At 73.0% G+C, this 54,711-nt stretch carries 53 protein-coding genes and 3 pseudogenes (1 of these 56 only partly in view); 30 read left to right on the top strand and 26 right to left on the bottom strand.

All coding sequences use genetic code 11. From position 1 onward, the window contains the following. On the bottom strand, window positions 1-346 hold the 5' portion of the coding sequence (locus ABZ948_RS13495) for an SRPBCC family protein (protein WP_359759056.1). It extends 140 nt beyond the left edge of the window; the window shows 346 of its 486 coding nt (coding positions 1-346); its start codon is at window positions 344-346; its stop codon lies off the left edge, out of view. Between the two features lie 386 nt (window positions 347-732). Then, window positions 733-1,362, bottom strand: coding sequence for a flavin reductase family protein (locus ABZ948_RS13490; protein ID WP_359759055.1), 630 nt, complete (start codon window positions 1,360-1,362; stop codon window positions 733-735). Window positions 1,363-1,427: 65 nt separating this feature from the next. Here ABZ948_RS13490 and ABZ948_RS13485 point away from each other — a divergent pair, with 65 nt between their 5' ends. After that, entirely contained in the window at window positions 1,428-2,153 is a 726-nt protein-coding gene (locus tag ABZ948_RS13485) for an ArsR/SmtB family transcription factor (protein ID WP_359759054.1), read from the top strand. Between the two features lie 34 nt (window positions 2,154-2,187). On the opposite strand, the gene ABZ948_RS13480 is transcribed toward ABZ948_RS13485, so the two are convergent. Further along, complete coding sequence (locus tag ABZ948_RS13480) at window positions 2,188-2,478, bottom strand: zinc ribbon domain-containing protein (RefSeq protein ID WP_031116247.1); 291 nt, start codon at window positions 2,476-2,478, stop codon at window positions 2,188-2,190. Between the two features lie 206 nt (window positions 2,479-2,684). On the opposite strand from ABZ948_RS13480, the gene ABZ948_RS13475 reads away from it, so the two are divergent. Beyond that, complete coding sequence (locus ABZ948_RS13475) at window positions 2,685-3,176, top strand: DUF5949 family protein (protein ID WP_359759053.1); 492 nt, start codon at window positions 2,685-2,687, stop codon at window positions 3,174-3,176. Between the two features lie 54 nt (window positions 3,177-3,230). Here ABZ948_RS13475 and pgm read toward each other — a convergent pair whose 3' ends face one another. Next, window positions 3,231-4,871 (bottom strand): phosphoglucomutase (alpha-D-glucose-1,6-bisphosphate-dependent), encoded by a 1,641-nt coding sequence (gene pgm / locus ABZ948_RS13470; protein ID WP_359759052.1) that lies wholly within the window; start codon window positions 4,869-4,871, stop codon window positions 3,231-3,233. A 229-nt stretch (window positions 4,872-5,100) separates the two neighbouring features. Beyond that, window positions 5,101-5,529: a hypothetical protein gene (locus ABZ948_RS13465; RefSeq protein WP_359759051.1), complete on the bottom strand. Its 429-nt coding sequence runs from the start codon at window positions 5,527-5,529 to the stop codon at window positions 5,101-5,103. 139 nt (window positions 5,530-5,668) lie between these two features. Between ABZ948_RS13465 and ABZ948_RS13460 the strand changes: the two genes are divergently transcribed. Together ABZ948_RS13460 and ABZ948_RS13455 are read left to right on the top strand one after the other, a co-directional pair. Next, window positions 5,669-5,815 (top strand): hypothetical protein, encoded by a 147-nt coding sequence (locus tag ABZ948_RS13460; protein WP_198678043.1) that lies wholly within the window; start codon window positions 5,669-5,671, stop codon window positions 5,813-5,815. Window positions 5,816-5,935: 120 nt separating this feature from the next. Next, window positions 5,936-6,826, top strand: a complete 891-nt coding sequence (locus ABZ948_RS13455; protein ID WP_359759050.1) for an SCO4651 family lipoprotein — start codon at window positions 5,936-5,938, stop codon at window positions 6,824-6,826. Between the two features lie 133 nt (window positions 6,827-6,959). Here ABZ948_RS13455 and ABZ948_RS13450 read toward each other — a convergent pair whose 3' ends face one another. Further along, window positions 6,960-7,907, bottom strand: a complete 948-nt coding sequence (locus ABZ948_RS13450) for a TIGR01777 family oxidoreductase (RefSeq protein ID WP_359759049.1) — start codon at window positions 7,905-7,907, stop codon at window positions 6,960-6,962. Window positions 7,908-8,025: 118 nt separating this feature from the next. Here ABZ948_RS13450 and ABZ948_RS13445 point away from each other — a divergent pair, with 118 nt between their 5' ends. Next, window positions 8,026-8,352, top strand: a complete 327-nt coding sequence (locus ABZ948_RS13445; RefSeq protein ID WP_351345786.1) for an antibiotic biosynthesis monooxygenase family protein — start codon at window positions 8,026-8,028, stop codon at window positions 8,350-8,352. Between the two features lie 93 nt (window positions 8,353-8,445). On the opposite strand, the gene ABZ948_RS13440 is transcribed toward ABZ948_RS13445, so the two are convergent. Beyond that, complete coding sequence (locus tag ABZ948_RS13440) at window positions 8,446-9,798, bottom strand: diacylglycerol/lipid kinase family protein (RefSeq protein ID WP_359759048.1); 1,353 nt, start codon at window positions 9,796-9,798, stop codon at window positions 8,446-8,448. Between the two features lie 313 nt (window positions 9,799-10,111). On the opposite strand from ABZ948_RS13440, the gene ABZ948_RS13435 reads away from it, so the two are divergent. From ABZ948_RS13435 to ABZ948_RS13425, 3 genes are all read left to right on the top strand, one after another. Further along, entirely contained in the window at window positions 10,112-10,786 is a 675-nt protein-coding gene (locus ABZ948_RS13435; protein ID WP_359759047.1) for a hypothetical protein, read from the top strand. A 235-nt stretch (window positions 10,787-11,021) separates the two neighbouring features. Next, window positions 11,022-11,471, top strand: coding sequence for a hypothetical protein (locus tag ABZ948_RS13430; RefSeq protein ID WP_359759191.1), 450 nt, complete (start codon window positions 11,022-11,024; stop codon window positions 11,469-11,471). 97 nt (window positions 11,472-11,568) lie between these two features. After that, a complete protein-coding gene (locus ABZ948_RS13425; RefSeq protein WP_359759189.1) occupies window positions 11,569-12,669 on the top strand; it encodes a GNAT family N-acetyltransferase in 1,101 nt (366 codons plus the stop codon). A 29-nt stretch (window positions 12,670-12,698) separates the two neighbouring features. Here ABZ948_RS13425 and ABZ948_RS13420 read toward each other — a convergent pair whose 3' ends face one another. Both ABZ948_RS13420 and ABZ948_RS13415 read right to left on the bottom strand, forming a co-directional pair. Continuing rightward, window positions 12,699-12,938, bottom strand: coding sequence for a hypothetical protein (locus ABZ948_RS13420; RefSeq protein WP_359759046.1), 240 nt, complete (start codon window positions 12,936-12,938; stop codon window positions 12,699-12,701). 180 nt (window positions 12,939-13,118) lie between these two features. After that, a complete protein-coding gene (locus ABZ948_RS13415) occupies window positions 13,119-13,553 on the bottom strand; it encodes a hypothetical protein (protein ID WP_359759045.1) in 435 nt (144 codons plus the stop codon). Window positions 13,554-13,760: 207 nt separating this feature from the next. On the opposite strand from ABZ948_RS13415, the gene ABZ948_RS13410 reads away from it, so the two are divergent. From ABZ948_RS13410 to ABZ948_RS13400, 3 genes are read left to right on the top strand one after another with little or no spacing between them, the layout of a single operon-like run. Beyond that, entirely contained in the window at window positions 13,761-14,783 is a 1,023-nt protein-coding gene (locus ABZ948_RS13410) for an alcohol dehydrogenase catalytic domain-containing protein (RefSeq protein WP_435857485.1), read from the top strand. Between the two features lie 32 nt (window positions 14,784-14,815). Beyond that, window positions 14,816-15,247 (top strand): YybH family protein, encoded by a 432-nt coding sequence (locus ABZ948_RS13405; protein ID WP_359759044.1) that lies wholly within the window; start codon window positions 14,816-14,818, stop codon window positions 15,245-15,247. A 47-nt stretch (window positions 15,248-15,294) separates the two neighbouring features. Beyond that, entirely contained in the window at window positions 15,295-17,859 is a 2,565-nt protein-coding gene (locus ABZ948_RS13400; protein WP_359759043.1) for an excinuclease ABC subunit UvrA, read from the top strand. On the opposite strand, the gene ABZ948_RS13395 is transcribed toward ABZ948_RS13400, so the two are convergent. Beyond that, window positions 17,814-18,683 (bottom strand): helix-turn-helix domain-containing protein, encoded by an 870-nt coding sequence (locus tag ABZ948_RS13395; protein ID WP_359759042.1) that lies wholly within the window; start codon window positions 18,681-18,683, stop codon window positions 17,814-17,816. The two genes, ABZ948_RS13400 and ABZ948_RS13395, sit on opposite strands and share 46 nt — an antisense overlap. 264 nt (window positions 18,684-18,947) lie before the next feature. Further along, a complete protein-coding gene (locus tag ABZ948_RS13390) occupies window positions 18,948-19,538 on the bottom strand; it encodes an AMIN-like domain-containing (lipo)protein (protein WP_359759041.1) in 591 nt (196 codons plus the stop codon). A 171-nt stretch (window positions 19,539-19,709) separates the two neighbouring features. Here ABZ948_RS13390 and ABZ948_RS13385 point away from each other — a divergent pair, with 171 nt between their 5' ends. The 3 genes from ABZ948_RS13385 to ABZ948_RS13375 all read left to right on the top strand — a co-directional run bounded on the left by ABZ948_RS13385 (window position 19,710) and on the right by ABZ948_RS13375 (window position 24,254). Then, window positions 19,710-22,268, top strand: a complete 2,559-nt coding sequence (locus tag ABZ948_RS13385; protein WP_359759040.1) for a SpoIIE family protein phosphatase — start codon at window positions 19,710-19,712, stop codon at window positions 22,266-22,268. A 107-nt stretch (window positions 22,269-22,375) separates the two neighbouring features. Next, window positions 22,376-23,068, top strand: a complete 693-nt coding sequence (locus ABZ948_RS13380) for an ANTAR domain-containing protein (protein WP_359759039.1) — start codon at window positions 22,376-22,378, stop codon at window positions 23,066-23,068. 457 nt (window positions 23,069-23,525) lie between these two features. Next, the gene (locus ABZ948_RS13375) at window positions 23,526-24,254 is read left to right on the top strand and encodes an ankyrin repeat domain-containing protein (protein ID WP_359759038.1); all 729 of its coding nucleotides are present in this window, start codon (window positions 23,526-23,528) and stop codon (window positions 24,252-24,254) included. 12 nt (window positions 24,255-24,266) lie between these two features. Here the strand turns inward: ABZ948_RS13375 and ABZ948_RS13370 are convergent, their stop codons facing one another. Then, complete coding sequence (locus ABZ948_RS13370; RefSeq protein ID WP_359759037.1) at window positions 24,267-24,449, bottom strand: hypothetical protein; 183 nt, start codon at window positions 24,447-24,449, stop codon at window positions 24,267-24,269. Window positions 24,450-24,666: 217 nt separating this feature from the next. On the opposite strand from ABZ948_RS13370, the gene ABZ948_RS13365 reads away from it, so the two are divergent. The 3 genes from ABZ948_RS13365 to ABZ948_RS13355 all read left to right on the top strand — a co-directional run bounded on the left by ABZ948_RS13365 (window position 24,667) and on the right by ABZ948_RS13355 (window position 28,856). After that, window positions 24,667-25,485, top strand: a complete 819-nt coding sequence (locus ABZ948_RS13365) for a chitosanase (protein ID WP_359759036.1) — start codon at window positions 24,667-24,669, stop codon at window positions 25,483-25,485. An 87-nt stretch (window positions 25,486-25,572) separates the two neighbouring features. Beyond that, window positions 25,573-26,535, top strand: a complete 963-nt coding sequence (locus ABZ948_RS13360) for a DMT family transporter (protein ID WP_359759035.1) — start codon at window positions 25,573-25,575, stop codon at window positions 26,533-26,535. A gap of 59 nt (window positions 26,536-26,594) precedes the next feature. Next, window positions 26,595-28,856, top strand: coding sequence for an MMPL family transporter (locus ABZ948_RS13355; RefSeq protein ID WP_359759034.1), 2,262 nt, complete (start codon window positions 26,595-26,597; stop codon window positions 28,854-28,856). 7 nt (window positions 28,857-28,863) lie between these two features. Here the strand turns inward: ABZ948_RS13355 and ABZ948_RS13350 are convergent, their stop codons facing one another. Together ABZ948_RS13350 and ABZ948_RS13345 are read right to left on the bottom strand one after the other, a co-directional pair. Further along, on the bottom strand, window positions 28,864-29,613 hold the full coding sequence (locus ABZ948_RS13350; RefSeq protein WP_435857489.1) for a sulfite exporter TauE/SafE family protein: 750 nt from the start codon (window positions 29,611-29,613) through the stop codon (window positions 28,864-28,866). 179 nt (window positions 29,614-29,792) lie between these two features. Next, a complete protein-coding gene (locus tag ABZ948_RS13345; protein WP_359759186.1) occupies window positions 29,793-31,799 on the bottom strand; it encodes a DUF1996 domain-containing protein in 2,007 nt (668 codons plus the stop codon). Window positions 31,800-32,060: 261 nt separating this feature from the next. On the opposite strand from ABZ948_RS13345, the gene ABZ948_RS13340 reads away from it, so the two are divergent. Continuing rightward, on the top strand, window positions 32,061-32,429 hold the full coding sequence (locus ABZ948_RS13340) for a hypothetical protein (RefSeq protein WP_359759032.1): 369 nt from the start codon (window positions 32,061-32,063) through the stop codon (window positions 32,427-32,429). A gap of 6 nt (window positions 32,430-32,435) precedes the next feature. Here the strand turns inward: ABZ948_RS13340 and ABZ948_RS13335 are convergent, their stop codons facing one another. From ABZ948_RS13335 to ABZ948_RS13320, 4 genes and pseudogenes are all read right to left on the bottom strand, one after another. Then, on the bottom strand, window positions 32,436-33,677 hold the full coding sequence (locus ABZ948_RS13335; RefSeq protein ID WP_359759031.1) for an MFS transporter: 1,242 nt from the start codon (window positions 33,675-33,677) through the stop codon (window positions 32,436-32,438). Between the two features lie 55 nt (window positions 33,678-33,732). Beyond that, the gene (locus ABZ948_RS13330) at window positions 33,733-34,845 is read right to left on the bottom strand and encodes an ArsR/SmtB family transcription factor (RefSeq protein ID WP_359759030.1); all 1,113 of its coding nucleotides are present in this window, start codon (window positions 34,843-34,845) and stop codon (window positions 33,733-33,735) included. 379 nt (window positions 34,846-35,224) lie between these two features. Beyond that, window positions 35,225-35,347, bottom strand: a pseudogene (locus ABZ948_RS13325) (mycothiol conjugate amidase Mca); the annotation flags it as partial. 65 nt (window positions 35,348-35,412) lie between these two features. Beyond that, window positions 35,413-35,943, bottom strand: a complete 531-nt coding sequence (locus ABZ948_RS13320) for a PadR family transcriptional regulator (protein WP_359759029.1) — start codon at window positions 35,941-35,943, stop codon at window positions 35,413-35,415. A gap of 101 nt (window positions 35,944-36,044) precedes the next feature. Here ABZ948_RS13320 and ABZ948_RS13315 point away from each other — a divergent pair, with 101 nt between their 5' ends. The 5 genes and pseudogenes from ABZ948_RS13315 (at window position 36,045) to ABZ948_RS13295 (ending at window position 40,316) form a co-directional block, all read left to right on the top strand. Beyond that, entirely contained in the window at window positions 36,045-36,869 is an 825-nt protein-coding gene (locus ABZ948_RS13315; protein ID WP_359759028.1) for an alpha/beta fold hydrolase, read from the top strand. Between the two features lie 148 nt (window positions 36,870-37,017). After that, window positions 37,018-38,349, top strand: coding sequence for an MFS transporter (locus tag ABZ948_RS13310; RefSeq protein WP_359759027.1), 1,332 nt, complete (start codon window positions 37,018-37,020; stop codon window positions 38,347-38,349). Between the two features lie 148 nt (window positions 38,350-38,497). Beyond that, entirely contained in the window at window positions 38,498-38,923 is a 426-nt protein-coding gene (locus ABZ948_RS13305) for a PPOX class F420-dependent oxidoreductase (protein ID WP_359759026.1), read from the top strand. A 255-nt stretch (window positions 38,924-39,178) separates the two neighbouring features. Continuing rightward, window positions 39,179-40,045, top strand: a pseudogene (locus tag ABZ948_RS13300) (arylamine N-acetyltransferase family protein). A 64-nt stretch (window positions 40,046-40,109) separates the two neighbouring features. After that, window positions 40,110-40,316, top strand: a complete 207-nt coding sequence (locus tag ABZ948_RS13295; RefSeq protein WP_435857488.1) for an nSTAND1 domain-containing NTPase — start codon at window positions 40,110-40,112, stop codon at window positions 40,314-40,316. Here the strand turns inward: ABZ948_RS13295 and ABZ948_RS13290 are convergent. Next, window positions 40,295-40,746: pseudogene (locus ABZ948_RS13290) on the bottom strand (lytic polysaccharide monooxygenase); the annotation flags it as partial. The gene ABZ948_RS13295 and the pseudogene ABZ948_RS13290 sit on opposite strands and share 22 nt — an antisense overlap. Window positions 40,747-40,798: 52 nt before the next feature. Beyond that, a complete protein-coding gene (locus ABZ948_RS13285; protein ID WP_359759025.1) occupies window positions 40,799-41,431 on the bottom strand; it encodes a GNAT family N-acetyltransferase in 633 nt (210 codons plus the stop codon). A 75-nt stretch (window positions 41,432-41,506) separates the two neighbouring features. On the opposite strand from ABZ948_RS13285, the gene ABZ948_RS13280 reads away from it, so the two are divergent. Next, on the top strand, window positions 41,507-42,046 hold the full coding sequence (locus ABZ948_RS13280; RefSeq protein ID WP_359759024.1) for an MmcQ/YjbR family DNA-binding protein: 540 nt from the start codon (window positions 41,507-41,509) through the stop codon (window positions 42,044-42,046). Window positions 42,047-42,107: 61 nt separating this feature from the next. After that, entirely contained in the window at window positions 42,108-43,208 is a 1,101-nt protein-coding gene (locus ABZ948_RS13275; RefSeq protein ID WP_359759023.1) for a YihY/virulence factor BrkB family protein, read from the top strand. A gap of 3 nt (window positions 43,209-43,211) precedes the next feature. Here ABZ948_RS13275 and ABZ948_RS13270 read toward each other — a convergent pair whose 3' ends face one another. The 3 genes from ABZ948_RS13270 to ABZ948_RS13260 all read right to left on the bottom strand — a co-directional run bounded on the left by ABZ948_RS13270 (window position 43,212) and on the right by ABZ948_RS13260 (window position 44,671). Further along, window positions 43,212-43,664: a flavodoxin family protein gene (locus tag ABZ948_RS13270; protein WP_359759022.1), complete on the bottom strand. Its 453-nt coding sequence runs from the start codon at window positions 43,662-43,664 to the stop codon at window positions 43,212-43,214. Between the two features lie 84 nt (window positions 43,665-43,748). Beyond that, window positions 43,749-44,234 carry a DUF3618 domain-containing protein gene (locus ABZ948_RS13265; protein ID WP_359759021.1) on the bottom strand — a complete coding sequence of 162 codons (486 nt, stop codon included), beginning with the start codon at window positions 44,232-44,234 and terminating at the stop codon, window positions 43,749-43,751. Further along, window positions 44,231-44,671, bottom strand: coding sequence for a phage holin family protein (locus ABZ948_RS13260; RefSeq protein WP_359759020.1), 441 nt, complete (start codon window positions 44,669-44,671; stop codon window positions 44,231-44,233). The genes ABZ948_RS13265 and ABZ948_RS13260 overlap by 4 nt, the downstream gene beginning before the upstream one ends. A gap of 150 nt (window positions 44,672-44,821) precedes the next feature. On the opposite strand from ABZ948_RS13260, the gene ABZ948_RS13255 reads away from it, so the two are divergent. Then, on the top strand, window positions 44,822-45,271 hold the full coding sequence (locus ABZ948_RS13255) for an SRPBCC family protein (protein ID WP_359759019.1): 450 nt from the start codon (window positions 44,822-44,824) through the stop codon (window positions 45,269-45,271). A 105-nt stretch (window positions 45,272-45,376) separates the two neighbouring features. Here ABZ948_RS13255 and ABZ948_RS13250 read toward each other — a convergent pair whose 3' ends face one another. The 3 genes from ABZ948_RS13250 to ABZ948_RS13240 form a co-directional block, all read right to left on the bottom strand. Further along, the gene (locus ABZ948_RS13250) at window positions 45,377-49,708 is read right to left on the bottom strand and encodes a cation-translocating P-type ATPase (RefSeq protein WP_359759018.1); all 4,332 of its coding nucleotides are present in this window, start codon (window positions 49,706-49,708) and stop codon (window positions 45,377-45,379) included. Window positions 49,709-49,725: 17 nt separating this feature from the next. After that, window positions 49,726-50,298: a hypothetical protein gene (locus tag ABZ948_RS13245; RefSeq protein ID WP_359759185.1), complete on the bottom strand. Its 573-nt coding sequence runs from the start codon at window positions 50,296-50,298 to the stop codon at window positions 49,726-49,728. Between the two features lie 120 nt (window positions 50,299-50,418). Beyond that, window positions 50,419-50,628 (bottom strand): hypothetical protein, encoded by a 210-nt coding sequence (locus ABZ948_RS13240; protein WP_359759017.1) that lies wholly within the window; start codon window positions 50,626-50,628, stop codon window positions 50,419-50,421. A 221-nt stretch (window positions 50,629-50,849) separates the two neighbouring features. Between ABZ948_RS13240 and ABZ948_RS13235 the strand changes: the two genes are divergently transcribed. The 4 genes from ABZ948_RS13235 (at window position 50,850) to ABZ948_RS13220 (ending at window position 54,610) form a co-directional block, all read left to right on the top strand. After that, on the top strand, window positions 50,850-52,736 hold the full coding sequence (locus tag ABZ948_RS13235; RefSeq protein WP_359759016.1) for a protein-arginine deiminase family protein: 1,887 nt from the start codon (window positions 50,850-50,852) through the stop codon (window positions 52,734-52,736). A gap of 134 nt (window positions 52,737-52,870) precedes the next feature. Beyond that, window positions 52,871-53,551, top strand: coding sequence for a nucleotidyltransferase family protein (locus ABZ948_RS13230; RefSeq protein WP_359759015.1), 681 nt, complete (start codon window positions 52,871-52,873; stop codon window positions 53,549-53,551). A gap of 10 nt (window positions 53,552-53,561) precedes the next feature. Next, window positions 53,562-53,849 (top strand): BON domain-containing protein, encoded by a 288-nt coding sequence (locus tag ABZ948_RS13225; protein ID WP_359759014.1) that lies wholly within the window; start codon window positions 53,562-53,564, stop codon window positions 53,847-53,849. Beyond that, the gene (locus ABZ948_RS13220) at window positions 53,846-54,610 is read left to right on the top strand and encodes a metallophosphoesterase family protein (protein ID WP_359759013.1); all 765 of its coding nucleotides are present in this window, start codon (window positions 53,846-53,848) and stop codon (window positions 54,608-54,610) included. Before ABZ948_RS13225 ends, ABZ948_RS13220 begins: the two co-directional genes overlap by 4 nt. Window positions 54,611-54,711 lie beyond the last annotated feature (101 nt).

The raw sequence follows: 54,711 nt of genomic DNA, 5'->3' as shown, positions 1-54,711 counted from the left end.
TGTCCGCGGCCTTCTCCGCCGCTCCGCTGGGCTCGACGTCCATCACGAGCTCCACCCTGGTGTGGGTGTCATCCACGCGCTCGAAGCGGACGGAGCCCCTCTGGTTGGTGTCTCCGCTGGTCGTGCGCCACGTGACCCGCTCGTCGGGGAGCTGGTCGACGATCTCCGTGTCGAATTCGCGCCGTACTCCGCCGATCTTGGTGGTCCAGTGGTTGTGGCGGTCGTCGAGCTGCCTGACCTCCTCGACGCCTTCCATGAAGTTCGGGAAATCCTCGAACTGCGTCCACTGGTTGTAGGCGGTGTGCAGCGGGACCTCTACTTCCACGGTTTCCTTGACGGTGCTCATCTGAATGCCTCCGTTTTCCCTGATCGACTGCAGGAGGCCCATCGGCCCACACACAGGTCCGGGCCCGATGCGACGAGTACCCGGCATGCCGCGGTTGCCACATGCGATCCGATCAGTGCCTCGCCGGGCACGGGCTTCGGCGTGCGTGCCGGCGGCGCCGGCCGACTGGCGGGCCTTCTTCCGCTGGACCGTGCCCTTCCGGCTGCTCACGTGCGCGGTCTTCGTCGCCGCCGCGGCCGGGGGGAGGGCGCCGGGCGTCTTCGTCGGGGTCGTGGTTGGGAGGCCGACGGTCCGGAGGCCGGGCAGCGACCGGTGAGCCGACGGCCGCAGCGGCTGGGATGACCGCCCTGGGCGGTACGGGGCGAGCCCACCGCCCCCGGCACCGGTCAGGCGGCCGAGGCCGGGGTCCTCGCCGTCTCCGAGCGGAACCCGTGGCCGAGTTCGGGAGCCAGGCCGTGATAATGCCGGAAGTTGTAGATGAGGGGACTCCACAAGGCCGGGTCGATGTGGTGCGTGCCGGGTACGACGACGCGTTCGGCGGCGTGGACGCGCAGAACCTCGCACTCGACGCTGAAGAAGAGGCCGGCGCCGCCCGGCGTCAGCTCGCGGGCCCTGGCCTCCAACTGCAGGGCGCACTCGGCGACGCGCGGCGGCCGCACGAGGTCGGACGCGGCCGGGGTGAGCCCGGCCGCGCCGAACTTGTCCCGCTCGTGGCGGTACACCGCCCGCTTGGCCTCCGGCACCGGACTCGCGCCGGTGAGCGGCGCCAGGCGTTCCACGTGCTCCCACAGCTCCGGCGAGGCGACGTTGACCACGAGTTCCGGGCGCTCGGCGAGGTTGCGCACGGTCTGGCTCTCGCTGCCGAGCCCCAGGACGATGTGCTGCCCCAGGGCCCAGGCGGAGGAGATCGGGGCGAGATTGCAGCTGCCGTCGGCGTTCTCGGTGGCCAGCAGGACCACGGGGGTTCCGAAGTAGAGGATGCTCGGCTCAATCACCAGGTGGGTGTCGTTCGTCATGCCCAGGACGCTACGGGCGGGACGTTTCGCCCGCCGTCGAAGTGTCGCCCGGCGACAATGGGGCGGTGACCAGCCCTGACGTCCACGCCGAAGAACCGGATATCGCCGCCCTGGGCGCGCTGCTGGCCGACCGTACGCGCGCCGGGATCTGTCTCGCCCTGCTCGACGGCCGTGCCTGGACGGCGTCGGAGGTGGCCGCCCTCGCCGGCGTCGCCCCGTCCACGGCCACGAGCCACCTCAACCGGCTGGTGGACGGCGGACTGCTGACACAGGAGCGCAAGGGGCGGCACCGCTATGTGCGCCTGGCGGACCCCGGCGTCGCGGAGATGATCGAGGCACTGGCGGCCCGGGCGCCGCGCCGGCTCGTCCCGGTCCGTTCGCTCACGGCCGCCCGCCGCCACCGGGCCGTGGGCTTCGCCCGCGTCTGCTACGACCACCTCGGCGGCTCCCTGGCCGTGGCGATCACCGACGGCATGACCGCGCGCGGGCTGTTGTCCTGGGAGTCCGGCCCGGCGCTCACCGCGTCCGGCGGTGCCTGGCTGACGGACCTCGGCGTCGCGGGCGAGGGGGTCGCGGCAGCGGGCCGGCCGCATGTGCGGACCTGCATGGACTGGACGGAGGGGCGCCCGCACCTGGCGGGGGCGGTGGCCGCCGCCGTGTTCCACCGCGCGCTGGATGCGTCCTGGCTGGTGCACGGCGATGGTTCACGCGTCGTCCGGTTGACGGACCGGGGGCGGGACGCCTTCCGGCATCACCTGGGTCTGGCGGACGAGGTGCTCACGGCCGGCTGAGCACCTCCTCGGCCCCGAGGTGTCTCCGCCCGGCTCAGAACCGGTGCTGCTGCTGCGGCTGCCCGTACGCCTGGCCGCCGCCCTGGGCGCCCGCGTCCTGTGCCTGGAGCTGCTCGGCCTGCTCCTTGGTCACCTTCTGTTCCGCGCCGCAGAAGGTGCACTGGGTGCGGTACGACGTGGAGACCGGGAACAGCGGCACGAAGAACAGCGTGAACTTCGTGACGCGCTTCCTCAGGGTGTGCGCGGCGGGGTTGCCGCACTGGCCGCACACCAGCGTCAGTATCGCCAGTTGGTACAGGTAGCCCTTGGTGCCAAAGATGATCACGTGATCGGTCCTTCCCCGGGTCGGACCCCGACGACACACCGCCGGCGGGTTCCGAGCTGTTGTCGCCACTACCAGTGTCCTGTATCCCGATCCGCCGGTGCGAGCCGGTACCCGCGCCCCTCGTTCGTGTGGAGCGCCCGGCGGAGCGTGGTCCACTCGGGTGACAGCGGGCCGGCCGCGTTCCGGCGCGCCGGTACGGTGCCGCGGTGACCTCGATCTCACCCGAAACGCAGTCCGTGCACACCGACGACCTGGGCTCCCTGGTCGTCCTGTCCTGGCGGGGCACGACCCCCGACGGGGACGTTCCCTACCTTCTGGCCTGCTCACTCGGAGACGGCGCGAACGGCCGGGAGGCGACGTCGGCGGCCATCGAGCGGTTGCTGCGCGGCGCCGGGCTCCCCCCGGGCGAGGGCCTCGTCCACGCGGTCCAGCGGCCGAGCCTGCCGATCGGCCTGCTCGTCGTGCCCGGGTCGGCCGTCCTCACCGTGCGGCACCTCACGTCCCAGTTCGTCCCGCCGGAGACCTGGCTGAAGGCCGTGGGCGAACTCGGGTACGCCTACCTCATCTTCGCCACCCGCCCGTGGCCGGAGGGTGCCGAACCCGACGACGTCGAGACGCTGGCCGCCTTCACCTCCGACGAGGACGTGCTCACGTCGGCGGCCCATGTCGTCCTGCCCGCCCGCAGCCTGCGCGGCTGAACTCCGCACGGCCCGGGCCGCGATGGCGTGGCCCGGGCCGTGCCGTGCCGGTGCTCAGCCGGACAGTGCCGCCAGCACCACGGACTTGGCCTCCTCCTGCACCCGGCGCAGGTGGTCGGGGCCGCGGAACGACTCGGCGTAGATCTTGTAGACGTCCTCGGTGCCCGAGGGGCGGGCCGCGAACCAGGCGCTGTCGGTGGTCACCTTGATGCCGCCGATGGCCGCGCCGTTTCCGGGTGCCTCGGTGAGCACCGCGGTGACCGCGTCGCCGGCCAGCGTGTCCGCGCTGACCTGTGCCGGGGAGAGCCTGCCGAGCAGGGCCTTCTCCTCGCGGGTCGCCGGGGCGTCGATCCGGGCGTAGGCCGGCTCGCCGAAGCGGGCGGTCAGCGTGGCGTAGTGCTCCGAGGGGGTCTTGCCGGTGACCGCCGTGATCTCGGAGGCGAGCAGCGCCAGGATGATGCCGTCCTTGTCGGTGGTCCACACGGAGCCGTCCCGGCGCAGGAAGGACGCCCCGGCCGACTCCTCGCCGCCGAAGCCGATGGTGCCGCCGACGAGCCCGTCGACGAACCACTTGAACCCGACGGGCACCTCCACCAGCTCGCGGCCCAGGTCGGCGGCGACCCGGTCGATCATGGCGGAGGAGACCAGGGTCTTGCCGACGCCGGTGCCGGCCGGCCAGCTGTCGCGGTGGGCGTACAGGTAGGAGATGGCGACGGCGAGGTAGTGGTTGGGGTTCATCAGCCCGGCGTCCGGGGTGACGATGCCGTGCCGGTCGGCGTCGGCGTCGTTGCCGGTGGCGATGCGGAAGCGGTCGCGCTGCTCGATGAGCGAGGCCATCGCGTACGGCGACGAGCAGTCCATGCGGATCTTGCCGTCCCAGTCCAGCGTCATGAACCGCCAGGTGGGGTCGGTGTGCGGGTTGACCACGGTGAGGTCGATGCCGTGCTGCTCGGCGATACGGCCCCAGTAGGCGACGGACGCGCCGCCCAGCGGATCGGCCCCGATGCGCACCCCGGCCTCGCGGATGGCGTCCAGGTCGAGCACGGCGGGCAGGTCGGCGACGTAGGTGCCCAGGAAGTCGTAGCGGCTCGTGGTGGCGGCGGCCAGGGCCCGGGCGTACGGGACGCGGCGGACGTCCTTCAGGCCGCCCCGGATGATCTCGTTGGCCCGGTCCTGGATCCAGGACGTCGCGTCGGATGCGGCGGGGCCGCCGCTGGGCGGGTTGTACTTGAACCCGCCGTCGGCGGGCGGGTTGTGGGAGGGCGTGACCACGACGCCGTCCGCGAGGCCGGTGGTGCGGCCGCGGTTGTGGGCGAGGATGGCGTGCGAGACGGCCGGGGTCGGCGTGTAGCCGTCCGCCTGGTCGATCAGCACCGTCACGTCGTTGGCGGCGAACACCTCCAGGGCGGTGACCCGCGCGGGCTCCGACAGGGCGTGCGTGTCGGCGCCCAGGAAGAGGGGGCCGTCGGTGCCCTGGTCGGCTCGGTACTCGCAGATGGCCTGGCTGGTCGCGGCGATGTGGTCGTCGTTGAACGCGCTCGCCAGCGACGATCCGCGGTGTCCGGAGGTCCCGAACGCCACGCGCTGCCCCGGGTCGTCCGGGTCGGGGTGGAGCGCGTAGTACGCGGTGACCAGCCGGGCGACGTCGACGAGATCTCCGGGACCGGCCGGACTGCCCGCTCGCTCGTGCTGCATGGGCCCGCTCCTCCGCATGGGTTGATCCTTCGTGTGCGGTCTCATCCTTCCTCGTCACAGCCGTGACGCGCGAGGGGGGCGCCCCGGGGGCGGCCGGATGTGTGCGCCGGGCCCCGGACGCGGCGGCGGTGAGACGCGAGAGGGCGGCGCTACGGACCACCGTGGATGCGGTGATGCGCCGCGCCGCCTGCTCCCCTCGTGGCCGGCACGCCGGGCGTGCCGGCCGTGGTCAGATCCGCCCGCCGGTGATCCGGGTGAGCGGGCCGTGCGTGCCGCGTTCCGCGCGGCGGCCCACGGCGTACGAGGCGGCGCTCAGGGCCGTGAGGCCGGCTCCGACGCCCGCGGCGACGAGCTTGCGCTGGGCGATGACCGTCCAGGCCGTCCTGGCCGTGGACGCAACCTGGCCCGACGCGGCGACGACCGCCTGGCGGCCGGCCTCGACACCGCGGGCCGCGGTCTGCGCGGCAGCCTTCGCCGTCTCGGCCGAGCGTTCGGCGCCGGACGTGGCCGCTGACGCCGCCTCACCGGCCTTGCCCGCCGCCTGCTTGGCGGCGCGGGACGCCGGCGCGGTCGCCTTGTCCGCCGTACGGCGGGCCTTGGACTCCGTCGCCCGTATGGTGGTCGGCTTCTGATTCGCGCGCTTGTTCTCTTCAGTCATGGAACACCGACTTGCCCCTGACTTCGGCGGCAAACACGTTCGGTCGCGCGCCGACCGGGCGGGCGGGTGCCTGAGCAGGTCGTCGCGGGGGTAGGCGAGCTACAGCAAGGCGACGTCAGAACGCGAAGGAAGGTATGTGATGGCCGGAATGCTGGATCGCATCAAGCAGTTCGCACGGAGTCCGCAGGGGCGGCGTGCGGTGGAGCAGGCACGGCGGGCGGCGGCCGACCCCCGCAAGCGGGCCCAGGCCCAGCGTCTGCTCGGCAAGCTCCGCGGCCGCCGCTGACGGGACCGCACCACCCGCCCCAGGGCGGGCCCGGCCCCCAACTCCTCGATCCGGTGCGTGTGTTCATGACCGGTATGGGCACTTGGGTCGCATCACACACACCTGAGAGGAGCTGGTTCGATGGGCAGGGCAGGCAACGGCAGGAAGGTCTGTGCCTTAGGTGTCGCCGGTGTCCTGGCGGGAACGGTGCTGGTCGGCTGCGGCGACGAGGACGGCACGGGTGACGCCGCGCCGGGTTCCTCGGCGCGGGGCGACACTCAGGAGCAGGGCACGCGAGCGGTGCGCTCGGCCTACGACAGGACGGCCGAGGAGGACACCGCCCGGGTGAAGCTGCGGGTGCAGACCTCGGCACAGGGCGCGTCGATGACCGCGAACGGGCAGGGCGCCGTGGACCTGGACGACGGCGACAGCGTCATGACGGTCACGGCACGCGGGCAGCGGATCGAACAGCGTGTGGTCGACCAGGTCCTGTACCAGAAGATGCCGAAGGGGCAGGCGCCGGGCGGCAAGCCGTGGATCAAGATCGACCTGGGGAAGGTCGCCGCACAGCAGGGCTCCGGCGACCAGCCCGTGAACGACCCCGCCCGCTCCGCGAAGTTGGCCAGGGCGATCACCGACAAGGACGTGACCCAGAAGGGCACGGAGACGATCGACGGGGTCGAGACCACGCACTACCGCGTCTCGGTCGACGTCGCCGACCTTCCCGACGGCGACGCCCTGCGCCGCCAGGTCGGCCCGACGCTGCCGATGGACGTGTGGCTCGACGAGCAGGGCCGGATGCGCCGGCAGCAGTTCGACATGACCCTCAGCGCGCCGGCCGCGGCGACGCAGCGGTCCTCCGCCGACGCCTCGTCCTCGCCGCAGAAGGTCACGGTGCGCACGCTCATGGAGTTCACCGACTTCGGCACCGAGGTGGAGGCGGACGCGCCGCCGGCCGGGCAGGTCACCGACATGACCGGCAAGGCCGTGGAGCAGGGCAAGCAGGGTAAGCGGGGCGAGGGACAGAGCTGACGCGGGCCCACCCCGCAGCTCTGCCGTGAGCCCGTCCCGCACACCTGACGCGGGCCCATCCCACGCACCTGACGCGGGCCCATGGCGCACCCTTGAGGCGGGCCCGTCCCGCACCTGACGCGCCGCGCCTCAGCTACACGCGCCCGCCGCGCAGCCGCCGCACGAGGTCGTCCGCGGCCTCCGGCCAGGCGGGACGGTCGAAGGTGAAGCCCGCTTCGAGGAGGCGGCCGGGGACGACACGGCGGCTCTTGAGCAGCAGTTCGGTGTCCGAGCGCAGGACGAAGGCACCCAGCTCGGCCATCCATCGCGTGGCGGGAAGCCCCACCGGGACACCCCACGCGGCGCGCAGGGTGCGCATGAAGGCGCGCTGCGGGAGGGGCCCGGGAGCGGCGAGGTTGACCGGGCCGTCGATGTCGTCCCGGGCGACGAGGAACTCGATCGCCCGGACGAAGTCCTGGTCGTGGATCCAGGAGACGTACTGGGCGCCTCCCGCGACCGGGCCGCCGAGGCCGAGCCGGGCCAGCCGCAGCAGGACGTCGAAGACGCCGCCCCGGTCCGGGCTCATCACCATGGCGGCGCGCAGCGCCACCTTCCGGGTGTGCGGGGTGTCGGCCACCTCCTGCGCGCGCTCCCAGGCCTTGGCGATCTCGACGCTGTAGGCCCAGTAGCCGGGGGCGCCCGGCTCGGTCCCGCCGATCACTCCGGTGGCCTCGTCGTGGGGCGCGTCGAAGCGGTGGGCGTAGACGGTCGCGGTGCTCATCTGCAGCCAGACGCGGGGCGGCCGGGCGGCTGCGGCGATCGCCTCGCCCACGGCCCGGGCGGAGTGGACCCGCGAGTCCATCATCTCCCGCAGGTTGTCGGGGGTGTAACGGCAGTTCACGCTGCGGCCCGCCAGGTTGACGACGACGTCGCTGCCGTCGACCTCCTTCGTCCACGGGCCCGGCGTCGCACCGTCCCAGTGCACCTCGCCCGGGCCCGCCGGGTGCCGGCTGAGCACCACGACGTCATGCCCCGCCGCACTCAGCGCGCGCTTCAGCACGGTGCCGACCTGCCCGGTCCCGCCGGGAATCACGATCTTCATGAAGGTCTCCCCCTCGACGTGTGGGAGCGACCATAGCCCATATTTGAACGTGTTCAAAACCTATGCGGGACGCGGGGCCCTTAGCCGGTGCAGACGTGCCGTCGGGCAAGATGGGGCCATGAGCGTAGTCAAGATCAATGTGCTGACCGTGCCCGCCGAGCAGCGCGAGACGCTGGAGAAGCGCTTCGCCTCCCGCGCGCACACCGTCGAGAGCTCCGACGGGTTCGAGTGGTTCGAGCTCCTCCGCCCGGTGGAGGGCACCGACACGTACCTCGTCTACACCCGGTGGCGGGACGAGGAATCGTTCCAGGCGTGGATGGAAGGACCGATGAAGGCCGCGCACCAGGGCGGCGGCGAGGGCGGCGAGCGGCCCAGGCCCGCGGCGAGCGACTCGACCCTGTGGTCCTTCGAGGTGGTGCAGCAGGCGGGGCCGAAGGGCGCGTAGCCCACGGCCGGACGGAGTCGGCTGGGGGCCCAGGCCTCAAAAGGCGAGCCTAGGCCCCCTGGCCGGAACGGCAGGGGGCCTCGTGCCCGGTGCTCAGGTACGCCAGGAGCGCGAGGGCGCGGCGGTCCGGCTCACAGCGGCCGCCAGTTTCCGCAGCCGGCGCCAGTCCAGGCGCGGTGGCGCCTCGGGGACCCCGGGCCGGTCGCGAGGCACCCGGACGCGCAGGGCCCGGCGCGCGATACGGCAGTGGACGGGAGCGGGCAGGGTGAGAGCCTCGCCGTCGAGGCCCACCTCCAGGTGCGGTGCGTCGGCCTGCACGACGACGTGCTGCGCGGTCAGTACGGTGAGCCCTTCCGGGCGCGGGGACAGCAGGAGTTCGGCCGCTTCGACGGCGCTGTCCACGCGGACGGCGAGCACGCCGAGCCTGCCGGAGTTGAGCCGCTCGCGCCGGCCGAAGCCGAACGGATCGTCCATGCGGTAGGGGTTGTTGCTCACCAGGACGGCCTGCGGGTCGGCGATGGTCGTGCCGTCGGCGCTCGCGGTCAGCCGCGGGCCGCTCTGCCGGGTGAGCAGCTCGGGCAGCCGCTCCAGCGCCGCGCCCACCTTGTCCTCGCGGTAGCCGGGGCTCTGGACGACGGCCCCGTAGACGCCGAACGAGGCGTTGTTCACGAACGGACGGTCGTCGGCGAAGCCGAGGTCGACGCGGAGCTCGACGCCGTCGGTGAGGGCGTCGAGGCACCGGGACGGGTCGTCCCGGTCCAGCCCCAGGTCCATGGCGAAGTGGTTGCGCGTGCCGGCCGCGATGACGAGGAACGGCAGCCCGTGTTCCGCCGCGACGGCGGCGACCAGGGCCTGGGTGCCGTCGCCGCCCGCGACGCCCAGGAGATCGGCTCCGTCGGCCACCGCGGTCCTGGCGAGGGCGGTGACGTCCTGGTGCTGCTCCGGGTCGAGCAGGACGACCCGGGCACCCAGCGCCTCGGCCTTCTCCCGCAGGGCGAACTTCCCGACCTTGCCGCCGCCGGAGCGCGGGTTGAGCAGGAGGAAGGGGCGCTGCGGCGGTGGCGTGCGGTACTCCTTCACCCGGACCGGACGCAGACCGGTGCTGCGCAGGGCGTAGCGGCCGCTCCAGACCGCCGCGCACCACAGCAGCAGCGACACGAAGACCACCCAGAGCAGGTTCGCGGTCGCGAAGAGGGTGATGAGGCCGACGGGCGCGGCGACGGCCAGCGCGGCCGCCGCCAGGCGGGCCGGTCCGCGCCGGGACAGCACCCACCAGAGCGCGGCCGCCGTCAGGGCCAGCCCCGCCAGGGCGGCCACGAGCAGCAGCAGCCCTGTCAGACCGCCGGCGACGAGAGGCAGCAACGCGGCCGAAGCCGCTGCGGCCAGGGCTCCCCTGGCCGCCCATCTCTGCCGGTGGTGGTACCACTCGCTCATCGCCGATCCCATCTCGTCCCTCCGCTCGGGGGCCGGCGCGGGCGGATCCCGGAGACCGCGCCCGGCCGTGCCCATGGTGCCCGCCGACGGACCGGCTCGGCCACCGCCGTTCCAGATGGCTCCCCGGCCGGCGAGCACGTCAGACGTGCGGATCCCCCGGGGCGGAGCCACCGGTAGCGTACGCGGCCCGCGAGCGCGGGTTCCGCGCGCCGGGGCACTCCGGCCACCGCCCGGTCCGCCGGCCCCGGCCGGCCGGGCGGTGGCCGGGTAGGCTCCCTTGCTGATCATCGGCCGACACGAACAACAGGGGGGCTCCGTGCGGGCCATGGCTACCGTGACGACGACCGCGCTGTGCCTGCTGGCGGGCGCTGTCCTGACGGGATGTGGTGCAGGCGGCGGGGAGGACAGATCCGCCGGCGACATCCTCGACGAGGCCAACGCGACGATGCGGAAGCTGGACTCCGTCACCGTCGACATCACCAACCGCACCACGCGCGGAGGTACGGTCACCAGCCACCTCGTCACCGACCTCGACAGCCGGTGCCGGTCCAGGACGACCTGGGCCGGAGGCGGTGCCCTGGAGCAGATCCGGCTGGGCACGACCGACTACGTCCGCCCGAACCGGGCCTACCTCCAGAAGTGGAAGAACAACCCGGGCCTCACCGGCGAGCAGAAGCTGTGGGTGAAGACGCCGGTGGACCCGGCCAGCACCGGTGACGGACTCACCTCCTGCGAGCGGCCGTTCGACTCGTTCGGCACCGCGAGGAAGGGCGGCTCCACCCGCGTCGGGGGCACCGAGGCCGTCGAGCTGATCGTGACCGACAAGGCGGACAAGGAAGGGACGTACACCTTCTACGTCGCCGACGAGGGCAAGCCGTACCTCCTGAAGACGGTCTACAAGAGCGGCGCCCAGCACACGACCACCTCGTTCAGCGGCTTCGACGAGCCCCTCGACATCCGGCCGCCGAAGCCCGACGAGGTGCTGAGCGTGGGCGACTGACGGCCACTGTGCCGACAGTGCTTTCCGACGCCCTTCCGGCGGCAATCGGCCGAGTGGGGCCAATCGCCTCACCAGGGGTTGACGGGGCGGGACGGGCTCGGCCTACTGGAAGACGCGGCCGGCCGTGTCGGGGGGCAGGTCCGGTGCCGGCCCCTGGGGCTCGAAATCCCTTTCGTACTCCCCCGCCGGGACACAGGTCAGGGGTCTGATGGTGCGGCGACGATGGGCAGCGGTGATGGGCTTGGTGGCCTGTCTGCTGGTGCTGCATCTCGAGGCCCCGGCGTTCACGCACAGCGGGCGCGCGACGCAGGGCGCGGTCACGGCCTCGGCCACCGCGACGATCAGGGCCTCGGACGCCGAGCCGGTCATGGCCTGGGGCGCCGAGCCCGTCACAGTCTCGGACGCCGAGCCGGTCACGGCCTGGGGCGCCGAGGCCGAGGCGGCCGGGGAGCCCTGTCCGTGCGAGGAGGAGCCGTCCGCCCGGCGGCCGGTGGCACGGACGCCCCGGACGACCGCCGGAGCGGCCGGGGCGAACTCCGTTACGGCCGGGGCGGGTTCCGTGACGGCCGGGGCGACCGCAGTGGACCGCGGCGGTACGGACCTCCGCGGGGCGGGGGCGGCCAGGCGTCCGGGGGTGGCCGGGGCCGCCCGGAACGCCGTCGAGTTGCAGACGTTCCGCTGCTGAGGAGCGGCAGTACCGATCGGGGCCCGCGCCGTGCGGCCCGAGTACTGCCTGGTGCCGGTACGCGGTGATGTTCGGCCCTTCGTGTGTCCCCATGCCGATGACACAGGAGGCAGACTTGCCTGGAAAGCGCGTTCTCGTTCTGAGGCCGGACGAACTGAGCCCGAACGACCAGAAGATGTGGCGGGAGATACGGACGGAGTCCGGAGCCCCGGCGAACCCCTTTCTCGACCCGGCGTTCACGAGGGCGGTGGCGCGGGTCAGGCCGGGAGCCAGGGTCGCGGTGCTGCAGGACGACGGCTCACCGGTCGGGTTCTTCCCGTACGAGAGAGGGCCCCTGGGGCAGGGCCGGGCCATCGGGCTCGGGGTGTCGGACAGTCAGGGGGCCGTGTTACGCCCCGGGATCCGGCTCGACGCCCGCAGGCTGCTGCGGTCCTGCGCGTTGTCGTCCTGGGAGTTCGACAACCTGGAAGCCGGGCAGGGGCTGTTCGTGCCGCACGCGGCCGAGGAACTCGCCTCACCGGTGGTCGACCTCGCCGAGGGGTTCGAGCGGTACGCGCGGCGGCTGCGGGCGAAGTCGCCGAGCTTCCTCAGACAGACCCTGGCCAAGGAGCGCAGGCTGGCCCGGCAGGTCGGCGAGGTGCGGTTCGTGTACGACGCCGACGACCCCGCCGCCCTGCGGGCGCTGATGGACTGGAAGTCGGCGCAGTACCGGCGGACCGGCCGGCGCGACCGGTTCGCACAGGAGTGGATCACACGGCTGGTGGGCCTGCTCGGGGAGAGCGAGGAGCCCGAGTGCCGCGGGGTGCTGTCCGTGCTGTACGCCGCGGACCGGCCGGTGGCCGCGCACTTCGGACTGCGTTCGCGCACGGTGCTGTCCTGGTGGTTCCCGGCGTACGACCGCGCGTACGGCAAGTACTCCCCCGGTCTCCTGTTGCAGGTGAAAATGCTGGAGGCCGCGGCGGCCCACGGGATCGAGACGGTCGACCTGGGCAGCGGCCCGGCCCGCTACAAGGAGACGCTGAAGACCCGCGATCTACGGGTGTACGAGGGCGCGGTGATACGTCCGGTGCCCGGCGGAACCGCCCACTGGCTCGGCCGGGAACCCGCCCGCGCCGCCCGCCGCTTCGTCCGCAACCGGCCTCGCCTGGCCGGCGCAGCCGCCCGGGCACTGGCGGAGGCGGGGCGGTTACGTCGCTGAACGCGGTGCCCGCCAGAGCGGCTGACGATCTACGGTTGCGGTACTGGCCGATCTTCTTCCAGGGTTTCACCAGGGATCCCCGCTGACTGCTGTGTTTGTGGTCGGTCGGGGGACTTGGTCCCCCCTTTCTCGTTCTGCTCAACCACTGACGGCAGGGCCGTTTCAGTCCGGACGGAATTCGGGCTGTCGTTCTCACGGGCGCCCGAGCCGATGATGCCGATCATCACCCCGATGAACACACCACCAAGCGCCGCGGCGAGGTGGGTCATGACCGCTCTGCGCGACAGCCTCTGAGGTTCAGGTGTCTGGCCCCACTGCAGTCCACGCGGCGGTCCGGAGGGCGGCTTGTTTCCGCTCATGGATTCGGCGTGCGCCCGACTCGCTGAATCCGCACCACCACTCGGCGACCCCTCTGGTCGCCTGTCCGAAGGACGTGGCCAGCGCCTGTTCTAATGCGCGCCGTCGGTGACAACGGACGCGGAGCCGTCGTCGGGGAGGAAGGCGTCGGCGAGACGGACGAGTTCGGCGTCGGTCAGCTGAGGCGGTGTCCAGCCACGGGTCCGTGCATGGTCGACGAATCGGGCGTCCAGGGGAACGTGGTAGCGCTCGACGTAGTGCGCCAGGTCCGAGTACCAGAACCACTCACCGTCGGTGAGGAGATGCAGCCCGCCGATCAGCTCGTTCCCCGGGCTGAGGACGTCGTGGACGCGTGCGGTGGTCGCGGCCGGCACCGAGCCGGCGCGCAGGTAGCGAACGAGGTCCGCCTCATGGGATTCGCCCTCGCTTCGGACGCAGTCCCTCAGTGAGGGGCCGTCGGTGCGGCCGTGCTCGAGTTCCCGGAACTCGCCGAGGAATCGGTCGGCGTACTGGTTCTCGCTGCTCACCGGAGCACCCTATGCCTGCGCACAACGCACGGAGTGCTGGTGTCCGACGGTGACCATCGGCTGTCTGCCCGTGACGGGCCGGCGGGCCGGAAGCGACCTCATCATGGATGGGCAACCGCAGGAAACCAGCAGGTCACGCCGTGCGCCGACGCATGCGCGGGCCGGGCCCTGCGGGCGGCGGCGGGTGGACACGGCGAGGAGTTCAGCATGGATCAGCCAGACAACGCTGCGGGCCTCACGCCCGCCACGATGCGGGCGGTCGTCGTCGCTCGGCCCGGCGGCCTCGACGCCCTGGAGATCAGGGAAGTGCCGGTGCCCGACCCTCAGCCGGGCTGGGTGCGGATCAAGGTCAAGGCGTTCGGCGTCAACGAGTCCGAAGTCACCACGCGCAAGGGCGAGTCGGACCCGGACGTGACCTACCCGCGCATCCCCGGCATCGAGGGCGTCGGTGTCGTCGACCGGGCCGACGAGGCCAGCGGGCTGCGGCCGGGGCAGCAGGTGGCGACCATGATGGGCGGCATGGGCCGGTCCTTCGACGGCTCGTACGCGCAGTACGTGACCGTCCCGGCTCGGCAGGTCATCCCGTTCGAGACCGACCTGCCGTGGGAGGTGGCCGGTGCGCTGCCGGAGATGTTCCAGACCGCGTACGGCTCCCTCACCACCGGCCTCGGCCTCAGGGCGGGACAGACGCTGCTGATCCGCGGCGGCACCTCCACGGTCGGGCTGAGCGCGGCCACGATCGCCAAGGACCTGGGCGCCACGGTGCTGTCCACCACCCGCAGCCCGGGGAGGGCCGCGGAGCTGCGGGCCGTGGGCGTCGACCATCCGCTGGTCGACGACGGCACCGTCGCCGACCAGGTGCGCGAGCTGGTCCCGGACGGCGTCGACGCCGCGCTGGAGCTGGTGGGCTGCTCGGTCCTCCCCGACACCCTCCGCACGGTCCGCCGCCACGGCACCGTCTGCTTCACCGGAGCCCTGGCGGGCCAGTGGACGATCCCCGACTTCACCCCGTTCATGATCCCGGGCGGGGTGCGGCTGACCGCCTACGCGGGCGAGGCCGGCGACCTGCCCGCCGAGGTGTTCCGGCACCAGCTGCGAGCCATCGCCGACGGACGGCTCACAGCCCCGGTCGCGAAGGTCCACCACGGCCTGGAGCAGGTTCGCGCCGCCCAGGCCGACGTCGAGGCCGGCACGACACCGGGCAAGCACGTCGTGCTTCTCGACGACTGAGAAACACTCGTCCTCGCACGAGAGGAGGCGCCATGGGCGTCGACAAGGAAGAAATCAGCAGGACCGTCATCGAACTGGAGAAGTCCTTCAACGAGCGGTGGAGCGCCGGCGACAACACCGGATACCTCGACGCGTTCGCGGACGAGGTCAGCTACTTCGACCCGATCCTCGAGAACATCCTGGTCGGCCGGGACAAGGTCGTCGCATGGATCCACTCCCTCTACTCCGACCCGCACATCGTGCGCAGCGAGTACCTCGACCCGCAGGTTCACGTCAGCGACGAGGGCGACTTGGCGGTCCTGGCGTACAAGCTGCGCACCTACGTCCTCGACGAGAACGGCCAGGAGAAGCAGCTGCGCGCCTGGAACGCCACCCACGGTTACCGCCTCATCGACGGCCGGTGGCGCATCGTGCACTCCAACTGGGCCTTCTCCCAGACCGTGACCGAGAAGATCGCTTCCTGACCGGGGAGCACCCCGGGCACCACCACCCGCAGCGAAAGGACCAGTCAGTGGGCAAACCCGTGAAGGGGACGAAGGGCTCCGTGCCGGCGTCCGCACCGGACGCGATCACCGTGCGCGGGGCGCGCGTGCACAACCTGAAGGACATCGACGTCACGGTGCCGCTCGGCAAGCTCGTCGCGATCGCCGGCGTCTCCGGCTCGGGCAAGTCCTCGCTCGCCCTCGGTGTGCTGTACGCCGAAGGGTCCCGCCGCTACCTGGAAGCGTTGTCCACCTACACCCGGCGCCGCCTCACCCAGGCCGCGCACGCGGCCGTGGACAGCGTCGAGCACGTGCCGGCCGCGCTCGCGCTGCGCCAGCGGCCCGGCGTCCCCGGGGTGCGCAGCACGTTCGGGACCTCCACCGAACTCCTCAACAGCCTGCGCCTGATCTTCTCCCGGCTCGGACACCACCGGTGCCCCCACGGGCACCGCCTGGAACCGACCATGGACGTCGCCCTCGACCTGCCGCTGACCTGCCCCGAGTGCGGGGTGGTGTTCGGGCCGCCGAGCGCCGAGTCGTACGCGTTCAACAGCGACGGCGCCTGCCCCCGCTGTGCGGGCACCGGGACCGTGCGGGAGGTCGACGCGGCCGCCCTCGTCCCCGACCCCTCGCGCACCATCGACGAGGGCGCCGTCCTGCCGTGGCAGATGTTCGGGCTCACGGCCGTGCCGAAGGTGGCCGCCGAACTCGGCGTGCGCACCGACGTGCCGTTCGCGAAGCTGACGAAGAAGGAACGCGCGATCGTCTTCGAGGGGCCGCCGGTCAAGCGCGTCATCCTGTACCCGGCCAAGAACGGCAAGCTCTTCGAGCTGAACGCCGGCTACCGCAACGCCCGCCAGGCGGTCGAGGAGGCGTTGCGGAAGGCCACCACGAAGAAGGGGCTCGACCGCGTCGACCGGTTCCTGTCCGTCCAGACCTGCCCGGACTGCCACGGCACCCGCCTGAACGAGCAGGCCCGCTCCAGCCTCGTCGACGGCACCGACCTCGCCGACGCCACCGCCAAGACACTCGACGACGTCACCGCGTGGGTGCGGACGATCCCCGCCACCGTCCCGAAGGCGATGGCCCCCATGGCCGAGAGCATCGTCTCCCAGATGGTCGCCACCGCCCAGCGGCTCATCGAACTCGGCCTGGGCTACCTCACCCTGGATCGGGCCTCGTCCACGCTGTCCACCGGGGAGCGGCAGCGCGTCGCACTGTCCCGCGCGGTCCGCAACCGCACCACGGGCGTGCTGTACGTCCTGGACGAGCCCTCGATCGGCCTGCACCCCGCCAACGTCGACGGGCTCCTCGGCGTCATCCGCAGCCTGCTCGCGGACGGCAACTCGGTGATCGTCGTCGACCACGACGTCCAGGTCCTGCGCGAGGCCGACCACCTCATCGAGATCGGCCCCGGCTCCGGCGGCGACGGCGGCACCGTCATCGCCGAGGGCACCCTCAAGAACGTGGCACGCGACAAGGCGTCCCTGATCGCCGGATTCCTCACCGGCCGCGAGCAGCTCCTGGTCCGTCCCCGGCCCGACGCGGACGACGTGTTCAAGCTGGGCCGCGTCCGTCTGCGCACCGCGCCGCTGCACACCGTCCACGCCCTCGACCTGACCATTCCGCGCGGCCGTCTCACCGCCGTCACCGGTGCCTCCGGCTCCGGCAAGACCACCCTCGTCCTGGAGAGCCTGGTCCCGGCACTCGAAGCACACGCGGCGGGCCGGCCGCTCCCGGAGCACGTCCGGAAGATCACCCCGGAGGGCATCACCCGCGTCAACGTCGTCGACGCCTCCCCCATCGGGATCAACGTCCGCTCCACCCTGGCCACCTACAGCGGCGTCCTGGACGACCTGCGCCGCGCCTACGCCGTCACCCCCTCGGCGAAGGAACGCGGCCTGAAGGCCGGGGACTTCTCCTACAACACCGGCAGCCTGCGCTGCCCCACCTGCGAAGGCACCGGCCAGATCGAACTCGACGTGCAGTTCCTGCCCGACGTCGACATCCTCTGCCCCGACTGCGAAGGCTCCCGTTACGCCCCCGACGCCGACACCGTCCGCCGCGTGCCGCGCGGCGGCGACGCGGACGACGGGCTCACCCTGCCGCAGCTGCTGGCCCGCACCGTCACGCAGGCCATCGAGCACACCGCCGACCTGGCCAAGGTCCGCTCCCGTCTGCAGACCCTCGTCGACCTGGGCCTGGGCTACCTCACCCTCGGCGAGGCCACCCCCGCCCTGTCCGGGGGCGAGGCGCAGCGGCTCAAGCTCGCCACCGAACTCTACCGCGACCAGCACGACGCCCTGTTCGTCCTGGACGAACCCAGCGTCGGCCTGCACCCGCTCGACGTCCGCGTCCTCCTCGGCGTCCTGCAGCGCCTGGTCGACAACGGGGCCACCGTCGTCTTCATCGAGCACGACCTCGACATGATCGCCAACGCCGACCAGGTGATCGACCTCGGCCCCGGCGGCGGCGTGCACGGCGGACGCGTCACCGCCACCGGCACACCCGAGCAGATCGCCGAGAGCCCGGACAGCGTCACCGGCCGCTACCTGCGCGAGGTGCTCGCACCGCCCGCTCGGCCGGCCGGATGAGGAGCTGGACGGTCCTGGCCCGCCGCGAATGCGGCCGGCGTGAGACCGGTGTGCGCGCGGAAGAAGCGGCCGAAGTTGGCGGGGTCGGTGAAACCGAGGTGGGCGGCCACGGCCCGGGCGTCCCAGCCGGGGCCTGCCAGCAGGCGCCGGGCTTCGAGCAGCCGCCGCTCGTCGATCAGCTCACGCGCCCCCTTGCCGGTGGCGGCCCGGGCGGCGCGGCTGAGGGTGCGGACCGAACAGCCGAGCAGCTCGGCGTAGTCCGCTGCTTGGTGCAGCTCGCGGAAGTGCAGCTCCAGGGCGTCCACGAACCGTGCGTGGGTGTCACCCCGGCCCGCCCCGGCCGTCGTGTCCGCGGGGACGATGTCCGGGGAGTTGGCGAGGCGCAGGAGGAGGGATTCGAGCAGGCTGCGCCGCAGGGCGTGGTGGACGTCGAGCCCGCGGCGCCCCAGCGCGCGGTGTTCGTCCAGGAGCTGAAGGGCCGTCTCCCCCAGCCAGGGGCCGTCTTCGCGGTGCGGCGTCAGCACAGGCGGGGCTTCGTGCGCGAGGAGCGGGGCCAGCAGGCGGGCGGTGTCAGGGGTCAGCACATCCGGCTCGAACAGGATGAACGTGCCACGGGCGTCGCCGGGAGGATGCCAGCACTGCGCGTGTCCGGGCCTCACCCACAGCCACTGGCCGGGCGAGACGGTCCGTGTGACGTGGTCGACGTCGTGCCGCAACTCGCCCTCGGTGACGGCGATGAGGTAGTGGAAGGTGGCACGGCCCGGGCGGGGCGGGTTCCACGGCCAGTCGTCGTGGCAGGCGAAGAAGTCCTCGACGGTGCTCACCTCGAGCCCGTACGGAGTGCCGACCGGGGGCTGGAAGCCGTACAGCGGAATCGCGGCCGGCCCGGACGCTCCGGACGGTCCGCCCTGTCTGCGGTGTCGCCTGTCGGCTATCACGTGTCCGCAGCCTACCGCCCGTCCGTCGGTCCGGTTCCGGGGACAGGACGGGAGGGCAGGACGGGACGTGTCACCGCGCCGTCCGCGTGGAGGGGTGAGCCGGCGACCGGCTGGAGCGGCCGGAGGCTCGCCCCTCCTTCAGCGTGAGGCTCAGCTCGTGGCCGTCCAGCTGTGGGCGACGTCCACGATGACGCGGTCGTCGAGCTGCAGCACCCGGAAGGGCAGCCGGGCGCGGACGCCGAGGCCGATCTGGGTCTCCCCCTCGAAGCTGCCGGCGAAGCGCGTGTCACGGAAGGTGCGGTAGCCCGTGAGGTCCACGCCCGGCAGCGGGAGCGCCACCCGGCCGGGGTAGGTGGGTGCGCCGGTCTCCGGGTCGTAGGCGGGAGCGGTCACCCGCACCTCGAGGACGGCACCGCCGGCCACGGGTATGTAGCGGCCGGAACCGTCCTGGTGGAGCCGGTCGACGTACCGGACGCTGTAGCCGACGCCGCTGCCCGCGCCGGGCACGTCGACGACCATCCGGTCGAAGCAGGCGTGGCGGCCGGTCCGGACGTTCGTCATCGGCGCGACCGTCGCACTGGTGCCGGTCTTGGCGAGGCTTCCCCAGCCGGTCGGGCACGTCGTGGTCTGCGTGGTGGACTGCCGGGCCGCGGCCGGTGCGGCGCCCGCCGGGATCGTCGCCACGGCCACCGTGGCGCCCACGAGCGCGAGAGTCGCGCATGCTGTTCTGATTCGTACCATTGCCGCCCCCGAGGCTTGCGTGGTTGTGATATCGGGTGAGACGGCCGTCTTGACCCAAAGGTTGCACCCGCGTGAACGAAAGATTGCACCCACCGCGCCGGAGCGCCGACCATGGCACATCCTGGTGGGGAGCGATTGGTGTCCGGTGCGTCCGTACCGGGAGGACGCGACATGGATGAGGAAGCCGCCGTGCCGGACGGGCCGCGGTCATCCGGTGGCCGGATCCGGGGCGGGGGTGACGGCCGGGACCGGACCGGGGACACGGGGCGGGTCGAGGACGCCCTGACCGCTCCGCTGGTCCGGGCCATGCGCGACCTCGGGGGCTACGGCGGCCTGGTCTACCTGCGCTCGCGCGACCGGCGCTCACTCGTGCTCGCGATGGTCACCGGCGTGCCCAGGTCGCTGCTCAGGAGCTGGTGGCGGGTGCCGGTGGGCGGCGCCCTGCCCATGGCGGAGGCCTACCGGCGCGACGAGCCCCTGTGGCTGCCGGACGAGCGCGCCACCATGGTGCGCTTCCCGCACTTCACCGCCGGACTGCCGTACTCGTTCGGCTCCGCCCACCGGCCCGTGCGGGCGGGCGGCGAGCCCGTCGGCGTCCTGGTCGTACTGCGCTCGGCCGCCCGGACGCCGCTGGACGCGGAGGCGGTGGCGCTCGCCCTGCGCCCCGCCGGGCGGGACATGGAGGAGCGGCTCGGCCGCCTGGCCGCCGCCCGGTCCGGCACGGCCCCCGCCGGCATCGAGTACGACGACGAACCCGTCGGCGTGCGGCTGCCCACCCCCGCCGTCCACCCGGTCCGGGTGGGGCTCGTCGACTGGGACCTGGAGACGGACCGGTGCACCACCGACGACGAGGCCCTCGCCCTCCTCGGCATCGCACGGGCGGACTTCGGCGGCACCCTGGCGGACCTCGAGGCCCGTGTCAGCCCGGACGACCTGCACGAGCTGCGGGCGAGCCGGCGCGACGCGCTGACCCACGGCCGGGTCAGGTCCCGGCACTTCCGGGTGCGGGACGCGTCCGCGGACAGCGGGGAGTCCGGCTACCGGCCCGTCGAGCTGTGGGGCCATCTCATGGGCGGCGGCACCGGTTCCGCCCGGGTCCTGGTGGCTGCCCTGGTCGACGCGACCGGCGGACTGACCGCGGCCGAAGCCGCCGAGCGGCTGCCCGACGGGATCTTCTCCCTGGACCAGGACGGCCGCCTGACGTACGCCAACCGGCGCTGCGAGGAACTGCTGGGCTCCGGCCGGGAGGAGCTGCTGGGCCGGTATCCGTGGGAGGTGGTCACCTGGCTCCGGGACCCCGCGTACGAGGACCGCTACCGGGCGGCGATGCTGTCGCAGGAGCAGGTGTCCTTCCTCGTGCGGCGTCCGGACGGGAACTGGCTGGGCTTCGTGCTCTACCCGGACGTGCACGGGCTGACCGGGCGGGTCTCCCCGACCGGCCCGCCCACGGGCGGCGACGCCGCGTACGAGGCCGGGTCCGCCGCCGTCGTACCGGGTCCCGGCGCGCCGCCGCCCGGGCCGGTCGCCGCGGCGCGGGCCGGCGCGCTGTACCACGTGGTGCAGATGGCGAGCGTGCTCACCGAGGCGGTCACCGTGCGGGACGTGTGCCGGGCCGTGTCGGAGCAGTTGCTGCCGGCGTTCGGCGCCCGGGAACTCGCCCTGTACACCGTCCGCGAGGGCCGGATGTACCTGCTGTGGGAGTCGGGCTACCCCGAGGGTTTCCTCACCCCGTTCGAAGGGGTCACCCTCGACACGCAGCTGCCCGGCGTACACGCCCTGACCACGCGGCTGCCGCTGTTCTTCGAGTCGCCGGAGGACCTCTCCGTCGCGTACCCGGGCATCACCCTGGACCGCATGAGCGCCTGGTCGTTCCTGCCGCTGATCGCCTCCGGTCACCCCGTCGGCTCCTGCATCCTCGGGTGGGACGCCCCGCGCCGGTTCACCGCCGACGAACGCTCCGCCCTCACCGCGCTGAGCGGTCTCGCCGCCCAGGCCCTGGAGCGGGCGCGGCTCTACGACGCGGAGTCCGCCGTCGCCCGGGGCCTGCAGGAGGGGCTGCTGCCGCACCGGCTGCCCGCCGTGGAGGGGCTGCGCACGACCGGCCGCTATCTGCCCGGCACGCAGGGCATGGCCATCGGCGGCGACTGGTACGACGTGATCACCACGGGGCGTGGGGTGGCGCTGGTCATCGGGGACGTCGAGGGCCACAGTGTCGGCGCCGCCGCGGTGATGGGGCAGCTGCGCAGTGCCGTGCACGCGTTCGCCGCGAGCGAGCGCCCGCCGCAGGAGGTCATCACCCACACCAACCGGCTGCTGGCCGAGCTGGAGTCCGATGCCTTCGCCACCTGCTGCTACATCGAACTGAACCCGCGCAGCGGCCGCGCCCTCGCCGTGCGGGCCGGGCATCCCCCGCCGCTGCTGCGCCGTCCCGACGGGCACGCCGAGCGGCTCGACCTGGCCGGCGGGGTCATGCTGGGCGTGCAGCCCGACGCGTTCTACCCGGTCACCCCCATCGAGCTGGCCCCCGGCAGCGTCCTCGCCCTGTACACCGACGGGCTCGTAGAACGGCCCGGCAGCGACATCGACCGGGGCATCGAGCGGGTCCGCCGCTGCCTGGCCGACACACCGGCGGACTCGGTGGAACACCTCGCCGACCGGCTGGTGGGCACGGCCCGGCGGGCCACGGAGCGGCCGGACGACGTGGCGCTGCTGCTGACGGCGTACCGCTGAGCCAGGCGCGGGTTCCCGGCCGCGGCCCCCGCGTCACGACGGCGGTCGGCGTCGCGGACGCGGCGCGAGTACCGTGGTCGGAACCGGCGAGCGAGGCGGTGGTGGCGGTGGAGTGGCAGCGGTACGCCGAGCAGATGGCGTTGCTCGCCCGGGATCTGGTGGCGCAGGACTCGGTCCAGGCGACGCTGGACGAGATCGCGGCCGCGGCGGTGAAGCTCGTCGAGGGCTGTGACGCGGCGGGCATCCTCGCGGTGTCGAAGGGCCGGACCGTGACGCTGGCGGTGTGCGGCGACATGGTCGAGGAGTCCGACCGGCTGCAGGGCGAGCTGGGCGAGGGGCCGTGCTTCGACGCCGCCCGTCGCGTGGACGGCGAGCGGCTGTTCCGCATCGCCGACATGACCAGTCCGCAGCCGTCCTGGCCGCGGTTCTCCGAGGCGGCTCGCGGGCTCGGGATCGGCAGCATGACCGGTGTGCTGCTCTACACCGAGCAGGAGGACTTCGGCGCGCTGAACCTCTACTCGCGCCGCCCCGGGGCGTTCGGCAAGGACATCGAGGCCGCGGGCTGGCTGCTCGCCTCCCACGCCGCCGTCGCGCTGGCCACCGCCCGCACCGTCGACCAGCTGGAGCACGCCCTGGAGACCCGGCACGCCATCGGGGAGGCCATGGGGATCCTGATGGAACGCCACCGGCTCAGCGAGGACGAGGCCTTCGATGTGCTGCGGCGCATCTCGCAGCACCACAACATCAAGCTGCGCGACGTGGCCCGGCGGGTCCGCGCCGACCGTCCCGGTCAGACCTGACCGTCCGGGTCAGGGGCACGCGGCAGCAGCACCGCGATGTCGGCGGCGTCCTGTCCGGTGGTTGTCATGTGGTGGACGAGCCGGCCGATGAGCCGTCCAGGCCGTGGCCGTCGCCGGTCTCCAGGCGTCGGGCGAGCTACGCCTCGTGGGGCGTGCGGACACGTCGTCCGGACCGGGCCCCCGGAGGCGGGGGTGGCGGCGGTGTGCGGATCCTTGTCCGGGCCGGAGGCGGGTCGGCGCGGGTCGGGGGACGGGACCTGGTGGCGCCGGGGCAGCGCGCCGCCGACGAGGACATTCGCGGCCTCCGGCAGCCCGGTGAGCGTCCTTGCCGGTCCGTCGCTCAGCCTGCCGGGGGGCGGAACCCAGCTGCGCCGCCGCTGAATCCTGCCGGTTCACCTCCCCGGCGGGTGCCGCACTGGCAGAATCAGGGGTCCTCGACGGCGATCGGGAGGCCGGCTTGCAGACGCTGACATCGCGGGACCCGCTCGCCGTCGCCGTGACCGAGGCGATCCGGGCCGGTGATCTGCCCGGGCTCCGGCAGTTGCTCGCCGACCATCCCGGTCTGGCCACCGCGCGTGTCACCGAGGACGGTGAGGACGGCAAGGGCACGCGCACTCTGCTGCACCTCGCGACGGACTGGCCCGGTCACTTCCCCCACGGCCCCGAGGTGGTGGCCGTCCTGGTCGCGGCCGGGGCGGATCCCAACGCCCGGTTCGCCGGTGCGCACACGGAGACACCGCTGCACTGGGCCGCGAGCAACAACGACGTGCCCGTCCTGGACGCGCTCATCGCCGCCGGGGCCGACATCGAGGCCCCCGGGGCGGTGATCGCCGGCGGCACCCCGCTCGCCGACGCCCGCGCCTTCGGCCAGTGGCGTGCCGCGCACCGCCTCGTCGAGCACGGCGCCCGCACGACGCTCCAGGACGCCGCCACGCTCGGCCTGCTCGACCGGGTCCGGGCGTACGTCGAGGACGGCGAGCCTCCCTCGCCCGAGGAGATCACCAGCGCCTTCTGGGGTGCCTGCCACGGCGGGCACCTGGCCACCGCGCAGTACCTGCACCGGCACGGCGCCGACATCGACTGGTGCGGCTACGACGACAGGACACCGCTCGACATCGCCCGCGTCCAGGACGCCGACGACGTGGTGCGGTGGCTGCACGGCCTGGGCGCGCGCAGCGCCTCGTAGCGGCCGGGGGCCTCAGAGGCAGTAGCGCACGAGCCACTCGTCCTGGTTGTAGGCCGTGCGGTCGGGGTCGTGTGAGCTCGCCGGTCGCTCCTCGACCATGTCCTCCACGCGTACCGGCTCCGGCAGTGCCCCGAAGCGGGACCGGCGCGCGGCGACCTCCGCCTCGCTTCCCTGCTGCGACGTCGCGTCGTCCACGGCGATTCCCCTCTCCGGTTGGTCTTTCCGACCGATCAGCCCTCCCTGGGCAATGAATTGACGTGTGAGCGGGGCTCACGGTTCCCGCCGGGCGCGCTTGTCCGACCCTGAGAACTTTCCGCTCGCTTGTTTCCCTTGCGTCCCTTCGGTGATAGGAAACCTTCCTATCAGTTGTGCACGGTTCGGCTCTCCCACCCCCACCCTGCCTGGAGGCACCGTGAGACACCCCTCGACCCCGGCGGCGCGTCGCACCGTCCTGGCCCTGTTCGGGGCCGCCGTCGCCGCCCCGCTCCTGAATCCGGCGCCCGCCGCGGCGTCCGTCCGCGCCGTCGGGCTCGACGACCCGGCGAAGAAGGAGATCGCCATGCAGCTCGTGTCGAGCGCGGAGAACTCCTCGCTCGACTGGAAGGCGCAGTACCAGTACATCGAGGACATCCGCGACGGCCGCGGCTACACCGCCGGCATCATCGGATTCTGCTCCGGCACCGGTGACATGCTCGACCTCGTCGAGCTCTACGCCGACCGCAGGCCCGGCAACGTCCTGGCGGCGTACCTGCCGGCGCTGCGCGAGGTCAACGGCTCCGACTCGCACGAGGGGCTCGACCCGGGCTTCCCCGGCGACTGGCGCCGGGCGGCCCGCGACGCCGCGTTCCGGCGTGCCCAGGACGACGAGCGCGACCGGGTGTACTTCGGCCCGGCGGTCCGGCAGGGGAAGGCGGACGGGCTGCGCGTGCTGGGCCAGTTCGCCTACTACGACGCCATCGTGATGCACGGCGACGGCACCGACCCCCTGAGCTTCCGCAACATCCGCAGGCGTGCGCTGCGCACGGCGAAGCCGCCGGCGCAGGGCGGTGACGAGGTGCGGTACCTCGACGCCTTCCTGGACGCACGGGTGTGGGCCATGAGGCAGGAGGAGGCGCACAGCGACACGAGCCGCGTCGACACCGCGCAGCGTGTCTTCCTGCGCCGGCGCAACCTCGACCTCGACCCGCCACTGGACTGGAAGGTCTACGGCGACAGCTACCACATCGGCTGACCGCCGCGGCCCGGGCGGGATTGGTCCATCGAGCGGGCACCGAAGTGGACTCCTTCCCGGGCCGCCCGGCTGCCTAGCGTCGCCCGTATGAACCCCACCACCTCGCGCGGCGCCCTCCTCGCCGCGCTCGCCTGCGTCCTCGTCGGAGGGTCCTTCACCGCCAACAGCCTCCTCGGCGACTACCCGTACGCGGGCGGCCAGTTCCTGCGCTACGGGCTGGCCTGTCTGCTGCTCCTCCCGCTCGCCGGGCGGGGCGCTGCCGCCCGGCTGCGGACGCTCGCGCCCCGTCAGTGGGTCCGTCTCGCCCTGCTCGCGGCGGTCGGCATGGTCGGCTTCAACCTGGCCGTCATCGCCGCGGAGCGCACGGCGGAACCGGCGGTTCCCGGCGTGTTCGTGGGCTGCGCGCCGGTGGTCGTCGCCGTGCTCGTGCCCCTGCTGGACGGGCGCCGGCCCCAACGGGCGGTCCTCCACGGGGCGTTGCTCGTGGCCGTCGGCGCCTTCGCCGTACAGGGCTGGGGACGCACGGACGGCGCGGGCATCGCCTTCTCCGTCTGTGCCCTGGCCGGAGAGGTCGGGTTCGCCGTCCTCGCGGTGCCCGTGCTGCGGCCGCTCGGACCCAGGCTGCTGTCGGCCACGGTGTGCGCCCTCGCCGCGCTGGAGTCGGCGGCGGTGGGCGTGCTGGTCGACGGGGGCGCGTGGCTGCGCCGCCCGGACGCCGTCGAGACGGCCGCGCTGCTGTGGCAGGCGGTGGTCGTCACCGTGATCGGGTTCGTGTGCTGGTACATGGGCATGCAGCGGATCGGCGCGGAACGCGCCACCCTCTTCTCCGGCCTCATCCCGGTGGCCGCGGCCTGCACCGCACCGCTCGTCGGAACCGGCTCCTACGGCCCCGCGCAGGCGGCGGGCAGCGCGCTCGTGGGGCTCGGAGTGGCGCTGGGGTCCGGAGCGCTGAGGCGGGCCGGGCGTGCACGCCGTGCACCGGGTCGGGCCTTTAGGGGGAACGGCCGCCCGCTGGGGCATGAGACCCGCGTGCCTGGAATGCCCGACTGATCCCGCGTGCGTCTAATGGACGGCACACAGCGTCCCGGCCGACCCAGGAGACGACGTCCATGCCGCACACCCGCACCGGCGCAGGGATCGACACGGCAGCGCGCGGGGGCGTGCTGCGGCGGCTGGGCGAGTGGTGCGCCCGTCACTTCGGCCTCGTCATCGGAGCCTGGCTCGTGGCACTGGTGGCCCTCCAGGTGGTCAACCACGTCTACGGCGGGTCGTACTCCGACAACTTCTCCCTGCCGCAGGCGCAGTCCCAGAAGGGCCTGGACGTGCTGAAGGAGCACGACCCGCAGGCCGGCGGCTACAGCAGCCAGATCGTGCTGCACGACGACGGCCAGGAACTGACCGCGCTCGGCTCCCAGATGTCCACCGCGGTCGCCGGCCTGGAGAAGCTCCCGCACGTCCTGTCGGCCCAGAACCCGCTGACCGCGCAGGGATCGACGTCGGGTCAGTCGCAGCAGAACGTCGGGCCGTTGTCCGACGACCGGAAGACGGCGTACATCACCGTCCGCTTCGACGTGCAGCCCTCGACGCTCGGCGGCGGATACCTGGGCGGGGTCGACGACGCCGTGCAGCCGCTGCGGTCGGCCGGGGCGGTGGTCGAGTACGGGGGGCCGCTCGGCGAGCTCGCCCGGCCGGAGGCCGACGACCGGGTGAGCGAGCTGATCGGCTTCGGCGTGGCCGTCGTCGTCCTGCTCGTCGGGTTCGGGAGCGTCATCGCCGCCGGCGTCCCGCTGCTGACCGCGCTGATCAGCGTCGTCGGCGGTCTGGCCATCCTCGGGCTGCTGGCGCTCGCGTTCACCTTCGCGACGGTCTCGCCGACCCTGGCGACGATGATCGGTCTCGGCGTCGGCATCGACTACGCCCTGTTCCTGATCACGCGTCACCGGCAGAACCTCGTCGACGGGGCCGACCCGGTCCGGGCCGCCGGACAGGCCGCGAGCACCAGCGGGCACGCCGTCCTCGTCTCCGGCTGCACGGTGATCATCGCCCTGGCGGGCCTGTCCGCGTCCGGGGTCGCCTTCATCGGCCTGCTCGGCCTCGCCGCCGCGGTCACCGTCGTCTCGGCCGTCGTCGGCGCGCTCACCCTGGTGCCGGCGCTGCTCGGTCTCCTCGGGCGGCACATCGACCGCTACACGGTGCGCCGCCCGGTGGCCGAGACCGACGCCGAGTCGGGAGGGACACCGCAGGGCACCTGGCACCGGTACGCGCAACGGGTGGAGCGCAGGCCGCTGTGGTTCCTGACGGCCGGTGTCGCCGTGATCGTGGTGCTCGCGATCCCGGTGCTGTCGATCCGGCTCGGCCACATCGGTGACGGTGCCGATCCGAAGTCCTTCACGGACCGGCGGGCCTACGACCTGATGACCGACGCGTTCGGGCCCGGGTCCAACGGGCCGCTCACCGTCGTCATCGACCAGTCGGACGTACCGGACGCGCAGCGCTCCGGCCTGGCCTCTCAGGCCCAGCAGACGCTCGACGCGGTGGACGGCGCCGCCGTCGTCACGCCCCTGACGTCCACCCAGGACGGTGACGTCCTGATCGGCACGGTCTACTCGGAGCAGTCCCCGCAGAGCGGCACCACCACGGACCTGACCAACCGTCTGGTCGACGACACGCTGCCCGACGTGGTCCGGGGGACGGACGCCCAGGGGTACGTCACCGGGACGACGGCGGCGCAGGTCGACTTCCGCGACATCGTCGCCTCCCGGCTGCCCGTGATCATCGCCGTGGTCGTCGCCCTGGCGTTCCTGATCATCCTGGCCGTGTTCCGCGGACTGCTCGTCGCCGTCAAGGCCGCCGTCCTCAACGTCCTGTCCATCACGGCCTCGTACGGCGTGGTCGTCGCCGTGTTCCAGTGGGGGTGGGGCGGTCCCGCGCTCGGCGTGAACGGCACCGTGCCCATCGAGAGCTACGTGCCGATGATGATGTTCGCCATCATCTTCGGGCTCAGCATGGACTACGAGATCTTCCTGCTGTCCCGCGTCCACGAGGCGTGGCGGCGCACCGGGGACGCCAAGGCCTCGGTCGCGCACGCCCTGGAGATCACCGCGAGGGTCATCACCTGCGCCGCGCTGATCATGGTGAGCGTGTTCGCGGCGTTCATCGTCAGCGACAACATCGTGGTGAAGATGCTCGGGCTGGGCCTGGCCGTCAGCGTGCTCATCGACGCCACGGTGGTGCGCCTGCTCATGGTGCCGGCCGTGCTGACCCTGCTCGGACGGCACGCCTGGTGGACGCCGCGGTGGCTGGACCGGGTGCTGCCCCGCATCGACGCCGAGGGCGGGACGGAGCGGGCGGGGAGCCGGACGACCCCGTGACAGGGGCTCAGTGGAGCACCAGGTGGACGAGGGCGACGGTGCCGACCGACACGATGAGGGTGCGCAGGACGGTGGGGCTGAAGCGGCGGCCCGTTCTGGCGCCTGCCAGTCCGCCCAGCGCGGACCCGGTGGCGATGAGCAGGACGGCCGTCCAGTCGAAGTCGGCGAAGAAGAGGAAGAGCAGGGCGGCGACGGTGCTGACGACGGCGGCCAGCACGTTCTTGACGGCGTTGAGCCGCTGGAGCGTCTCGTCGAGCAGCATGCCCATGAGGGAGACGTAGATGATGCCCTGGGCGGCCGAGAAGTAGCCGCCGTAGACGCTGGCCAGCGTCAGGCCGGAGAACAGCAGCGGGCCGCCGTCCCGGCGGGCGGGGCCGCGCCTGGCGCGACGGCGGCGCACGCGCCTGGCGATCAGGGGCTGGCAGGCGACGAGGACGAGGGCGAGGCCGACCAGGGCGGGCACGATCCGCTCGAAGGCCGCCGCGGGCAGGGTCAGCAGCAGCACGGCACCCGCGAGACCGCCCAGGACCGCGCCGATGCCGAGCAGCAGGACGCGCCGGCCCTGGCCGCGGAGTTCCTCGCGGTAGCCGATGACCGCGCTGATCGAGCCGGGGACCAGGCCGAGCCCGTTGGACACCGTGGCGGTGACCGGGGGCATGCCGGTGGCGAGCAGCACCGGGAAGGTGATCAGCGTTCCCGAACCGACGACGGCGTTGACGGCCCCCGCGCCCGTGCCGGCGGCGAAGACGGCCACCATCTCCCCCGGCGTCACGTCATCGCTCCACCGCGTGCACCGTTCCCGATGATGTTCATGGAGTCACGTTAGGCGGTGGGCACTTCGGCGTGGGCCGAAGGGTCGCCGGGCACGGACGACGACGGCGGGATCCTGGCCCGATCCCGCCGCCGTTTCCCCGGACGCGGGTGCGTCGGGTGGGGTCAGCCGCGCCTGGCCCTGCGCAGGACGACGAAGCCCGCCGCGACCAGGACGGCGCCCGCCGCGGCCGGCCAGAGCTGGGCGCCGGTGTCGGCCAGGCCGCCTTCGCCGACTGCCTGTGGTTCCGTCCGCGACGGGACGGAGGGTGTCGGCGCGGCGCTGGTCGCGGTTCCGACGGCCTGGGACCCGCCGAGGCCGTCCGTGTCCTCGCCGGTGTCGCCGTCCGAGCCGCCCCGCCCACCCGCGTTCGCCGTGCCGCGCTCGGCGGACGGTGTCACGTACACCTCGGGTTCGCCGGTGCGGGGAGCGGTGGTGGTGGCGTCGTCGCGGGGCTCCGGTTCGGGGGCCGGCCTGCCGGTCGCCGGCGGCTTGGACGCCTGGCCCTTGCCGCCGTTCGCGCCCGCGTCACCCGGCTTGCCGCCGGCGTCGCCGTCCTTCGGCGCGTCGGGCGTGCGCGTGGGCTGCTCCTGCGGGGCCTCGGGGGTGCGAGTCGGCTCCTGCTCCGGGGCCTGAGGAGTGCCGGTCGGCTGCTCCTGCGGCTCCTCCCCTCCCGGTTCGGCGCCCGCCCCGGCGCCGCACGTGCGGCCCTCGTTGATGCAGTCGACCATCTCCCGCATCAGGTCCTCGTCGAAGACGTTGATGAAGTCGCCGTGGTCCGTGACCGGCTTGTGCAGCTGCTCCGGGAAGGAGTCCACCGCGAACAGCGGGGTCGTGCGGCCGCCGTCGCCGAGGCTCGGCGCGTCGACGTCGTAGACGATGCGCTGGACCAGCTGCGGGATGGGCCGGAAGCCGGACGGGCAGGTGCCGGCGGCGTCCGCGAAGGCCACGTGGGTGCGGTGGTTGGCGCTGTCGATGTTGCGGCCGTCCCAGCAGCTCTGGAACTTGAAGGTGCGCACCACGTCACTGCCGCGCGGGCACAGCGGGTACTTGTCCTTCAGCTGCCGGTCCTCGAAGCCGGTGCAGCTCCAGGAGGCGTTGGCGTTGGCGGGGCCGTTGACGAAGGACTTGGCGTCGCCGGTGATGATGCGCAGCAGCCGCGGCATGGCGGTGACCTTGTCGCGGGGGTTGCCGACGAACGTCAGCGTGACCTGTTTCGGCGTGACGATCTCGCCCGCGTTGCCCTCGATGCCGCCGCCGGGCGACGTGGCGTCCTGCTCCTTGGTGCCGTTCTGCAGGCGCAGCACGGGCCAGTAGTAGGAGGACTTGTCGCCCGGGTCGTCGCAGCTGGTCTCGGCGTTCGCGAGGTCCTGGTCGCTCGCGAAGGCGTTGTTGGCCTGGTTGCCGACGTAGTCGTGGAAGTGGTGGGCGCCGTTGGTGACGCCCGGCGCGGCGATGATGTTGTCGGAGTTGAACAGGCCGTTCTCGTTCACGCCGCAGTCGGTGGCGAAGGAGCCGCGGGAGGCGCCGCCCTGCTGCCGGGGGGTGCCCGCGTCGGGCCGGGCGCTCTTGATGTCCACGAAGTCGGCGGCGACCGGGCCGTTGCCCGCCTGTCCGCCGTTGCCGCCCTGGCCCTGGCCGTCGCCCTGACCCTGGCCGGTCCCCTGGTCCTGGCCGCCGTCGCCCTGTCCGGGCTGCCCGCCACCGCCCTGGCTCGCGGTCGGCGCGGGGGCCTGGTTGCCGGAGTCCCGTACGGTGCAGGCCGCGAGGGGTTCGAGCCCTTCGGGGCGGTCCGCCACGCGGTCGATGGCGATCGCGATGCGCTCGATGGTGGCGGCCCGCTTGTCCTTCAGCGGGCTCACGATGGCGCTGTCGGCGAAGCCGGCGTCCTGCCGTATCTGCTCGGCCGACGTGCTCAGCCGCTGGTAGGCCTGGGCGATCTGCTCGTCCAGGAGGGCGAGTTGCTTGTCGACCTCGGGCCTCGCCCGCTCCGGGACCGAGGTGAGCCGGCCGGCGACGTCCGGGCAGTCGATCGTGGCGCCCGCGGTCCGCACCCCCGTGCCGGACCGCGTCTGTGCCGCCTCACCGCCCGAACCCGCGTCCGTGGCCGAGGCGTAGACGTTCGCCGCCATCAGGCCGCCTCCGCCCAGGATCAGCGCGACCGCGGCGAAGGTCGCGCGTCGTGGGCCGGTAGGGCGTCTTCGCGTGTTGCGTCCCAAGGGTGCTCTCCTGCGCTTCGTGGCGTGCCGGGCATGAAAATCCCCCCGTCCCGTACGTATGGGAGCACCGGCGTGTTCAATCGCCCTGCGGATTCTTGGAGAACTCTCAGGAAGCGCGGACGGACCGAGCAAAGGCGGCCGCTGACCTGTGTGCTGGGCGCGGTGGTGAGGATCATGTCTCTTCAGGCGGACGAGGTTGCGTCGCCTTTAGGTGGACGAGGTTGCGTCGCCCAGACGGGCCAGGCCCGCAAGACGGCCCGGACGCCCGCCGCGAAGGACACGAAGAAGACCACCGCGAAAAAGACCACCGCGAAGAGGGCGCCGTCGAAGACGGCCCGCGCCGCATCCGGCAGCCGGCGCGGCTCGGGCAAGGGCGAGCTGCGGCAGCCGAGCAAGGCGGAGCTGTACGAGCGGGCCACCGCGCAGGACTTGCCCGGCCGCTCGAAGATGAGCCGGGAGGAACTCGTCGAAGCCCTCGCCCGGGCCGGGCGCCACCGGAAGACGAACGCCGCCTGCCCCCCAGTCAGTCCGGTTCGGCCATGATCACCGCTATCTCTTCGGCGCCCCGACGCTTGCCGTGCCGTCGGCCGTGACGACGGGCCCCTGACCGGGCTGCCGTGCGCCGACGCATGCGAGGGTGAGCGTGGCGATCACGGCCAGGACGACGACGGCGGCTCCCGAGAGCAGGAAGGCGCTCTCGAGTCCGGCGAGGGTGATGGCGGTCGAGGCCACAAAGGGAGAGATCGCCAGGGCTCCTGCCACCCCCGCCTCCCACAGGCCAAGCGCCTTCGCCAGATGATGGCCCGGTATGCGCTGCTGCACCAGTGCGATCAAGGGAATGTCCGTGAGGGCCGAGGCCAGCCCCGTGGCGGTCAGAAGAACTGCTGCCACGGTCGTGGAGGTGACCGTTCCCAGCGGAGCCCGGAAGATCCCGAGCAGGGCCCACGCCAGCACCGCGGCCAGTGCGAGTCTGCGGATGCGCAGGCCGGCCAGGAGCAGGGCGCCCACCACTTCGGCGACCCCGGCGACGCCGAGCAGCAGGCCGTACTGGCCGCCCTGTCCCACGACCGCGACCAGCCCGACGGTCAGGAAACCGTTGGTGAGGGCGAGCGCGAGCACGAAGGTCACAATGACCACGAGTACGTCGGGAGCGGCCCGCACGGCCCTGAGCCCGGCGCTGAGATCGGACCACAGCCCCGTCTGACCGGTGGTCGGAGCGGGGCGGGGCACGCGGATGGCGGCCACGGCGGCCGCCGAGCCCAGGAAGGTGAGTCCGTTCACCACCAGCGCCGACTGCAGCGAGCCGAAGGCCAGCAGCGGCGCGAGCATGAGCGGGCCGACGAAGAAGGCGGCCCGGAAGGCGACTTGCAGCAGTCCGTTGGCCTGCTGGAGGCGGTCGTCCGGCACGATCTGCGGGACGATGGCGCTGCGGGCCGGGGCGAACGGGGCGCCGATCAGCGCCAGCAGCGCCGTGGTCGCCACGAGCAGGGGCAGGTTCAGCAGGTCGAGGGAGAGCAGGATCGAGGCCACGGCCACCACGGCGACCCGGGCCAGGTCGGTGGCGATCATCAGCTTCCGGCGGTCGCGGCGGTCGGCGTACGAGGCGACGACGAAGGTGGCCAGGAACGCGGGCGCGAACGCGGAGACGCTGACCAGGGCGACGGCAGTGGGGTCCTTCGTCAGTGACCAGGCCAGCCAGGCGGTCGCGGCGGTGTACAGGCCGTCGCCGAAGCGTGAGATGCCCTGGCCGGCGAAGAGAAGCAGGAAGTTGCGGTCCTTCAGCAGTGACATGCGGCCACTGTCGGGTCCCGTCGGGTTCTGATCCACTTATTAGGCGGATGGCTAATCAGTCTGCCTCGCCGTCGCCGTGCAGGAAGTTTTCGAGGCTGGGGGTCAGGTCCGCCACCTGTCCGGGCGCGAGCCGGTACAGGACGTAGTAGCCCTCGCGGCGGCGCTCCAGCAGGCCGGCGTCCGCCAGCACCCGCAGGTGCTTGGACAGGGCGGCCTCGCTGACGCCGACGAGCGGGGCCAACTCTTGGGTGCTGCGCGGGCGTTCGGCGAGCAGTCGCAGGACGCGCAGCCGGGTGTCGTCGGCGAGCGCGCGGAGTGTGCCGACGAGCCTGGTCGGCGGAATCCTCGGGCGGGCTTCCCGGACGATCGAGGAGACGGGGAAGACGAGCCCGAGGGGCCACGGACCGTCGCAGTTGACGCGTACGTGCGGCCACACATAGGCGCTGGGGGCGAGCACGAGTGTGTCGTCCGGACCGATGGCGACCTCGTGGTCGTGCGGCCGCTCCAGCCAGAAGCGTTCGGCCTGCCGGTCGCTGCGCACCTCCGGCCACAGGCCACGGAGCATCCCGTACAGACCGCGCTGCTCGATCTGGTGTCCGGCCTCGCTGACGCCGGCGGCGAGTTCGGGTTCGAGCCGTGCCCATTCCTCCTCGAACGCCTCCCGCCAGTAGCGCTCCAGCATGCTCAGAAACCGCTCGAGCAGCGCGCGGGGGTCGTCGAGGAGCATCGCGGCCATCGCTTCGTCGCTTTCCCGTGCGAGGCGCTCCCGCAACAGGCGGCGTACCTCCGGTTCATCCAGCCGTTGCGGATCCCTGCCCTCGCCGCTGCCCGGCCAGGGTGTGAGCAGGGGGACGGCGAACTCCAGGCGGACCAGCTCCGGATCCGCCCCGCGCAAACCGGCCAGTTCGTCCTCGAAGTCCATCAGTCGGCCGGTCGGCTGCGGGAAGAGGAACTCGGGGAAGTACGAGCGCACCGCGTAGGAGAACGCCTCGATCTCCCGCTTCAGCGCCGGGGACAGCTTGCGCATCGCACGCACCCAGCCGTGCTGGACGGGGTGGTGCTTGGGCTCCACCAGCACATGGAGACTCAGTACGGCTTCCATCGCCGGCGAGTAGGCGAACCCAACCCGCTCCGCACCGCCGGCAGGGACCCGGAACACGATCGTCATGACCCGTGGACGATAGTCCGTGGACAGCTCAACAGCGCATAACCGACGTGGGACGGGTTCCGGGCGCTGGTCTCCGTCGGGGCCGGGACGATGGTGCCGCTCCAGGCGCGGTACCGAAATGGGTCCCCGCGTTCCCGGAGATCGTGGCCGGCGCCGTGCAGCTGCCGGACGCGACGGCACTCGACGGCGTTATGTGATCGTGCTCTCCCGGCTGCTCAACCGGCCTCGGTTGTGACCACACAACCCAGGTTCGTCGCAGGCAACGGGTTCGCGGCAACCGCCCAGTGTGGCTGCGACTCAAGTCGGCTGCGTCAGTTCGAGCGCATCGAGGACGCGGCCCTCGCCTGGGCCGCCTACGAGAACGACAGGGCAACCATGGGGCGTGCGCGATCAGTGCCTTGTCGCGGATCTCGTAGAAGTCGGCGCACGGGACGTGCGTGGTGAGCGTGCGCTGCTTCATGCCGAACTCCTCCCAGCGCTTGAGCCACTCCCCGTAGGGGGTGGCACACCGGCCCCCGAAGCACAGCGCCGCCAGGGCCCTGGGGGTCGCACCAGGGTGCTTTCGTGTCATGCCTCCTCGGCGGGCTTGTCGCCCAACGCCTCGTGCAGCCACGCGAGTTCGGATCGGGTGATGGCGCGGGCGATGAGCAGCATGCCGCGCCGGTAGGGGTCGTCGGTCTCCTCGGCGCGAACGGGCTTTTCATCCTCGTAGAAGAAGCTCGACGGGGTCTCGAGGAACGCCAGGCGGCGACGCAGGACGGCGTGCTGCTCGGCGGTGTCGGGCAGCAGGGAGAGGAACGCCAGGATGGTGAACCAGCGGGCGAAGTCGGTGACCTCGTGGTCGGCGGGTTCGCGCAGGCGCCGCAGCATGTCCTCGCGACCTGTAGCGGTCAGGTTCAGCACGTAGCGGCCGCCGCCTGCCTCCGGGGCGGGGTGCCGTTCGATGAGTCCGGCCTTGGTGAGCCGGTTCAGCGCCGGGTAGAGCGTGCCGTCGCTGACCGGACGGCTGTACCCGGTCAGCGCCGTGACGCGGCGGCGCAGCTCATGGCCGGGCAGGGGGCCTTCGGCGAGGGAGCCGAGGATCGCGAGTTCCAGCATGCCTCCAGCATCTCACATCGATTCGATGTCACATCGAATCGATGTTACGTTGGCGAGGGCCCGGACGTTTATCCGCGTGATCATGAGGATGTGATGGAGAAATGCCGCAGCGTACCCAGGTACAGCTGAACTTCGCGGAACATGGCGAAGGGACGCCGGTGCTCGCGTTGCACGGGTGGGGACCCGACCACCGTCTGATGCTCGGCTGCCTGGAGCCGGTCTTCGCCCAGCGCCCGGGGTACCGGCGGCTGTACCCGGACCTGCCCGCCATGGGGAGGTCCCCGGCACCCGCCCACATCGCGAGCTCCGACGACATGCTCGCCGCCGTACAGGACCTTGTGGACGACCAGATCGGTGACGAGCCGTTCCTGCTCCTTGGCGAGTCCTGCGGCGGCTACCTCGCCCGTGCGCTTGCCCGAACCCGCCGTGATCAAGTTCGGGGACTCGCCCTGATCTGCCCCTCCGCCAGACGCGTGGACACCGCCGAGAGCCGTCCGCCCGAGCGGCTGGTCCTGCGCTCCGACCCGGCCCTGATCTCTGGCCTCGACACGCACACCGCTCAGGTCTTCACCTCCATCGCGGTCGTGGAGACGCCGGAGGTTCTGCGACGGTTCCGCAAGGAGATCCAGGCGGGCCTGGACATCGCCGACACCACCGCCCTGGAACGCATCCGCCGCCAGTGGCAGCTCACCCGTGAACCAGAGGACGGCGAACCCTTCACCCGCCCCACGCTGATCCTGGCCGGGCGCCAGGACGACAGCGTCGGCTACCTCGACCAGTTCGACCTCCTCCCGCACTACCCACGCGCCACCTACGCCGTCCTCGACACCGCCGGCCACAACCTGCAGATCGAACAGCCCGAGCTGTTCATCGCACTCGTCAGCGAATGGCTCGAGCGGGTCGCCACCGAGCACACCGCCTCATAGGCGCAGGACCGAGTGAGCCCGTCGGCCTCATAGGCCCCAGGACGTCCGGGTGACACCGTGACGACCACTCATCAACCCAATGGGCAACAGTCCCCAGCCCCTGAGCAGTCATCCAGGCCTGATCGGCCAGCTATCTGTAAGGCAGAACATGCAACCCCCCGCCCCGACCGGCAAAACAGCCGTCCTGCCCCGGTCCTCGATCGTGGTCGCGGCCCTGTCCACCGTGGTCGAGTGGTACGACTTCACCCTGTACCTGTACATGACCACCGTGCTATCCCGGGTGTTCTTCGGCTCCGGCTCCACCTCGCTCCTGGCCACGCTCGCCGTCTTCGCCATCGCCTACCTGATGCGTCCCATCGGCGCGATGGTCTTCGGCCACATCGGTGACCGGGTCGGCCGGCGCACGGTAATGCTCGGCTCGATGGCCGTGATGACGGCCGCGATGCTGGCCACCTCCCTGCTCCCCACCCAGGAGGCGATCGGCGCCACCGCAGGCGCACTCCTGTTGCTGCTGCGCTGCGTCATGGGCTTCGCCGTCGGCGGTGAATACACCGGCGTCACCGCCTACCTGGTCGAAGGCGCAGCCCTCCAGCGCCGCGGCCTGATCGCCTCCCTGGCCTCGGCCGCCAGCCAGATCGGCGCCCTGCTCGCCGCCGCGGTCCCCGCTCTCACCGTCACCCTCGTCCCCGCCTCCGACATGGACACCTGGGGCTGGCGCATCCCCTTCTTGTTCGGCGCGCTGCTCGCCGGTGCCGTGCTGATCGCCCGCTCCACCATGCGTGAATCCCCGGCCTTCGAGCAGCACCAGCAGTCGCCGACCGGCCCCAAGGGCGCGGGCCCGTTGATCGCCACTCTGCGCACCCAGCGCCCCGCCATATATCGCACGTTCGCGATATCGGCGCTCGGCTCGGTGACTTACTACGTCGGTATCAGTTACGTCCCCACCTACCTCGGTGCGGTCAGCGGGTTCAGCGAGTCGGACTCCCTGTGGCTCTCCACGATCGCGGTTGTCGCCATCATCGTCGTCACCCCGCTCGCGGGCGCGCTGTCCGACCGGGTCGGACGCCGCCCGGCGCTTGTGCTCTTCGGCGCCCTGTCGGTGACCCTGCCGCTGGCCATGTTCGGCCTGATGACGCAGGGCAGCTTCGCCGCCGCACTGACCGGCGCGATCGTCCTGGCCTGCATCGCGGGCGGCATCAGCGCGGTCGCGTGCTCCGCGATCGCCGAACAGTTTCCCGTCGCCCAGCGCCTCAGTGGCCTCGCCCTGGGCGCCACCGCCGCCACCGCGATCTTCGGCGGCCTCACCCCGTACGCCTCCCAGGCCCTGGTCGACTCCACCGGCTGGGCCCTCGTCCCCGGCGCCCTGGTCGCCGCCATCGCGCTCGCCGTCGTGCCCGTCCTGCGCGGTCTGCCGGAAACCGCACCGGCCGCGCGCCCGATCCGGCCCCGGGGACGCACTCCCCAGCCACAGCCCCGCTGAACTCGTCCTGGCCGGCTCGGCTCGGTCTTCTGTCTCCCCGGCAGTCCGTACGTACCGCGCGGCGGACGACGCGTTCGGCGACGGCCGAGGACCGACGTGTCGGCCAGGGCCAGCTGACGCCGTGACCAATCACAGAAAGGGACCACCCATGCACAACATGCCGACCGAGGAATGGCACGCCTTCGTCGCCCGCAGCACGGGCACCGGACGGTTCGCAACCGTCGGGGCCGACGGCCTCCCGAACATCAGCCCCGTCTGGTACGTCTTCGACGGCCAGGACTTCCTGTTCACCACCGGCGGGCGCACGGCCAAGGTCCGCAACCTGCGGCGCGACCCCCGGGCGTCGATGTGCGTGGCCGAAGACGCCCCGCCGTTCGCCTATGTCGAGGTCCGTGGCGACGTAACGCTCAGCGACGACCCCGCCGAACTGTACGACGTCGCCTTCCAGGCCGGCGCCCGGTACATGGGCCAGGACCGGGCCCAGGAATTCGGCAAGCGCAACGCCGTCCCCGGCGAGCTCGTCGTCCGCCTGCGCCCCACCAAGGTCATCGCCTACGGCGGCGTCACCGACTGACCAACACCGCGGCGCTGCCCACGCCACCCCGCACGGGCACCCGTGGAGGGCACCGTCCCACCATCACCCCCACACCCGCGGTACCGCCCCCGCCGGATCCCGAAGAGGTTCCCGTCAGGCCGTCAGCCACGACGCCCCGATGGGACGGCGCGCCAACCGGCTCCGCGGCTTCGGCGAGTCCGACTCGCCGTGGCTGTCCACCCTCGCCGCCGACGCGGTTTTCCGCGTGGCTCCGAATCAGATGAAGAGGTCCTCATGAACTCCACCGCAACCCTGTACCTGAAGCGCCTCGGTGTCGAGGCTGAGCCGCCGTCGGCCGAGGCGTTGGCCCGTCTGCATCGCGCACACGTCGAGCGGGTCCCGTATGACACGTTCTGGATACACCTCGCGCAAGGGTGGGGCATCGACCCGGTCGAGTGCGCGCACAGGATCGCCACCACCCGACGCGGGGGCTACTGCTTCCAGCTCAACGGCGCGTTCCACACGCTGCTCACGGAACTCGGATACCAGGTCAGTCTCAACGTGGCCGGCGTCTACCTGGAGTCCGGACCGGACAAGGACACGCTGCTCAACCACACCACGATCATCGCCGAAGGCCTTCCGTCCGACACGAACCCGAGCGGTCGCTAGTGGGTCGATGTCGGCCTGGGCGACGCCCTGTACGACCCCGTGCCGCTCGTCCAAGGCGCTTATGCACAGGGGCCGATGCGGTTCGGGATGGAAGCCGTCGAGCCTGAAGGCCTGGGAGACTGGCGTCTGACCCATGACCCCTCGGGCTGGTTCACAGGGGTGCTCCTCGTCGACCAGCCTGTCGAGATGAACGTCTTCGCCAAACGGCACCACTTCAACGCGACCTCACCTGAGTCGGGGTACGCGAAGGTCGTCACCGCGCAGCGACGCCACGCGGAGGGAGTGACACTTATGCGCGGATGCGTCCTCACGCACGCCAACGGTCGTGACGTCACAGAGCACACGTGTGAGTCCCTTCCCGAGTGGGTGGACGTGCTCGAGAGTGAATTCGACCTGTCCTTCGACGACGTGCCTGAAGAAGCCATGGCAGCTCTGTGGACCTCAGTGCGACGCACCCACGACGAGTGGCTCGCATCCCGCCTGAGCGCCTGAGAAGCCGGCGACACGACAGACGCCGGTCTTTGCTGCCAAGGCTCTTCCTCCTTGACTCGGACCGATGAGCCGGAACGAGCTGCGCGAGGCGAGCACCGGCCCGGCCGCCTCCGCCGGCCTGAACGTGGAGCGGGCTCTCACCGCCGCAGTCATCGACGAGGTCGTCGACCAGCCGGGCGCACTGCCCATGCTCTCCCTGCTGGAGACCTGGCGCCGTCGCCGTGGCCGGTTGCTGACCCTGGCGGCGGTCACGTCACTGCACAGGAAGTAGGTCTGGTCCATGTGCGACGCCTGCCAGATCGTGACTTGCCGGTGCGGGCGACGAGCCGGAGGTCGTTCCAGGTCAGCGGCTGGGTGGCGGGGTTGAAGCCCTGCCGCGTGACGTAGACCAGGAAGTAGTCGGCGCCGTGACTGGCCTGGTCGTGCAGCTTCACGGTGAAGTTGCCGCCGGAACCGTTGCGGTACAGGCCGTTCCAGTTCCGCATGGCGTTGGGGTCGTCCTGCCAGGCCTGCCGGCACATCGGGTCCTGCTGGGCCATCGCCGGGTTCTGGAAGTCGTTCCCCCAGCGCAGCCAGCAGCCGTGGTTGCGCGAGGCCGGGTCGACGACCGAACCGTGGGCGACGGCGGTGCCGCTCCACGGGATCAGGCTGAGCAGGGTCGGCAACGCGCGATTGCGCCACTTCCGCACCCCGTGGCGCATTCGCTCCGTTCGACGGGCGGTGGCCCGTCGGTGTGCGACGGCCGGTGGCCCGTCAGAGCCGGTCCAGTTCCTTCGTGGTGCGCCCCAGGTAGGCGACCGAACCGTCCCCGGGGACGTCGATCTCGTGGAAGCCCATGCGGTCGTAGAAGGCCCTGGCCCGCGTGTTGGCGGTCACCATCGCCAGGTGGACGGCCGGTACGCCCTGGTCCTGGAGGGCCGCGAGGAACGTCCGCATCAGGCGGCGCCCCCAGCCGCGGCCCTGCCACTCGGGCAGCAGGTCGATGTGCAGATGGGCGGGGTACGCGGCCACCTCGGGGACCACCATCCGCTCGGGGTGGTGCAGCAGGTGCGCGATCGCCTCGTCCGGGGTCCGCGGCGGCCCGGCCGGTTCCGGGTAGCGGCCGGCGACCAGGGGGAGCCAGGCCGTGCGGAAGGACTCGGCGAAGCGCGGCGTGTCGGCCGCCCCCAGGATGTAGCCGACCGCCCGCCCCTCGCCGTCGTCCAGCACGAAGGCCAGGTCGGGCTCCAGGTGGACGTAGGGGGCCGCGAAGGTCACCGGGAAGACCCCCGGGTCGGCGTAGTGGGGGCGGCTGTCCTGGCCTTGGTGCGCGGTGCGGACGCAGATGTCGTCGAGGGCCGGCCGGTCCTCGGGCCGGTAGCGGCGGATGGCGAAGGGCTCGGTCATGGCGGCATCGTGCCCGTAGTGGGAGCGCTCCCTCAACTTCCTGCCGCGGGGCGGCCGTTGTGCGAGACTCCGGCCATGACCACCGTGAAGCGGCTGCGCGAGGCCGCGCTCGCCCTGCCGGAGACCCAGGAGGGCACGCACTCCGGGACGGAATCGTTCTCCGTGCGGGGCAAAGCGTTCGCCTCGCTGACCGAGGACGGCTTGGTGTGGCTGCACCTGCCCCCGGAAGAGACGGAGGCGGCGCCGGCCGCTCACCCCACCGGTGAGCGTCTGCTGCACAGGGGGACGCCGATCGGGTTCCGCGTGCCGCTCGCGGACGTCGCCGGCAAGAGCCTGAACGCCCTGGTGCGGGCGTCCTGGTTCCGTCGCGCCCCGCAGCGGCTCGCCGCGTCCCTCGCCGCGGCGGAGGCGGCGGCCGACCGGCCCGGCGGTGACCTGCCCGCCGGGATCGGCAGGCCCGCCACCCGGGCCCTCTTCGGCGCGGGCCTGACCACGCTGGAGCAGGTGGCGGAGCGCTCCGCGGGGGAACTCCTCGCACTGCACGGGGTCGGGCCGGAGGCCGTACGGGTGGTGTCGGAGGCGCTGCGGGAACGAGGACTCGACCTGCGGCAGTGACCCCTGGCGACTCCCCCGTCGAGCGCGGCTTAAGGGGACGGCCAGGGGTTACCCGGCTCACATGGTGAAGCTGCATATTCCGGGACGAAAAGAACACCACCACGCGGACGACGCTCCGCCTCAGACCTCCGCTCCGCCTCGGGGCTCCTCCGCTTCTCCCCCTCCCCCGGCTCCGGCGAAGCCCGGGCCGGGCCCCGAGGTGGAGCGCGCGGCGCCGGACACGCCGAGCGAGCTGCCCCGGAAGTCCTGGGGCGCGGTGCTGAAGGGGAGCCTGCGGGAGTTCAAGGACGACGAGCTGACCGACCGGGCGGCGGCGCTGACCTACTACGGGGTGCTGGCGCTGTTCCCGGCACTGCTGGCGCTCGTGTCGCTGCTGGGCCTCACCGGCCGGTCGACCACGGACAAGGTGCTCGACAACGTGCAGCAACTGGCCCCCGGCCCGGTCCGCGACATCATCACCCGGGCCGTCGAGCAGTTGCAGGGCAATGCCGGTGTCGGCTCGCTGATGGCGATCGTCGGCCTGGTCCTGGCGGTGTGGTCGGCCTCCGGCTACGTGGCGGCGTTCATCCGCTCCGCCAACGCCGTCTACGACATGCCCGAGGGCCGGCCGGTGTGGAAGCTGCTGCCGGTGCGGGTGGGCGTGACGGTCGCGCTGATGGTGCTGGCCGTGATCAGCGCGCTGATCGTGGTCTTCACGGGCCCGCTGGCCCAGCGGCTGGGAACGGCGCTCGGGCTCGGCGACACGGCGCTGACGGTGTGGTCGATCGCGAAATGGCCCGTCCTGGTCGTGCTGGTCACGGTCATGATCGCGCTCCTGTACTGGGCGGCCCCGAACGCCAAGGTGAAGGGGTTCCGCTGGATCACCCCGGGCAGTGCGCTGGCCCTGCTGATCTGGCTGATCGCCTCCGCCGGCTTCGCGGTCTACGTGGCGAACTTCGCCTCGTACAACAAGACCTACGGGACGATGGCCGGGGTCATCGTGTTCCTGATCTGGCTGTGGATCACCAACCTGGCGATCCTGCTGGGTCTGGAGTTCGACGCGGAGACGGTGCGGCAGCGGGCCATCGCCGGTGGTCATCCGCCGGAGGCCGAGCCGTACACCCAGCCGCGTGACACCACCACGTGGGACGAGCAGGACCGGCGCCGGCTGGAGGAGACCTGACGCTCAGCCCATGAGCCCGGCGGCGACCGTCGCGCCCAGTTCCCAGCACCGCTCGACGTCGCCCTTGTCCGGCTCGCCGGTGACCGTCACGGCCTCGGCGGCGCGGCGCCAGCCGAGGCCCGTGGTGATCGACTCGACCCCGCGGACCGCTCCGGTGACGTCGTTGCCGCCGTGCACCCAGTAGCCGAAGGGCCGGCCGCGGGTCGCGTCCAGGCACGGGTAGTAGACCTGGTCGAAGAAGTGCTTGAGGGCGCCCGACATGTAGCCGAGGTTCGCGGGGGTGCCGAGGAGGTAGCCGTCGGCGGCGAGCACGTCGGAGGCGGTGGCGGACAGCGCGGGTACGCGTACGACGCGGACGTTCTCGATCTCGGGGTCCGTGGCGCCGGAGACGACGGCCTCGAACAGCGCCTGGCAGTTGGGCGAGGGCGTGTGATGGACGATCAGCAAGGTGGCCACGGCACCCGACCTTGCCGCCTGGGCCCCCGTCGCCGCAAGCGGAGACGGGGGCCGGTGTCGCTCAGGTGCCGGGGCCGGTGTCGCTCAGGTGCGGCCGCGGCGGATGAGCAGCCAGGCCACGAGCACGGCTCCGGCGCCCGCCAGCAGGGCGGCCCGGTGGTCGCGCACCGGCTGCGGGGCCTTGTCCCGCCAGACCTGCTCGGCCTGTGCGGCCCTCTGCTTCACCGGATCGGGCAGCCTCTCCTCCACGGCGTGCGCGACATGCGCGGCCTTCTCCCTGGCCTCGTGCGCGGCGGCGGTGCCCTTCTGCTTCACCGGGTCGGGCAGCTTCTCCTCCACGGCGTGCGCGACGTGCGCGGCCCTGGTCCGGGCCTGGCCGCGCCAGGCGTGTGCCTTGGTCTCGGCCTGTTCCCTGACCGCCAGCGCCTTCTCGCGGGCGCGGGTCTTCATATCGGCCCGGTCCGCCAGCTGCTGGACGGTGTCCCCCAGTTCGTGGCGGGTGCGCTCGACCTGGTCGCGCAGTTCCTCCTGGCTGCGAGCCGTGGGCTCGTCGTGCGGGGGCTGGGTCATCGTTGAGCACTCTCCTTGATCTCGGCCACATCGGCCTTCACGCTGTCGATGGTCCGTTGCGGGGCGGGCGGGGTGGCGCTGCGCACCTGCTTGCGGCCGGCCAGCGCCGTCAGGCCCGTGGCGACGGCGAGGACGCCCGTGACGATCAGCGCCGCCGCCCAGACCGGCAGCGGTACGGCCAGGGCGGCGATCGCCGTGGCCGCGAGGGCCTGGAGCGTGACGAAGCCCAGCACCCCGGCGCCGCCGAACAGGCCGCCGCCCTTGCCGAAGCGTTTGCCCTTCTCGGTCATCTCCGCCCGGGCGAGGCGCATTTCGCCCCGTACCAGCTCGGAGAGCTGTTCCGTGGCGCGCTGCACCAGCTCGCCCACGGGTTCGTCGCCCGCCGTCGGCGCGGCCCCCGCGCGAGCGGCGGTGGCCGTGCGGTCCGTGTCCGCCATGACGATCACCTCCCGGTCCGTCGATGCGGGCCGGGTACCCCGGTGCGGGCGGGAAGGACACCTGGTCGGACAAGTCGTGGTGACGATGCGTGGCCGGCGCGAGACCTGGTACCCGTCCGTCGCCCACCTACGAGAAAGGGAGGTACCGCCTTGTCACAGGTAGAGGAATCCATCGAGGTCCGCGTGCCGGTGCACACCGCCTACAACCAGTGGACCCAGTTCGAGACCTTCCCCCGGTTCATGGACGGCGTCGAGCGCATCGAGCAGCGCACCGACACGCTGACGCACTGGGTGACGAAGGTCGGCGGCCAGGAGCGGGAGTTCGACGCGGAGATCACCGAGCAGATCCCCGACGAGCGCGTCGCCTGGACCACCGTGGGAGGCGAGGCCCGGCAGGCCGGTGTGGTGACCTTCCACCGCATCCAGGACGACACCACCAAGGTCATGCTGCAGATGGACTTCGACCCCGGTGGCGTGGCCGAGACCGTGGGCGACAAGCTCGGGTTCGTGAAGCGGCAGGTCTCCGGTGACCTGCGGCGCTTCAAGGAGTACATGGAGGCCCGGGGCACGGAGACGGGGGCCTGGCGCGGCGAGGTCTGACCGCACGGCGACGGAAGGCCGCCACCACCTGCAGTGGTGGCGGCCTTCCGCTGTGCCGGTGCCTCTGTGCCGGTCCGTCTGTGCCGGTGCCTCTGTGCCGGTGCGTCAGGCCACGGGGGCGGCGACGCCGCTGCGCAGCAGCTGCCGGGCCTGCCGGACCAGGTCGTTCAGGCGCAGGGCGAGCTCGGCCGCGCCGGCGTAGAGGCTGTGGACGGCCTGGAGGCGTTCCAGGCGCGGTGCCAGCGCCGACAGGGCGATGGCCGCCGCGACTCCGGCCCAGGCCACGGGGCCCAGCGGGGTGCAGCCGAAGAAGTGGCTGACGCCGGGGGTCTGCACCAGCGCGGCCAGGACGGCGGCCGAGCCGAGGGCCGTGACCCACACCAGGGGGCTGTGGCGCCGCCCGGAGAGGGTCTGCACCAGCTGGGCGCCGACCACGCCGCACAGGGCCATGGTGGTGGACCGGCGTTCGGTGCCGGGCGTGAGGCGGCCGATGAGGTACGCCGTGACCGCGCCGAGGCAGGTGGTGATGCCGCGGCGGCGGATGGAGCGCAGCAGGGGCGCGCCGAGGACGTTCAGGCCCATCGGGCCGGTCGCGGCGTGCTCCGCCGTCGAGGGGTCGTCGCTCGGTGTGACGGCCACCGCCATGGCCGGGAACATGTCCGTGAGCAGGTTGACCAGCAGCAGCTGACGGGTCGACAGGGGCGAGGCGCCGGCCAGCAGGGTGCCGAGGACGCTGAAGCCGACCTCGCCGGCGTTGCCGCCGATGAGGATGCTCACGGCGTCGGCGACGCTGCGCCACAGGGCGCGGCCCTCGACGACCGCGTCGACCAGGACGGACAGGTCGCCGGTGGTCAGCACCAGGTCGGCGGCGTTGCGGGCGGCGGCGGAGCCGCGGGACTCGATGCCGACCCCGACGTCGGCGGCGCGGATGGCGGCGGCGTCGTTGGCGCCGTCGCCGGCCATCGCCACGACCCGCCCGGCCTGCTGCAGGGCCTCCACGACGTGCAGCTTCTGCTCGGGGGCGACCCGGGCCACGACGCCCGCGCCGCGCAGGGCCCGGACGCGTTCGCCGCGTTCCATGGCGACCAGCTCGTCACCGGTGACCACCTCGGTCTCCTCCGGCCAGCCCAGTTGCAGGGCGATGGCGCGGGCGGTCTCCGGGTGGTCGCCGGTGAGCATGACGGGCAGGATGCCGGAGCGGCGCAGTTCGACGAGCAGGGCGTGCGAGGTCTCGCGGGGCACGTCCGCGAGCGCGACGAAACCGCTGAACTCCAGGTCGGCGAGCGGTGCGTCGAGTTCGCTCTCGGCGGCGTCGGCCCGGCAGGGTCGCCGGGCGACGGCGAGGACGCGCAGTCCCTGCGCGGCCAGCTCGTGGGCGGTGTCGGTGGCGTGCGCGGGCAGGTCCCGGCAGGCGGGCAGGATCGTCTCGGGGGCGCCCTTGACGACGAGGAGCTCACCGAAGTCGGGGTCGCCGTCGCGGCCGACCGCCGCGGCGTAGCCCCGCCGGGTCTCGAAGGGCAGCTCGCCGGTCGGTGTCCAGCCCTGGTCGGGCGGGGCGACGTCGAGGACGGCCTCGTCGGTGGCGTGGGCGACGCGGCGTCCCTGCCCGGTCTCCTCCTGGGGGCAGGCGCGCGCGGCCAGGCGCACGATCGGCTCGGCCTGTTCGGTGTCGGTGGCCAGGACGGTGCCGTCGGAGGTGGCGACGCGGACCAGGCGCAGCTTGTTCTCGGTGAGGGTGCCGGTCTTGTCGAAGCAGACGGTGTCGACCCGCCCGAGCGCCTCCAGGGTGCGCGGGGTGCGGACCAGGACGCCGCGCCGGGACAGCCGGCGGGCGGCCGCCATCTGCGCGACCGTCGCGACGAGCGGGAGTCCCTCGGGGACGGCGGCGACGGCGACCGCGACACCGCCGCTGACGGCGCGTCGCACGGGGCTGCCGCGCAGCAGGGAGAGCCCGGTCACGGCCGCGCCGCCGGTGAACGTCACGGGCAGGGCCTTGCGGGTGAGTTCCTGCAGCCGGGCCTGGACGCCGGCGGGCGGCGGGGTGCGGGCGGCGAGGGTGACGGCGCGGCCCGCCTCGGTCTGGTCGCCGGTGTCGACGACGAGTGCGGTGGCCCGCCCGGCCACGACGGTGGTGCCCTCGAACACCATGCAGGCGCGCTGGGCCACGGGCGCGCCGGGCGTCGCCTCGACGGCCTTGGTCACCGGCAGCGACTCGCCGGTGAGGGCGGACTCGTCGACCTCCAGGCCGTCGACGTCCAGCAGCCGGGCGTCGGCGGGTACGACGTCGCCGGCGTCGAGGCTGATCTCGTCGCCGGGCCGCAGCCGGGCGGCGTCGACGGTGACCGTGCGTTTGCGGCTGTCCTGCCTGCGGGCCTTGGGCTGCTGGCGGGCTGCCAGCCGGGCCAGGGCCTGTTCGGCGCGCAGCCGCTGGAGCCCGCCCGTCACGGCGTTGAGGTCCATGGCGCCGACGACGAGCAGCGCGTCGACGAGCGAGCCGAGCAGCGCCGAGGCGACGGCGCCGGTGGCGAGGACCGGGGTGAGCGGGTCGTCGAGTTCGCGGCGGACGGCGCCGGCGGCCTGCCACGTCCAGCGTGCCGGTGCGGCGGCGGGATGGCGGCCCACCCGGGCGATCCGGCGGCGTGAGCGGTCGGCGAGCAGGGCGAGTCCGCGGGGCTCTCCGTCGGGGCCGGTACGTCCCAGCCGGGCGCGGGCCTCGTCGGGTTCCAGGGCGTGCCAGGGGATGTGCAGCCGGGGCGGGGGCGGGGTGGCCCGGGCGACCCGGGTGGCTTCGAGCCAGCCGGCGAGCAGGGCGTTCGCGGCGGCGATGTTGACGGGGGCGTGCCGGGTGAGGGGCCACAGGAGGTGCCGGCCCGGGGGCTGTCCGCCGCGGGCGACCAGGAGGCCCGACAGGGCGGCGCCCGCGCGGGCGAGGGTCTGGGAGCGGCGTCCGACGCGCCGGGCGGCCGGGATCGCCGTCAGCAGTCGCCAGACGTCGGCGAGTCCGCCCGGTGCCAGCGCGTCGGCGCCCCAGGGGACGGCCGCCCGGCCGTCGGTGAGGGCGACGGCCACGTCACCGGCGGGCAGCCCGGCGCCCACGTGCCCGTCGCCGGACTCGTCCAGGCGGGCGACGGTGACCACCACGTGCCCGCTGTCCTGCAGGGCCCGTACGACGTCCGAGAAGGGCTTCGCGCTCGGGGCGACCTCGTCGGCGAGGCGGGTGATGTCCTTCAGGTCGGAGCCGCCGGCGATGACGACGTGCAGTCCTGCCCTGCGGGCGGCGTCGAGGACGGCCTCGGCGAAGGGGTGGACCGGGTCGTCGGGCAGGCCGTCGGAGTCGTCGCTGCCCTGCCGCAGGCTGCGCAGGGCGTCGGCGTGCAGGACGAGGGCGTCGGCGATCTCCAGCTGCCGCAGGCGCTCCCCGCTGCGCACGAGGATGCCGGCCCGGGCGAGGAAGGTGCCGAGGGTCGCGCTGAAGGCGGCCGGTCCGTACCGGGCCGCCTTCGGGGATCCGGCGAGGACCGCTTCGGCCGCCTCCCGCGCGCTGTGGGTGACGAGGAGGGTGGCGGCGGCGCCGGCGAGGCTGCCGGTGCTGGCGTGGGAGGCGTACTCCTGGGCGGGTGTCACCTTGAGGGGCGGGCGGGTGCCCGGCGGGCACGGCACGCTGGTGCGCCGTTCGCGGCAGACGTCGTCGTGCAGCGCCTCGAAGGCCGCGGCGCGGGCCACGGCTTCGGTGAGCTGGCTGCCGCGCAGCAGGCCGTCGAGCACCAGGGCCAGCGGTGACTGGCCCGCGCCGTGCGCGGCGGCGTTGACGGCGGCGAGGACGAGTTCCATGCCGGACTTGCCGAACCGCTGCCGGAGCAGGGCCCGGAAGCGGGGGTTCTCCCGCAGCAGGGTGACGGTGGCGGTGACGATGCGTGAGGTGGGGGGCAGGCGCAGCGAGCGGCCGGCCAGGGCTCCGGCCGCGCCCGCGGCGTCGAGCAGGATCGCTCCCGCGGCGACGCGCACCTCGCGGGGGTCGCCGGGGTGGGTGGCCTCCTCGGCGACCGGATCGGCTCCCTCGGTCAGGCCGAGGCGGGCGGCGAGCGCGGTGGCGCGCTCGGTGACGCGGTCGGTGGCGGCGTCCTCCACGACGGTGATCACCAGGCGGGAGAGTCCCCCGTCCCAGTACGCGGTCAGCACGTCCGGGTGGTCGATCAGGTCCGCGGCCACCTTCCGGGCGAGGGCGCCGGCGTCGCCGTCGGCGTGCCGCAGGGCGAGGTGGAGGCGTTGGCCCGCCGTCCAGTGCTGTCCTCCCGTCAGGGCGTTGCGCGCGACGTTGCGGACGCGGCGCGTGGTGTCGTAGACGGACGTCACTCCCTGGGCGGTGCTGCGGGCGGCGCCTGCGGCCGCCCCGGCAACGGCCCCGACGAGCGGGGCGACGTCGAAGCGTGTGAGCATCTGCTGGTGTTCCCGACTCAGCCGGTGGGGTGGCTGTCGTGTCCGTGCCGGTGGGCGTGCTCCCGGTCCGTCTCCTCGTGGGTGCCGTGATGCGCGGTGGCCTCGGCGACCTGCTTCAGTGCGGAGGCGGTGGCGGTGTCGCCGACCTTGGCGGGTTGGTCGTGGACGTGGTGTTCGGGTCGGTCGTGCCGGTAGTGGGACGCGGCGAGCCGGTCGCCGGGGCCGTACGCGGAGGTGTCCTGCCGGTCCGGCCGGTCCTGGGCGGAGGGGCGCTCACCGGTGGTGCCGGTCTGCGTCCCGCCGTTCTCCGACGCGCCGTCGGGCCGCTGTCCGGGCCGCGGCTGGGTCAGCCAGGCGACGGCGGCGCCGGTCAGCGCCACCGGCCACTCCACGACCCCGGCCACGCCGAGCACACCGGCACCGGCGTAGACGGCCATCCGGCGGCCGCGCGGCGAGACCGCGCCGATCCGGTCCAGGGCGTCTCCGGCGACCTTGCCGACCTGTTCCGCCCCGGGCAGGTGCTTCAGGCCCGAGGCCACCGCCCGCAACGGCTGCGGAAGATCGGACGAACGTGACGGTTCCTGGTTCATGTCGACCTCCACGAGCGCGTTGTCCAGCGGCTTCAACCGGTTTCCCAGCTCCTTGCCCCATATTCCGCCTTCGGTGGAGCGAGCGCTTGTCTTGTTCGGCCGAGGCAGGTTCGCGGGGGGTCACACGACCGTCTGACCGTCGTGGATCCCGCCCTGGCAGCGCTTGGTGTACGACGGCGATCCGTTGCCCACGGCGGAGATGATGATCATGCCGCCGCCCGCGATGCACTGGCTCGCGGTGACGTCCGCGGGGCGGGCCGCGGCGTGGGCGGGGACGGCCGGCGCCGCCAGGACCAGGGCGGTGAGCAGGGCGTACGGCAGCTTGCGCATGGGGGCTCCTCGGATGGTGCGGTCCGGGCGTGGGTGCCGTATCAGCGTCGCCAGGGCGGGCGGGGGCCGCCACCCGGGAGGAGGGTCCGGGTGCTCCGGTAGATCGATCGATGTAGTCGTCGCCTCGGCGTACAGCACGATGTGCGGCGCCCGGCGGCGGGCGAGCATGGTCCGCGGACGTCCTCCCGTACCGGCCCCTCGTCTGCCCGAGGAGACTCGTCATGTCCGAAACGCCCAGGGCGCGCCTGCCGCGCCGCACCGCCGTCGCCGCCGTGGCCCTGTTGGTCGCCGCGACGGGAACGACGGCGGCCGCACAGCGACCGGCGCCGGTCGCGGACGTGCGCGCCGACGTGAACCAGGACGGCCGCGTGGACGTCGCGGGGACGTCCGACGAGGCGGGCGAGGAGGCGTGGCGCCCGGGACGCGGTGCGGTCTTCCTCGCCAACGTCGACGACGACTCGCGGCGCTGCCGGATGCGCCCCGGTGACCTGGACCGGATCGACCCGGCGGTGGACGAGCGGCTGGCGGCCTGCCACGACGCGGCGGACGAGCGGGTCAACGGGGTGCGGGACGAGGCGGATCTCGCCCCGTTGCGGATCCCGCCCTCGCGGGTCGGCGAGGGCGCCTCGGGGCGGGTGGAGGTGGCGGCGGCGCAGGCGCCGTACGTGCGGCTGTTCGTCCGGCGTGACGGGGCGCTGCGGGTGCTGCGCGGGCCGCTCACGGCCCGGGAGCTGCGGGCCGGTGCCGAACTGGCCCTGGAGGGCAGGGACATCGTCCGCGACCCGCGGCGCTGGGACGGCGAGGTCACCGTCACCCTCACGGTGACCGACCGGGGGCGCACCGCCTTCGACCGGGTGCGGCTGAAGGTGGCGCCCGTGCTGTTCCAGCACGACCTGCAGCGCGCCGAGCGGGTCTTCGCGGCCCGGCCGGGCCCGGGACGCGGTGTCCCGCCGGGGCCGTGGAGCGTGGGTGAGGCGTACCGGCCGCGGGAGTGGCGGCCGTTCGCCTCCTCGCTGGTGCGGGCGGCCGGGGCCGCGGGGCTGTCCCGGCGGGACGTGACCTTCACGGCCGGTACGGAGCAGTGGTGGCGGGACATCTGGCGGCAGGACATGGTCGAGCCGGCCGTGGCGAGCGTCCCGGCGCCCGGTGGCGGGGCGCACCGCATGCGGGTGCTGCTGCGGGCGCCGGTGCTGTGGGCGCCGCCCGAGGGCGGCGAGGCCACGCTGAGCAGGTCGGCCCGGCTGCTCTTCCGCGACTTCCGGGGGCCCGATGTCGGGGTGGTGCAGCAGTTCACGCCCGGGCGCGGGCCGAGCGGCATCGACCTGCAGAACTTTACCGGCAACTTCGAGTCGGTACCGCCGTACGAGGGACACCCGCACGGGCGGGTCCTCTACGGCTCGGCCCCGCACCGGGCGCCCGACCCGGCGTTCGTGCGGATGATCGAGGCGCAGGGCAGGCAGCCGTCGATCACCGTCGACACCTCGTGGCTGCTGGTCGGCCACGTCGACGAGACGGTCCACGTCGTGCGCGCCGGCACCGGGCGCGGCTGGACGCTCGCGGTCGCCGACCCCCGCCGGGCCGTGGAACTGCTGCGGCAGGCGCGGAACGCCGGGGAGGGCGGGCAGCGGATGTTCGCCGACACGTCCGCCGGGCGCACGCCCACGGTCGACGCCCTGCTGGCGGACGAGGACTTCCTCGCCGGCAACGAGGAGGCGGCCCGGCGCATCGACGACCAGATCGCGGTGCTGCTGCGGGAGACGGGCCTGTCCCGCGACGACCTGGTCCGCCTGCCCGTCCTGTACGCGATGACCTCCGTCGCCCCGGGCACACCCGAGGGTGCCGTCGCCTACTCCCCCAGCATCGCCAACGGCCTGTCCCTGACGGCGCGGGACTACGCGGCGCCCGATCCGCACGGGCCGAGGGTGCGGGGCCGCGACCTGTTCCGCGCCGCCACCGAGGAGGCCCTGGCCGCAGGCGGGGTCCGGGTGCACTGGGTGGAGAACTTCGCCTGGTCGCACCTGGCGGGCGGGGAGGTGCACTGCGCGACGAACGCCCTGCGGGACACCTCCGGGGACGCGCCCTGGTGGAGCACCGGCCCGGGCCGGTGACCTGGCTCCGGCGCTCTTCGGAAGCCTTCCGTGTCGGCGCGGGCGCGCCGGGTACTCAGAGCAGGCAACGCAGGCCGTCACGGGTCCGGGCACCGCACGGCAGCGCGGTGTCCGGTTGGGCGAATGGAGTGGTCATGACGCAGAACGGTGATGACGTGACGCTCGTCCGGCGACCGGGTGTCCCCGACCTCCGGCCGGCGGCGCCGCAGTCGCCCGAGCCCGCGCCACCCCAGGACGCACAGGCCGACGAGCCGCCGCAGGAGCTGCCCCTGGACCGCAACCAGGCGATCCTGGAGGCGGCCAAGCAGGTCGGTGCCCTGCTGAAGCGGAAGGGGCACCTCTTCGCACTGGCCGGGAGCGTGGCCGCGTACGCCCACGGCGGTGAGAAGAACCTCCAGCACGACGTCGACTTCGCCATCCGGCCCGAGGACGCGGACGCGGTCGCGGCCACGCTCCGCGAGGCGGGGCTGACGGTCTACACCCCGCCGGAGGACTGGCTGATCAAGGCCACGTGTTTCGGCCAGCCGGTCGACATCATCTTCGAGCTGGCGCACCGGCCGGTCGGCGCGGACATGCTGGAGCGGGCGGAGGAGCTGTCGGTCGACTCGGTGCGGATGCCCGTACTGGCCCCGACCGACCTGCTGTGGAGCCTGATCGCCGCGTTCTCCGAGCACCACTGCGACTTCGGGGCGGCCCTGCCCATCGCGCGTGCCCTCCGGGAGAAGGTCGACTGGGAGCGGGTGCGGCGCGAGTGCGGGGACGCGCCCATGCCCGCGGCCTTCTTCTTTCTCCTGGAGCGCCTGAACGTCATCTGAAGGAGCACCCATGAGCACCCACGGTTCGAAGGACACGGGCGGCGGGACGCCGGCCGAGAACCTGGACTACCGCATCGCCCACCTCCAGGACCGCCTCGCCTCGGGCGAGCTGGGGGAACTGGGCGTCCGGGTCGAGGCCCGCGGGCAGTCGGTGCTGCTCACCGGCACCGTGCCCTCGGCGCCCTGCCGCGACGAGATCCTGCGCACCGTCGAGGAGGAGTTCGCCGGAGTCCCGGTGCACAGCGACCTCGTCGTCACCGAGGCGTCCTCCCCCGACCACGCGGAGGAGCTCGCATGATCCGCATCGCAGCCGTCGGAGACATCCACATGGGGCCCGACAGCCAGGGCGTGCTCCGCCCCGCCTTCGAGACCCTGCCCGAATGCGCCGACCTCCTGCTGCTGGCCGGGGACCTCACCCGGCACGGCACGCCCGAGGAGATGCGGGTGGTGGCCCGGGAGGTCCGGGACCTCGGCGTCCCCGTGGTCGCCGTCCTGGGCAACCACGACCATCACGACGACCGGCCGGACGAGGTGTCGGCCATCCTGCGGGACGCCGGCGCCCATGTCCTGGAGGGGCAGGGGACGGTCGTGGAGAGCGGCGGGGCGCGGATCGGCGTGGCCGGCACCAAGGGGTTCGGCGGCGGATTCGTCGGCCGCTGCGCCGGGGAGTTCGGCGAGCCGGTCATGAAGGAGTTCGTCCGGTACTCGCGCCGCAGCGCCGACGCCCTGCGGACCGCCCTGGAGCGGCTCGGCGAGGAGGGCTGCGACGCGCGGATCGCCCTGACCCACTACTCCCCCGTGGCGGACACGCTGGCGGGCGAGCCGCTGGAGATCTACCCGTTCCTGGGCAGCTACCTGCTGGCCGAGGCGATCGACACGGCCGGGGCCGACCTCGCGGTGCACGGGCACGCGCACGCCGGCACCGAGCACGGCATGACGAGCGGCGGCGTGCGGGTGCGCAACGTCGCCCAGCCGGTGATCGGGCGGGCCTTCCACGTGTACCACCTGCCGGTCCGGGAGCCCGCCACGAGCGGCGCCGGAGCACAACAAGCCGGTTAGACCGACCCGTTCCCCTGCCGCCGCCCGCGGTTGGCCGGCGGCGGGGTTGGTGGGGCCCCCCCCCCCCCCCCGCCCCCCCCCCCCCCCCCCGCGGTGTAACC

It is taken from the genome of Streptomyces olindensis (genome assembly GCF_040645895.1).
GTDB classification, from domain to species: domain Bacteria; phylum Actinomycetota; class Actinomycetes; order Streptomycetales; family Streptomycetaceae; genus Streptomyces; species Streptomyces olindensis.
Note: the sequence above shows the minus strand (reverse complement) of the source record. Positions and strands in the feature narration are given on the sequence as shown.

Coding starts and splice junctions, on each gene's coding strand:
- ABZ948_RS13490 (WP_359759055.1), bottom strand. CDS start 1,362: ATGACGAACGACACCCACCTGGTGATTGAGCCGAGCATCCTCTACTTC.
- pgm (WP_359759052.1), bottom strand. CDS start 4,871: ATGCAGCACGAGCGAGCGGGCAGTCCGGCCGGTCCCGGAGATCTCGTC.
- ABZ948_RS13465 (WP_359759051.1), bottom strand. CDS start 5,529: ATGACTGAAGAGAACAAGCGCGCGAATCAGAAGCCGACCACCATACGG.
- ABZ948_RS13460 (WP_198678043.1), top strand. CDS start 5,669: ATGGCCGGAATGCTGGATCGCATCAAGCAGTTCGCACGGAGTCCGCAG.
- ABZ948_RS13455 (WP_359759050.1), top strand. CDS start 5,936: ATGGGCAGGGCAGGCAACGGCAGGAAGGTCTGTGCCTTAGGTGTCGCC.
- ABZ948_RS13450 (WP_359759049.1), bottom strand. CDS start 7,907: ATGAAGATCGTGATTCCCGGCGGGACCGGGCAGGTCGGCACCGTGCTG.
- ABZ948_RS13445 (WP_351345786.1), top strand. CDS start 8,026: ATGAGCGTAGTCAAGATCAATGTGCTGACCGTGCCCGCCGAGCAGCGC.
- ABZ948_RS13440 (WP_359759048.1), bottom strand. CDS start 9,798: ATGGGATCGGCGATGAGCGAGTGGTACCACCACCGGCAGAGATGGGCG.
- ABZ948_RS13435 (WP_359759047.1), top strand. CDS start 10,112: ATGGCTACCGTGACGACGACCGCGCTGTGCCTGCTGGCGGGCGCTGTC.
- ABZ948_RS13430 (WP_359759191.1), top strand. CDS start 11,022: ATGGGCTTGGTGGCCTGTCTGCTGGTGCTGCATCTCGAGGCCCCGGCG.
- ABZ948_RS13425 (WP_359759189.1), top strand. CDS start 11,569: ATGACACAGGAGGCAGACTTGCCTGGAAAGCGCGTTCTCGTTCTGAGG.
- ABZ948_RS13420 (WP_359759046.1), bottom strand. CDS start 12,938: ATGACCCACCTCGCCGCGGCGCTTGGTGGTGTGTTCATCGGGGTGATG.
- ABZ948_RS13410 (WP_435857485.1), top strand. CDS start 13,761: ATGGATCAGCCAGACAACGCTGCGGGCCTCACGCCCGCCACGATGCGG.
- ABZ948_RS13405 (WP_359759044.1), top strand. CDS start 14,816: ATGGGCGTCGACAAGGAAGAAATCAGCAGGACCGTCATCGAACTGGAG.
- ABZ948_RS13390 (WP_359759041.1), bottom strand. CDS start 19,538: ATGGTACGAATCAGAACAGCATGCGCGACTCTCGCGCTCGTGGGCGCC.
- ABZ948_RS13385 (WP_359759040.1), top strand. CDS start 19,710: ATGGATGAGGAAGCCGCCGTGCCGGACGGGCCGCGGTCATCCGGTGGC.
- ABZ948_RS13360 (WP_359759035.1), top strand. CDS start 25,573: ATGAACCCCACCACCTCGCGCGGCGCCCTCCTCGCCGCGCTCGCCTGC.
- ABZ948_RS13355 (WP_359759034.1), top strand. CDS start 26,595: ATGCCGCACACCCGCACCGGCGCAGGGATCGACACGGCAGCGCGCGGG.
- ABZ948_RS13350 (WP_435857489.1), bottom strand. CDS start 29,613: ATGGTGGCCGTCTTCGCCGCCGGCACGGGCGCGGGGGCCGTCAACGCC.
- ABZ948_RS13345 (WP_359759186.1), bottom strand. CDS start 31,799: ATGGCGGCGAACGTCTACGCCTCGGCCACGGACGCGGGTTCGGGCGGT.
- ABZ948_RS13340 (WP_359759032.1), top strand. CDS start 32,061: ATGTCTCTTCAGGCGGACGAGGTTGCGTCGCCTTTAGGTGGACGAGGT.
- ABZ948_RS13335 (WP_359759031.1), bottom strand. CDS start 33,677: ATGTCACTGCTGAAGGACCGCAACTTCCTGCTTCTCTTCGCCGGCCAG.
- ABZ948_RS13330 (WP_359759030.1), bottom strand. CDS start 34,845: ATGACGATCGTGTTCCGGGTCCCTGCCGGCGGTGCGGAGCGGGTTGGG.
- ABZ948_RS13320 (WP_359759029.1), bottom strand. CDS start 35,943: ATGCTGGAACTCGCGATCCTCGGCTCCCTCGCCGAAGGCCCCCTGCCC.
- ABZ948_RS13315 (WP_359759028.1), top strand. CDS start 36,045: ATGCCGCAGCGTACCCAGGTACAGCTGAACTTCGCGGAACATGGCGAA.
- ABZ948_RS13310 (WP_359759027.1), top strand. CDS start 37,018: ATGCAACCCCCCGCCCCGACCGGCAAAACAGCCGTCCTGCCCCGGTCC.
- ABZ948_RS13305 (WP_359759026.1), top strand. CDS start 38,498: ATGCACAACATGCCGACCGAGGAATGGCACGCCTTCGTCGCCCGCAGC.
- ABZ948_RS13295 (WP_435857488.1), top strand. CDS start 40,110: ATGAGCCGGAACGAGCTGCGCGAGGCGAGCACCGGCCCGGCCGCCTCC.
- ABZ948_RS13285 (WP_359759025.1), bottom strand. CDS start 41,431: ATGACCGAGCCCTTCGCCATCCGCCGCTACCGGCCCGAGGACCGGCCG.
- ABZ948_RS13280 (WP_359759024.1), top strand. CDS start 41,507: ATGACCACCGTGAAGCGGCTGCGCGAGGCCGCGCTCGCCCTGCCGGAG.
- ABZ948_RS13275 (WP_359759023.1), top strand. CDS start 42,108: ATGGTGAAGCTGCATATTCCGGGACGAAAAGAACACCACCACGCGGAC.
- ABZ948_RS13265 (WP_359759021.1), bottom strand. CDS start 44,234: ATGACCCAGCCCCCGCACGACGAGCCCACGGCTCGCAGCCAGGAGGAA.
- ABZ948_RS13260 (WP_359759020.1), bottom strand. CDS start 44,671: ATGGCGGACACGGACCGCACGGCCACCGCCGCTCGCGCGGGGGCCGCG.
- ABZ948_RS13250 (WP_359759018.1), bottom strand. CDS start 49,708: ATGCTCACACGCTTCGACGTCGCCCCGCTCGTCGGGGCCGTTGCCGGG.
- ABZ948_RS13245 (WP_359759185.1), bottom strand. CDS start 50,298: ATGAACCAGGAACCGTCACGTTCGTCCGATCTTCCGCAGCCGTTGCGG.
- ABZ948_RS13240 (WP_359759017.1), bottom strand. CDS start 50,628: ATGCGCAAGCTGCCGTACGCCCTGCTCACCGCCCTGGTCCTGGCGGCG.
- ABZ948_RS13235 (WP_359759016.1), top strand. CDS start 50,850: ATGTCCGAAACGCCCAGGGCGCGCCTGCCGCGCCGCACCGCCGTCGCC.
- ABZ948_RS13230 (WP_359759015.1), top strand. CDS start 52,871: ATGACGCAGAACGGTGATGACGTGACGCTCGTCCGGCGACCGGGTGTC.
- ABZ948_RS13225 (WP_359759014.1), top strand. CDS start 53,562: ATGAGCACCCACGGTTCGAAGGACACGGGCGGCGGGACGCCGGCCGAG.
- ABZ948_RS13220 (WP_359759013.1), top strand. CDS start 53,846: ATGATCCGCATCGCAGCCGTCGGAGACATCCACATGGGGCCCGACAGC.